Consider the following 56,472-nt stretch of genomic DNA (forward strand, 5'->3'; position numbering starts at 1 on the left):
CGGGCTGTCTGATCGTGCCGTGCAACTGGTGCAGGAGGCCTGTGCTGCAAAGCATCCGGAGAGCTTCGCCGCAGCAATGGAACTGGAACGCAGAACCAGTCTGCAGCGGCTCACCTATTTCGAGGCGGCAAGAGCGGAGGCGGCACGTTCTGCGAATGCGGCAGCAACGGCCGCACAGGAGGCTGCCGACGCGGCGGCGGCTAAAGCGAAGAATGCGCGGACAAAGTAGTTGCCTTGGACGAGCGCCACAAAAAAGGCACCGCATTGCGGTGCCTTTCTGAATGACCTGGGTCATTGGATGCAATGGTGGGCCGTGAAGGATTCGAACCTTCGACCAAAAGATTAAAAGAAGGCTGGCGCTTCCTTTGAAAACAACCGTTTGCGCCGATCTATTTTTCCGCCCATCGAGCGTGAAACCATTGCAGGTCCTAAGCTCACTCGACAATTTTTCCGGCGTCTCAAGCGATATGCACGAGATCCACGACCAAGACTCCACCGTTTGACGCCGGTTGCCGAGCCGTTGGCGAACTGGTGTACCGCGACGTACAACCATCGTGAGCGTGCGGTCGGGAACGGCAATGAGAAGGGCGCCCAGTAGGCGCCTCCTCACAACCCAGCAGCAAATCAGGAGCGCTGCACGTTGGAATCCAGCCATGCCTGCACGCCCTGCAGCTCGGCCCCGATCTTCGCATTGAAGGTTCGCTCCACATCCCACGCAACGCCCCTGCCTTGGGCAAAGGCCGCGCGATACTTCTTTATCATGTTGCCCGGGTCGTTAGCCAGTTCCTGCATGAGCTGGGGTACACCCCAGATCGTCAGCTCGAAAGGTTCGCCGAACGCCTTCTGCAGAATATCCGGAAGGTCGCCGTAGCGGATGGTGTCACCTGCCAGATACACGATCTCGTTGCGGATCGCAGGTGTGTGGAACACGATGCGCGCTGTCATTGCGCCGATATCATCCGGCGTGGTCAAGGTGACAGCGTTGCTCGCCGAACCCAGGGCGTTCACTTTATGCCCAATCAGGTCGACCACACCGAAGTCGGGCTCGAAGAGGTAGCTGGTGAACATCCCAGTGGAGATGATCACCCAATCCATCGCAGTCTGCGAACGCAGATACTCGCGCACGTCCAGCTGGGCGTCGAAAAGATCCTGAGGGCCACCGCGCCCGATGGCATCGAAATCGACACCGAACTGCCAAGGGAAGTAGCGGGGAATACCAGACTTCACCGCCGCACGCGCAACCTTCATTGGCGTATCGCGGCCTGCGGCATAGCCGGTGCACCCAATCACTGTGTCGAACTGCGCGAAGGTAGCCGCCAACGCTTCTACTGATTCAGTTACCAGATCCCCAGCAACGATATTCACCCCCAAGGCGCGGATTTCATCGACCACCTGCTGCTTCTCCGGCAGTGCTGAGTCGATCGACGTCGCCCGTAGCATCACACTGATCCGTGTGCCTGGATGACTTACGGCCAGACGTGCAAGGTTCCGGATGACAGGCATTCCAAGCTCGCCTGCGCCGAGCACCAGGATCGCCCGAGAGGGAGGAATGCTGATATGAGATGACATGGACATCGCCTTGTGTGTGTACGATGGCGGCGATTCTGCTCGCCTAATGGCCCACACGTAAGAAGGCACATCGATGATACCGACCGCACCGTTCATGAGTCCGGAAGAACTCCTAAGGCACTCTCAAGCCATATGCGACGGGATGAGCGAGGACGAAGATGGACTGCGCCGGGAGGTTCTAGCGCACGCTGGTAGCCGCTGGTCCCTGGGTATCATCCATGCGCTTGGCGTGTATGGAACGCTGCGTCATGCCGAGGTCGCGCGACGGATGAAGGGGATCACCCAGCGTATGCTTACGCGCACCCTCCGGCAATTGGAACGTGACGGGTTGATCAGCCGGCAGGATTTCCGCGAAGTACCGCCACATGTGGAGTACAGCATCACAGCGCTGGGCAAGGACCTTCTTGTACTGATGATTCCCATGTGGACATGGGTAGTGGCTCATGCGGAGGAATTCCGCCAATGTCGGCAGAATTTTGATTCTTCAGACGGGAAATGAAGATATGGGCCAGCAGCAGCGCAGGCAGGTAGCTTCACCCGCTGGGGGGATGCTCCATCGCGTCATCACCGAGGTATTCGCGTCGGGTCACATCCGACGCCAAGCGTTTGGCCTTGTGTGGGCTATAACATCGGGGCGTCACCGAAGGCACCGCAAGAACGCATGTGGTCACGTCATCGAAGAGATGCGACAGCGATACGACCACGAACCGCCGGTGGTTCAACCGCCTCATAAGCTGCACGTGCTCGAGCGTGGAACCACTTAATTTTTCCGGAAATATGAAAAAGGCGCCACAAGGGCGCCTAAGTCATTGATGCAATTGGTGGGCCGTGAAGGATTCGAACCTTCGACCAAAAGATTAAAAGTCTTCTGCTCTACCGACTGAGCTAACGGCCCATTGCACTGCCCCAGCCTTTCGGCGGGGTGGGCATTCTACCCTACTTTGCCGGGCCGGGTGAAACCCTGGTGCGTCGAGGTTGCCGGCCAGCGGCCGGCACTACCCCGATCTGGGCCGCCGGCTTAAACCTTCCGGGCCTCCGACGCATCCCAGCTGTGATTCCTGCCCGGAGCCACGGATGCGCCTGCCCTTCTGCCTCATTGCCGCGCTGATGGTGCCCTGCGCAGCACTGGCCGCCCCGCCCCAGGTCGTCACTGATGATATCGGCCGCTTCTGGGCTACCTATGACGCCGTGCGCACCGAGCCCGACGTTGAACGCCAGGTCGCACTGGTGCAGGAGCGCTACATCGATCCAGGCAGCCCCGGCCTGCATGCGCTGATGCAGGTGCGCAACTACACCGCTCGCGAATACGCCACGGCCATGCGTACGTGGCCGCGCTTCTGGACGTCGGTACGGCCATTGACCGCCAACGCGCAGCAGGCCAGCACCACCCTGGAACGGGACCTGGCTGCGTTCCGGGAGCTTTACCCCGCCCTGCGCCCCGCCAACATCACCTATGCGGTCGGTGTTCTGCGTACCGGCGGCACGACGCTGGGTGACAAGGTGCTGATCGGAGCTGAGATGGCGCTGGGCGATGAGCGCGTGGACGTGAGCGAGCTGCCGGAGCCGATGCGCAGCCGCCTGCGGATCTTCTACGACAGCCGCCCGGGGGCGAACAACGCGCAGAACAACCTGCACGAGTACGTGCATACGCAGCAGCGCGAGACCACCGGCAGCCTGGCCCAGTACGCGGTGCGCGAGGGTGTGGCCGAGTATGTGGCGGAGCGGCTGAGCGGGCGCCGGCCGGCATTATCCTTCTACGACTACGGCGCAACACACGAGGCGGAAATCCGCGCACGCTTCATTGCTGAGATGAACGGGGAAAATCTCGACAACTGGCTCTACAACAGCGCCCGCAATCCGTTCGGGGTGAGTGATGTGGGGTACTACGCCGGGTATCGCATCGCGCAGGGGTACATGCGACAACAGGCTGATGAGAAGGCGGGGATCGCGCGGATGATCGAACTGGACTATGCCGATCCGGAGGCGGTGCGGGCGTTTATTGAAGCATCTGGGTGGTTGCGGCAGCGGTAGGCCAAGGAGTGCGAACCAACGGTTCGCACCCACCGAGAGAGTGATTGCGCGGTCAGGCGTACAGCGTCGGGTCGGCGACGCCGGCTTCGGCAAAGCCCTGCGCGCGCAGGCGGCAGGCGTCGCAATGGCCGCAGGCGGCGCCGTTGGCGTCGGCGTTGTAGCAGGACACGGTCAGGCCGAAGTCCACGCCCAGGCGAACGCCTTCGCTGACGATCTGGCCCTTGCTGAGGAACTGCAGCGGTGCGTGCACCTTGATGCCCGCGCCTTCCACGCCCGACTTGGTGGCCAGGTTGGCCAGCGCCTGGAACGCGGCCACGAACTCGGGACGGCAGTCCGGGTAGCCGGAGTAGTCCACGGCGTTGACGCCGCAGAAGATGTCGTTGGCGCCGAGCACTTCGGCCCAGCCCAACGCCAGCGACAGCATGATGGTGTTGCGCGCCGGCACGTAGGTCACTGGAATGCCGGCACCGCCGGCCTCGGGCACGTCGATGTCGTCGGTCAACGCCGAGCCGCCGATGCTGCGCAGGTCCACGTCCACGGTCTTGTGCGCGATAACGCCCTGGGCCTTGGCCACGCGGGCGGCGGCATCCAGTTCGGAGGTGTGGCGCTGGCCGTAGCGCACGCTCAGGGCATGCACGGCGAAGCCCTGTTCCTGGGCCATGGCGATGACGGCGGCTGAATCCATGCCGCCGGAGAGAAGCACGACTGCCTTCTTCATGGGTAAAACATCCGGTTGGGAGGGGAAAGCCAGCACGCTGTCCCGCGCCGGAGCTACATCAGGGAACGCTGCCTGGGCTCATCGGCCCGGCTCGTCGTTCCACAGGATTTTATGCAACTGCATCTGGAAGCGCACCGGCAGCCGGTCCTCGACGATCCAGTCGGCCAGCTGGCGCGCGGTGATCTCACCCTTGCTCGGCGAGAAGAACACGGTGCAACGCTTCACCAGATCGTGCTCGGCCAGCAGGGACTTGGCCCAGTCGTAATCCTCGCGGCTGCAGATGACGAACTTGATCTGGTCGCGGGCGGTCAGCAACGGCAGGTTGTCCCAGCGGTTGCGCGCCACTTCGGCCGAACCCGGGGTCTTGATGTCGACCACGCGCGATACCCGGGGGTCCACAGCGCTGACGTCCAGCGCACCGGAGGTTTCCAGCGAGACGTCCATGCCGGCATCGCACAGCTTCTGCAGCAGCACCAGGCAGCGCTTCTGCGCCAGCGGCTCGCCACCGGTCACGCAGACGTGGCGCACGCCCTGGGCCAGCACCTCGGCCACGATGTCGTCGATGTCCCACCAGGTGCCGCCATGGAAGGCATAGGCGGTGTCGCAGTACTGGCAACGCAGCGGGCAGCCGGTCAGGCGCACGAACACGGTCGGCCAGCCGGCGGTATCGGCTTCGCCCTGCAGCGAGGTGAAGATCTCGGTGATCTTCAGGCGTGGCAGCGGCGACTGCACGATCTCACTGGGCGTGGCGGCGGCGCTGGACGAGGTAACGGCGGTCATGGCGGGGACTTCTTGGTGGGACACGTGGCGGGTGGGCTACCGTGGCCGGTAACGAAAGCAGCCGAGCGTGGCTCGGCTCTACAACAGCGGCCGGTCGGGTGTGGCCCAGCCGGTAATGCGAGCTGCCGGATCCGGGCGGGTTTGCTGAACCGGAAACGAAAGCAGCCGAGCATGGGCTCGGCTCTACAGGGCACCCATTGTACGCCCGGTCAGCGGATCAGCGGATCTGCTTGCCGAGGCGGATGGACTGCAGGCGGTCCTGCGCGGTGCGCGCGGCGTCCGAGCCAGGGTACTGCGCCACGACGGTCTCCAGCGTCTGCTGGGCCTGGTCGACCTTGCCCTCGCCATATTGCGAGAGGCCGACCTTGAGCAGGCCGCCAGCGGCCTTGTCGTGGGTCGGATAGCGCGAGAGCAGTTCACGGAACTGGGTCTCGGCCATCGGGAAATTGCGGGTGGCGTAGTAGCTCTCGCCCAGCCAGTACAGCGCGTTCGGCGCGTAGACGCCGTTCGGGTACAGCTGCAGGAAGCTCAGGAACAGCTGCGCCGAATCATCGTACTTGCCGGCCTTCAGCGAATCGAAGGCGACGTTGTAGGAGGTGCGCTCGTCGCCGGTGGCGGCAAGGCTGCCGGCATCACCATGGACGGAAGGCGGCCGCTCGGAAGTGGCCGCCGCTGCGGGTTTTGCCGGGGCCGGGGCGGCCTTCGGCGCGCTCGCCGGAACGGGCGGCAGGGCCGGGGCGGCATTGCCCCCTTCCAACCGGTTCAGGCGGCTGTCCAGATCCAGGTACTGGTCCTGGGCGGACTGCTTGAGCTGGGCGTTGTCGTGCTGCAACTGCTCGATCGAGGCCTGCAGGCTGGTGACCTGCTGCCGCAGCTGATTGATCTGGTTCAACAGGTCCTGGTTGGCACTGTTGTTGTACATCTGCTGCTCGATCGCGCCAACGCGGTCGGCCAGGCTCTGTCGCTGTGCATGCGCCGGTGCGGCAGCCACGAGGGCTGCCGCAACGACCAGCATCAGTTTGATGCCAATACGCATGGATTACTGCGCGGTGTAGACGATTTCGACGCGACGGTTCTGCGACCAGCAGGACTCGTTCGACTCGGTGCAGACCGGACGCTCTTCACCGTAGGACACGACGGTCAGCTGCGAAGCCGAGCCACCGTTGGCCTGCAGGGCCGAGTTGACGCCGTTGCCACGACGCTCGCCCAGGGCCTGGTTGTACGCGCGCGAACCGCGCTCGTCGGTGTGGCCCTGCAGGGTGATGCGCGAGGACGGACGGTCACGCAGGTACTTGGCGTGGCACGCCATGATGGCCTGGAATTCCGGCTTCACGTCTTCCTTGTCCAGGTCGAAGTAGACAACGCGCTGGCGCAGGCAAGCGTCGGTGTCCAGGTCGCCCGGGCCGTACAGGCCGGAGGTCGACGGAGCGGTCGGGGTGGTGGTCGAGGTGCCGGTGTCAACCGGGGCTGCCGGCTCTTCCTTCACCTTCTTCGAGCAACCGGCCAGGACGGCCACAGACAGCAGGGAAACAAGCAGAACGCGGGTGGACTTGTTCATGGCGATACCTTTGTGGCTCCTAGGCCGATGAGGGGTTCAAGACAGCGAAAATATTAACACTCTTTTAGCGCTGGGTACGGTATGGGGACCATGCCGGTTCGCGCACATCTCCGTCAGCCAGAACCAACCGCTGGCGCACGCGCGCATCGGCAGAAACGGCGTACAGCACACCACGGCCACCCTCGCGGGCGGCGTACAACACCATGCTTGCGTTGGGCGCAAAGCTCGGAGATTCATCCAGCGAACCCGGGGACAGCGTGCTCCAGCGGGGCGAACCCAGCGAGCTGTCCATCATCGCGATCTTGTAGCTGTTGCCCGAGCCCTGGGCGACGGCGATCTTCTTGCCATCGTAGGACACCGAGGGCTTGGCATTGTAGTTGCCCTGGAAGGTCACGCGCTCGGCGCTGCCGCCGCCCGCACCGACCTTGTAGACCTGCGGACGGCCGCCGCGGTCGGAGGTGAAGTACACCGCGCTGCCGTCCGGTGCCCAGGTCGGCTCGGTATCGATGGCGAAGTGGTTGGTCAGCTGGGTCAGCTGCTTGCTGCCCAGGTCCATCACGTAGATTTCCGGGTTACCCGAACGCGACAGGGTCAGGGCCAGTTTGCGGCCGTCCGGCGAGAACGCCGGGGCGCTGTTGATGCCGCGGAAGCTGGTGACCAGCTCACGCGCACCGGTGCCGATGTTCTGGATGTAGATGGCCGAATTGCCACGCTCGAAGCTGACGTAGGCCAGCTTGCTGCCATCCGGGCTCCACGACGGCGACAGCAGCGGCTCGGCCGAACGCACGATGGTCTGCGGGTTGTAGCCATCGGAGTCGGCCACCATCAGCGCGTAGCGCATGGCGTCGCCCTTGCCGCTGGCGGTCACGTAGGCGATGCGGGTCCAGAAGGCGCCACGGACACCGGTGATCTTCTCGTAGATGGCGTCGGCCATCTGGTGGGCGACGTCACGCATGGCGTTGCCACGGGCGGTCATCGCCAGGCCCAGCAGGCGCTCGCCCTTCGGTACGTCGAACAGTTCGTACTCGACACGGTAGGCGCCGGCACCGGCGTCGAGCACGCGGCCGACCACGATGTAGTTCTGCTTCAGCGCGCGCCAGGTGGCGAACTGGATGTCGCCGCCCCGCACGGGCTTTTCGACGATCTGTGCTTCCGGCAGCGTGCGGAACTGGCCCGAACGCTCGAGGTCGGCGCGGACCACGCCGGCGACGTCGGTCTGCGGTGCAGCCGCCGAACCCTGGTAGGGCATCGGCACGATGGTGATCGGCAGCGCGGAGGCATTGCCGCCGATGATGTCGATATCCAGCCCCTTCTGCTGCGCGACGGCAGCAAAGGGCAGCAACAGGGCCGCAAACACGGCAAGCCAGCGAGGCATCTTTTTCATGGAGCGCTCAATAGGGGGAAACCGGAACGAGGGATAACAAAGCGGGAGTGAACCGCTTCGCAATCATGAACCAAGGGTACGTGAATTCCGGGTCAGTTCCAGCCCGTCCTCTCACGCACCGTTAACGTCGTGGCCAACATCGCACCGCCTGCCCCGGCCACACCGCCCCGCAGGGTGGTATTCCACAGCAGCCCCCAGCCTGCCCGGCTGAAACCGGGCCCGCCAGAGGCAAGCGCGACATCCGTGGGCGGAGGTGACCCGAGAGCCACCTTGCCTTGCCCGCCTCAGCGATCCTGGGCAGTAAAGGTGAAGTTGAGCGTGCGTGCGAACACAGACTCGAAGCCGCGGTACGGCAGCGGCTGCGCGTTGAGCACGGCGGCCTCGATCGAACGCTTGCCGGCCTCGTCGTACGGGCAGTTCGGGCTGACCTTGGCCTGCATCACCGTGCCCCCCGGAATCTGGGTGATGGTGATCTGGCAACGCTGGCCGAGCGGCACCGTATCCGGGCGCACCCACTGCGACAGCACCTTGGCCTGGATCGCGGCCGCGTACTTGGCCGAAAGATCATCGCTGTTGCCACCGCCACCGGCGGCCGGCTGGGAGGCACCGCTGGAACCGGCAGCGGCACTGCCGGCAGCATTACGCGCGGCTGCCACCTGACGCAGCTTCTGCTCGGCCAGCTTGGCTTCCTTCTCGGCCTGCTCGCGGCGGGCACGGATCTCGGCGATCTTCTTCTGCTTCTCGGCCTCGGCCTTGTCAGCCGCCACGCGCTCCTGCTCGGCCTGCTTCTTCTTTTCGTCCGCTTCCTGCTGCTTGGCCAGGCGCAGCTTCTGCTCCGCTTCTTCCTGGCGCTTGCGTTCGGTCAGGTCGATCTGCTCCTGGCGGCGCTTGGCTTCCTGTTCCTGCTTGGCCTTCTCTTGCGAGATGGCCAGCGCGCTCACCGCTTCCTGGTCCTTGGTGTCCGGCTGCGCGACACGCTCCTGCGCCTGTTGCTGCTGCGGCGTGGGGGCGTCCTGCGGGCGCGGCTCGGGAATCGGCTGCGGCGGCGGGATGGTGTCTTCCGGCACCGGGATCGGCTCGGCCACCGGCGGCGGCAGGTCTTCCAGCTTTTCCGACTGGCGCAGGGCCTGGCGTGCAGCGGAGGCCTCGGACGCGGACAGCGCCAGGCTGGCCTCGACCGAGGGATCGCCGGCGGCGGCATCGGTGTTGCGCTCGGGCGACCAGAACCAGGCCACGATGAACACCAGCGCGACCAGCAGGTGCACCAGCAACGCCAGCGCCAGGGGCAAGCCCCAGCCGGGTTCGCGCTGATGCGGGGGTGGCAGGGCGTCAGCGTGCATCGGTGGCCAGGCCTACCTTGTCTACCTTGGCGCGCTTGATCACATCCATTGCAGCAATGACCTTTTCATAGGCCACGGCGCGGTCGGCGGCGACGATCACGCGCACGCCCTTGTCCTGGGCGGCGATGCCGGCCAGACGGCCTTCCAGTTCCTCGGCCGACACGGCGGTCGGGTCCTTGGCGTCGGGCAGCTTCAGGCTGAGCTGGCCGTCCTGGCGCACCGAGACGATCACCGGATCCTGCTTGCTCTCCAGCGCCTTGGCGTTGGACTGCGGCAGGTCGACGTCGAAGCTCAGGGTGAGCAGCGGTGCGGTGACCATGAAAATGATCAGCAGCACCAGCATGACGTCGATGTAGGGAACGACGTTGATTTCCGATTTCAGCTTGCGGCGCTTGCGGCGACCGATGGCAGCGGACATGGCTTGGACTCCCGGGTCAGGCGCTTACTCGTCGCCAGCGCTCTGGCGCTGCAGGATGGAGCTGAACTCTTCGGCGAAGGTCTCGAACCGCACCGACATGCGCTCCACGCGCGTGGTGAAGCGGTTGTAGGCCCACACCGCCGGGATCGCCACGAACAGGCCGATGGCGGTGGCGAACAGTGCCTCGGAGATGCCCGGCGCGACGGCGGCGATGCCGGCCTGCGCACCGCTGCTGATCATGTCGTGCATGGTCACCATGATGCCGAACACGGTACCGACCAGGCCCACGTAAGGCGCGGTCGAGCCGATGTTGGCCAGCAGTTCCAGGTTGCGCTCAAGCTGGTCCACTTCGCGGGTGTAGGTGGTGCGCATGGCACGCTGTGCGCCTTCCAGCTGGGCACGGCCGTCCAGGCGGCGCTTGTCGCGCAGGCGGGTGTACTCGCGGAAGCCGGCTTCGAAGATGGCTTCCAGGCCGCCGACATTGCGGCTGCGGTCGGTGGCCGAGCTGTACAGCTTGCCCAGGTCCGCACCGGACCAGAAGCGGTTCTCGAACTCGTCGGCTTCGCGGGTGGCCTGCTTGAACACGCGGGCCTTGCGGAAAATGATCACCCAGCTGACGAACGAGCCGACCAGCAGCAGCAGCACGATGATCTTCACCGGCAGGCTGGCCTTGGCCATCAGTTCGAGGTAGTTGATGCCGCCGCCAGTGGTGGCCTGGGCAAGGGTCTGTGTCGCGGCATTGCTGACGTCGGCCGGCAGTGCCTCGGTGACCGTGGCCTGCAGGGCCAGGAGCGTTGCGATCATCCGTTGTTCCTCAGTGTTCGGATTCGGGGTGGAGGTGGGGTTGCAGCACGGCAAGGACGGCCTCGTCCATGCCACGCGGGCGGAAACTGGCCGCTTCCAGTGCGGCGATGCGGACCTGCGCCGACAGCAGCAGCTCGCCGTCGCGCAGGATCTGCTGGTCGAAGACCATGCTGGCCTTCTTCAGCTGGACCAGACGGGCACTCACCTGCAGGGTGTCATCCAGCCGTGCCGGCTTGATGAAATCCATCTGCATCGAGCGCACCGCGAAGACCATCCCGTGCTCGGCGCGCATGCGCTCCTGGCCGTAGCCCAGCGCACGCATCCATTCGGTCCGGGCCCGTTCCATGAAGGCCACGTAGCGGGCGTGGTAGACCACGCCACCTGCGTCGGTATCTTCCCAGTAAATGCGTGTCGGCCAACTGAATCGGGGCTCAACCGACATCGGGAACCTCCGCGAACAGGTCCTGCGGCGGGTTCTTCGGCTTCAGGCCCATGTGCCGGTAGGCCTTGTGGGTGGCCATGCGGCCACGCGCGGTGCGCACCAGGAAGCCCTGCTGGATCAGGTACGGCTCGACCACGTCTTCCAGCGTGCCGCGCTCTTCAGACAGCGCCGCCGCCAGCGATTCGATGCCGACCGGACCGCCGTCGAAGTAGTCGACCATGGTCTTGAGCAGGCGCCGGTCAAGCTCGTCGAAGCCCTCCGGGTCGACCTTCAGCATCTTCATCGCGGCCTGGGCCACGGCCTCGTCGATGTGGCCGCCGGCCTTCACCTGCGCATAGTCGCGCACGCGGCGCAGCAGGCGGTTGGCGATACGCGGGGTGCCACGCGCGCGGCGCGCGATCTCCCCTGCCCCATCGGCCGTGCAGTCGATGGCCAGGATGGCTGCCGAGCGGCGCACGATCCGGGTCAGCTCTTCGACGCTGTAGAACTCCAGGCGCTGGACGATGCCGAAGCGGTCGCGCAACGGCGCGGTCAGAAGGCCAGCACGGGTGGTGGCACCGATCAGGGTGAACGGCGGCAGGTCGATCTTGATCGAGCGGGCGGCGGGACCCTCGCCGATCATGATGTCGATCTGGAAATCTTCCATCGCCGGGTACAGCACTTCCTCCACCACCGGCGACAGGCGATGGATCTCGTCGATGAACAGCACATCGTGCGGCTGCAGGTTGGTCAGCAGCGCGGCGAGGTCGCCGGCCTTCTCGATCACCGGGCCGGAGGTGACCCGCAGGGCCACGCCCAGTTCGTTGGCGATGACATGGCTGAGGGTGGTCTTGCCCAGGCCGGGCGGCCCGAAGATCAGCACGTGGTCGAGCGCGTCGCCGCGCCCCTTGGCCGCCTGGATGTAGATCTCCATCTGCTCGCGCACCGGCACCTGGCCGAGGTAGTCGGCAAGGCGCTTGGGGCGGATGCTGGCGTCGGCGGCGTCATCCTCGCGGGTGGCGCCGGCGCCGATGATGCGGTCGTCGGTCATGTGCTGATTATGCGGCAAAAGCGCGGGTTTCGGCCGGGCTGCGCCCGGCACCCGCAGAAGCAACTGCAACGGCAACATCCAAAGCAACAGCCGAAGCGGGCTTCCTGGGGAATGGCGGGGTGGGTCCGCTTGCGGGGGACGCTGCAAGTACGTCCATGTAAGCTCGGTCGCCGCATCCATGCGGCTCACGCCCCCGCAACCGGACCCACCCCGCCTTCGACAGTTTCCTGCGGCCTGTCGGAACGGCGTTCTGCTTTAGTGGGTGCCGACCGTTGGTCGGCACGGTAGATCCAGGCGTGGAGGAAACTGGAGAGCAGAGTGGGCCAAGCTTCAAGCGCGCGGCATCTCCGCAAGTGGAGCCCCCTTGTTGTTCAAGGGGGCGCGCCGACAGGCGCGGGGATAAGGTGGAATGCGCGCGGGACCCACGGTTTGCGCAGCAAATCGTGGGACGTAGCGCAGGTGGAGATTAAATCTCCACCTGCGCGCCCAGTTCCACCAATCTGTTGCCCGGAATCCGGAAGAACCCCGTGGCCGGAGCGGCGTTCCTGTGCATCAGGGCGAACAGCTTGTCGCGCCAGATCGGCATGCCGCGGTTGGCGGTGGCGACGATGGTTTCGCGGCTGGCGAAGAAGGTGGTGTCCATCGGGTCGAAGTAGATGCCGCCGTGGTCGCACGAGCGCATCAGCGCCAGCGGCACGTCCGGGGTCTCCATGAAGCCGAAGCGCACGTAGACGCGGTAGAACTCGTCGCCCACCGATTCGATCTTCAGCCGCTGCCCTTCCATCGCATAGGGAATGGGCAGGGTTTCCACGTGCAGGAACACGTTGCGCTCGTGCAGCACCTTGTTGTGCTTGAGGTTGTGCATCAGCGCATGCGGAGCCACGGTCGGGTCGGCGGTGAGGAATACCGCGGTGCCCGGCACGCGTACCGGCGGCGCCAGCATCAGGCCTGGCAGGAAGGTGTCCAGGCGAATGCCGTCCTTGCGGATCTCATCGCGCAGCAGCTCGCGGCCACGGCGCCAGGTGCGCATCATGGTGAACAGGAAGATGCCCAGCACCACCGGGAACCAGGCGCCCTGCAGCAGCTTGGCGCCGTTGGCGATGACGAAGCCGAGGTCGATGACGAAGAACACCACGCACAGCGGCAGGATCCACTTGCGCGCCTTCGGCCACAGCGAGCGCGCCACCAGGGCCAGCAGCAGGGTGTCGATCAGCATGGTGGCCGACACCGAGATGCCGTAGGCCACCGCCAGGTTGGAGGAGCTGCGGAACGCCAGCACCAGGCCGATCACCATCACCGCGATGCCCCAGTTGATGCCCGGGATGTAGATCTGGCCGATGGTGTCGTGCGAGGTGTGCTTGATCCGCATGCGCGGGATGTAGCCCAGCTGCATGGCCTGGCGCGATACCGAGAACGCGCCGGTGATGACCGACTGCGAGGCGATCACCGCCGCCATCGTGGCCAGGATGATCATCGGGTACAGCGCCCACGACGGCACGGCCTCGAAGAACGGGTTCTTCAGCGCCTCGGGGTGGTTGAGCACCAGTGCGCCCTGCCCCAGATAGTTCAGCACCAGGCACGGCAGCACGAAGAAGTACCAGGCGTGGCGGATCGGCTTGGCACCGAAGTGGCCCATGTCGGCGTACAGCGCCTCACCGCCGGTCACTGCCAGCACCACCGCACCGAGGATGAAGATGCTGTGCCAGCCATGCTCCATGAAGAAGCGGATTGCCCACCACGGGTTGAACGCCTTCAGCACTTCCGGTGCATCGACGATGTTGTAGATGCCGATCGCCGCCAGCGAAATGAACCAGATCGAGGTGATCGGCCCGAACAGCTTGCCGATCTTCGCGGTGCCGAAGCGCTGTACCGCGAACACGGCCAGCAGTACCACCACGGTGATCGGCACGATGAAGGCGTGCAGTCCTGGCGCGGCAACTTCCAGGCCTTCCACCGCACCCAGCACCGATATCGCGGGGGTGATCACGCCATCGCCGAAGAACAGCGAGGCACCGAAGATGCCGAGGATGCCGACCACATAGGCCGAGCGCGACCCGTTGCGCAGCGTGCGCTGGGTCAGCGCCATCAGCGCCATGATGCCGCCCTCGCCGTCGTTGTCGGCGCGCATGATGATGGTCACGTACTTCAGCGTGACCACGATGTTCAACGCCCAGAACGCCAGCGACAGCACGCCCAGCACGGTGTCGTGGTCACTGTTGAGCCCGTAGTGCGGCGAGAACGCCTCCTTCAGGGTGTACAGCGGGCTGGTACCGATATCGCCGAAGACCACGCCGATCGCACCGATGATCAGCGCCAAGCCTCCGGCTGGAGGGGCGTGACCGTGGCCGCCGGGGGCAGCTGCGTGCGGGGTTTGACTGCTGGACATGGGACTCCTGGCGGGGCTCAGGCGGTTCGTTGGAGGAAAGGAAAGCGGGTCAGCGCAGCGCCGACTGCAGCGCCTTGCGGATCACGGTGGCCACTTCGTCACCTTCGTTGAAGGCATCGCGGGCCATGCGCGCCGCTTCGGCCGGCTTGTAGCCCAGCTGCTGCAGGGCCACGGTGGCATCGGACAGCGGGTCGGCCGGGGCCGGGCCACTGCCGGTCGGCAGCGCGCCGCCGGCACCGAACTGCGCCGCGCGGTCACGCAGCTCCAGCACCATGCGCTCGGCGGTCTTCTTGCCGATGCCCGGAATGCGGGTCAGCGCGGTGATGTCACCGGCCTGGACCATGCGCGCGAATTCCTCGACGGTGACGCCGGACAGCACGGCCAGCGCGATCTTCGCGCCGATGCCACTGACCTTCTGCACGTCGCGGAACAGGCGCCGCTCACCTTCGCGCAGGAAGCCGTACAGCGAGACGCTGTCTTCCTTCTGCGAGTAATGGGTGTACAGGGTGACCTCGCGGCCGAGCTCGGGCAGGTCGTAGAAGGTGCTCATCGGCGCCTCCAGTTCGTAGCCCACTCCGTTCACGTCCACCACCAGCCACGGCGGCGCCTTGTAGGCGACGATGCCGCGCAGTCGACCGATCATTGCGTGCAGCTCCTCATTTGCGGCCCCACGCCTGGCGGGCACTGAGCCCCAGGCGGTTGGCCGTTGCCCTTACGTGGGCATGGGTGATCGCCACTGCCAACGCGTCGGCCGCGTCGGCCTGCAGCTTGGTTTTCAGGTTGAGCATGAGCCCGACCATGTGTTGAACCTGTTGCTTTTCGGCGCCACCGCGCCCGACCACCGCCAGCTTGATCTCGCTGGCGGCGTATTCGTGCACCGGCAGGTCACGCAGCACCACGGCGGAAATCGCCGCGCCACGGGCCTGGCCCAGCTTCAGCGCCGAATCGGGGTTGCGGGCCATGAACACGCGTTCGATGGCCACTTCCTGCGGCTGGTACTCGCGGCACAGGTCAGCCAGGCCCAGCACCAGCAGCTTCATGCGCTGCGGGAAATCGTCGGCGCCGAGCAGCACCAGCGGCTGGTGGTGCACGTGGCTGACGCGGCCGGTGGCGTCGACATCGATGATGCCGACCCCGGTCCGCTGCGAACCGGGGTCGATGCCGAGGATGCGGGTCATGCTGCACTCCTGGCGGGGCGGAACGGGAGGCGCTGGCGGGCGTATGGGCTCATGACTGTCCGCGGTGACCGTTCAACGGCCCGCGCCCAGGCCGTCGAAGACGGCTCAGGCGTAGGCGTCGGCGCCGAGTTCGGCGTTGGAGTACACGTCCTGCACGTCGTCCAGGTCTTCAAGCATGTCCAGCAGCTTCTTGACCTGCAGGGCAACCTCGCCCTCGACCTTGATGTCGTTGTCCGCGCGGAAGGTGATTTCGGCGTGGTCGGCGACATGGCCAGCGGCGGCCATCGCATCCTTGACCGCGTTGAACGCGTCAGGGCTGGTGACCACGTCGATCGAGCCGTCGTCCGGGTAGACCACGATGTCATCGGCGCCGGCCTCGATGGCCGCTTCGGTGATGGCTTCCTCGTCGGCACCCGGGGCGAAGCTGAGCACGCCCAGGCGCTTGAACATGAAGGCGACCGAGCCTTCGGTGCCCATGTTGCCGCCGCACTTGCTGAACGCATGGCGGACATCGGCCACCGTGCGCACGCGGTTGTCGGTCAGGCAGTCGACGATCACGGCCACGCCACCCGGGGCGTAGCCCTCGTAGCGGATTTCCTCATAATCGACGCCTTCCAGTTCGCCGGTAGCCTTCTTGATGGCGCGCTCGATCACGTCCTTGGACATGTTCACGGCCAGGCCCTTGTCCACGGCCACACGCAGGCGCGGATTGTTGTTGGGGTCGCCTCCACCGCCGCGCGCGGCAACGCCGATCTCGCGGATGATCTTGGTGAAAATCTTGCCGCGCTTCGCGTCGGACGCGTTCTTGCGGGCTTCGATGGAGGGGCCTCTACCCATGGGTGCTACCGTCTGGCTGCTTCAGGATCAAGGCGCGGATTCTACCTGATCGGGGGCGGCAACCGTGTCTAGGGCCGAAGGGATATCGGGAAGGCGCCATCCACGCATGGCGTGGATCTACTGCCGCCGGGCATGGCCCGGCGCTACCGAGAGTGCACCGCCCTGCCCGGCGAACCGCCTTACGCAGCGGCGGCGTCGCGGCTGTGATCGAACTGGCCGTGGCGCAGGAAATGCGCGGTCTGCCGCGCGGCATCGGGCGATACCACCAAGCCACTGTGGCTGGTACGTACCACGCAATGGTCGGCCAGGCCCGGCAGGCGTGTCTCGGCCAGGGCCACGGTACCGTCGGAGGCGTCGTCGATGGCGCCCAGCAGGCTGCCCAGGCCGTGCGGCACCGAACCGGCGATCAGGCCAACCTCGGCCCTGCCCTGCCAGTCCGGCAGGCCATCGAGCAGCAGATCGCTGCTGCGCCCCAACGCCAGGCCCCAGCCGTGCTCGGACAGCGAACGCGCAGTGCCACTGCCGCGCAGCGGCGAGCCCAGGCAGACCACGCGCTGCACGTCAAGCTGCGGCTGGCGGCGCAAGGCCTCCAGCGCCAGCAATCCCCCCAGGCTGTGGCCGACCAGCGACAACGGGCCGGCATCGGCCAGCCGCTCCAGCAGCTGCGGCACGGCCACGTCGGGGCCACCGAACACCGAGGAGTAACCGAACGCGTGCACCTGGAAACCACGCGCGCGCAGGCGCCAGGCCAGCGGCCCGACCCAGGCACGGGCATTCCAGATGCCATGCAGCAGCAATACGGGGGGAGTCATGCAAACAGCCTGGCGGTCAGCGGGGCGGAAACGTACGGTGATTGAACACGCGCGCGCAGCAAGCGGCGGTGAACGTCAGGTCGCGCGCGGTGCGCGGCGCAGGATGAACTCGAGGTCCTGGGTATCACCGACCGGGAACAGGTACTCGCCGGCCTTCTCGAATCCATAGCGGGCGTAGAAACGCTGTGCGCCGAAGTTCTCCGACCACACGCCCAGCCACAGCGTGCGCGGGCCTTCGTGTTCCAGCCAGGCCAGCGCGGTTTCCAGCAGGCGGCTGCCCCAGCCGCAGCTCTGCTGCGTCTTGATCAGGTACAGGCGCTTGAGTTCGCCGTCACCGGGCTTCACGTCCGGGTGCGGCAAGCCACAGGGGCCGGCGGCGGCATGGCCGACCGCCTCTCCGTCCAGCTCCAGCAGCCACACCGCGTAATCGGGGTGGGCCAGGATCACGCGCTGGCGCTCGACCGTGTAGGCCTCCTCGAGGAAGGCCTGCAGGTCCTGCGGCGGATACAGATGGCCGAAGGTTTCGGTGAACGTGCGGGCAGCCAGCGCCGACAGGGTCGGCGCGTCGTCCACGGTGGCGCGGCGGATCGAATACATGCAGGAAGTTGACGTCAGGGCGAAGCGCGGGTCAAGCCTTTTCAGGCGATTCCGCTTCTTCTTCCTCGTCCTCTTCCTCGTACTCCTCTTCGTCCTCGTCCTCTTCTTCGCCTTCCTCGTCCTCGTCGTACTCTTCCTCTTCGTCGTCCTCGTAATCCTCGACGCCGAAGTCTTCACCGTCCCAACGGCCTTCGCCGTCGGCGACGAAGGTCAGGGCCATCGCCGCCGGGTTGGTTCCGACGCGAACCAGCCAACCACCGAACACGCGCGCACGCTCGGTGACCAGGGTGGCCTCGGAGCCTTCATTGCCCAGCTTTTCCCACTCCAGCGAAAACGCAAACTCGGTCATTGCCTGGATCTCCTGATCAGTTGGTCTTGGGGCGAACCTGGATGTGCACTTCGGCCAGCTGCGCGTCGACGATCGGCGACGGCGCGTCGGTCATCAGATCCTGTGCACCGGTGGTCTTCGGGAAGGGGATGACGTCGCGGATCGACTCGGTGCCGGCCATCAGCGCGGCGATGCGGTCGATGCCGAAGGCGATGCCACCGTGCGGCGGCGCGCCGTAGTTCAGCGCGTCGAGCAGGAAGCCGAACTTGGCGCGGGCCTCTTCGGCACCGATGCCGAGCAGTTCGAACACCGCGCTCTGCATGTCCGGACGATGGATACGGATCGAACCACCGCCGATTTCATTGCCATTGAGCACCATGTCGTAGCCGCGCGAAACGGCGGTACGGGCATTGGCACGCAGGTCGGCGATGTCGTCCACGGCCGGTGCGGTGAAGGGGTGATGCAGGGCGACGTAGCGCTGTTCTTCCTCGTCCCACTCGAACATCGGGAAGTCGGTGACCCACAGCGGTGCCCAGCCGTCGGCGACCAGGCCGAAGTCCTTGCCGGCCTTCAGGCGCAGCGCGCCCATGAAGTCGGAGACCTTGTTGTAGCCACCGGCGCCGAAGAACACGATGTCACCGTTACCGGCGCCGACATGGGCGACCAGCGCGGCGAAGGATTCCTCGCTGAAGAACTTCTGGATCGGCGAGCTGACTTCGCCGTTGTCGGCGATCTTGATGTAGGCCAGGCCCTTGGCGCCGTACTTGGCGGCATGCGCTGCGTATTCGTCGATCTGCTTGCGGCTGAGCGCTGCACCGCCCGGGATGCGCAGCGCGGCGACGCGGCCTTCGGCGTCATTGGCCGGGCCGGTGAACACGGCGAACTCGCTGTCCTTGACCAGCTCGGCCACGTCGACCAGCTCCAGCGCGATGCGCAGGTCCGGCTTGTCCGAGCCGTAACGACGCATTGCCTCGGCCCAGGTCATGCGCGGGAAGCTGGCATCCAGCTGGACGTCGACCACTTCCTTGAAGATGGCGCGGATCATGTCCTCGACGAAATCCTGCACGTCGCGCTCGCGGACGAAGGCGAATTCCATGTCCAGCTGGGTGAATTCCAGCTGGCGGTCGGCACGCAGGGCCTCGTCGCGGAAGCAGCGCGCGATCTGGTAGTAGCGGTCGAAGCCGGCCACCATCAGGATCTGCTTGAACAGCTGCGGGCTCTGCGGCAGGGCGTAGAACTCGCCCGGATGCATGCGCGCCGGCACCAGGAAGTCGCGCGCGCCTTCCGGGGTGGCCTTGGTCAGGATCGGGGTCTCGATGTCCTGGAAGCCCTTTTCGTCCAGATGGCGGCGCAGGGCCTGCACCAGCTTGATGCGGGTGCGCTGCATGCGCTGCATTTCCGGGCGGCGCAGATCCAGGTAGCGGTACTTCAGGCGGGTTTCCTCGCCCGGATTCTCGTGGGCGTGGAACGGCAGCGGCGCGGCCTTGTTCAGCACGGTGATGGCGGTGGCGATCACTTCCACCTTGCCGGTGTGCATCTTGTCGTTCACCGCGTGGCGGGCACGCACCACGCCTTCCACCTGCAGCACATCCTCGTAGCCCAGCGACGCGGCCACGGCGAACACGTCGGCGTTGTCGACTTCCACGGTCACCTGCACGATGCCTTCATGATCTCGAAGATCGATGAAGCAGACGCCGCCCTGGTTACGGGCCACGTCGGTCCAGCCGGCGAGGGTGACAGTCTGGCCAATCAGGGTCTCATCGACCAGGCCGCAGAAGTGGGTACGCATGGGGGAAGCTCCGCTGGAGAACGCCGGCACCGGATGGGGGCCGGAAAGCCTCGTATTCTGCGGCCGAGGCCCCGGCCGGGGCAAATCCGGCCAGTCACACCGGCTTGATCGCCCCCCTCCCTATAGTCGGGCACCTGCCACCGTATGGGATGCCGCCATGAAACCGCTGTCCCTGGCCAGCCTGGCCGTAACCCTCAGCCTGGGTGCCGCGGGCACCCTTGCCCTGCCCGCCCCTTCCGCGCATGCGCAGAGCGGCGTGGTCCGCTGCGAAAGCCAGAACAACCGCGAACGGGTCTGCAACACCGGCTGGCGCAATGCGCAGCTGGTGCGCCAGCTGTCCGGCTCGGACTGCGATGAAGGACGCACCTGGGGCAGCCGTAACGGCAGCATCTGGGTCACCAACGGTTGCCGCGCCGAATTCGTCGAGGCCCGCGGTGGCTGGGGCGGCGGCAATGGCGGTGGCTGGGGCGGCAACAACGGCCGGCCCGGCGAGACCATCCGCTGCGAGAGCCAGAACAACCGTGAGCGCAGCTGCCCGGTCGGTTGGCGCAATGCCCGCCTGGTCCGCCAGCTGTCCGGCAGCCCCTGCAACGAAGGGCGTACCTGGGGCGTGCGCAACGGCGCGGTCTGGGTCAGTGGCGGCTGCCGTGCCGAATTCGCCGAAGCCCGCGGCTGGGGCGGTGGTGGCGGTGGCTGGGGCGGCGGCAACAGCAATTACTCAGTTACCTGCAGCAGCAACAACAATCGCTCGCAGACCTGCGACTGGGATGAGCGTCAGGGCCGCCCGGTGCTGCAGCAGCAGCTGTCCGGCAGTGCCTGCCAGGAAGGCCGCAGCTGGGGCTACTCACGTGGCCAGGTGTGGGTGAGCAATGGCTGCCGCGCGCGTTTCGGTACGCGGTAAGTACACGGTCGGATCCCTGGCCGACGGCCAGGGCTCTGGCCCCGGTCCGGTATCCCGCATCCACACATGGCGTGGATCTACTGAGGGTCCTTCTGGGGTCGGGGCCCTCCGCATGAGGGATCCGACCCTGGGATCACGGGGCGGACGCTTTGTCGTCGCCCCACGGTGCAGGCGGCAGGGCAACCGGCTTGCTCAGGTCGAACTGCACGCGGAAGCGGCGGCCCTCCGGGCGGGTCAGCTCGTAGACAAAGGTCTGGTCGGGATCAATCTCCATCGCCCAGGTGTTGTGCGTGGAGGCCAGCATGTCGGCGCGGCGGAACATCGCCACCGAATCGGCGTCGGCGGGGAACTGCTGGCGCTCGGCGGTGCCCGGCGGCGTGCTGTCGCCACCGTAGAGGGTGATCGCGTCGGGGCTGCCGTCCTCGTGGCGATGGTCGTGCTTCAGGCGCAGGCCGGTTTCCGTACGGGTCAGCACCCAGGTCCGCGAGTGGTCATCGCCGACATGGAACGGGATGCGCAGCTCGTGTGCCGGATCGGCACAGCCGCGCACATGCATGACCAGGCGCTGCCCGGCGAACGGATCCTTGCCGGTCGGTGCCGGCGTGTCCTCCACCACCTTGCCGGCGTAAGCCTGGCCGCAATGCGCGGCGATGGCGGCCATGAAGGCATCGGCCGGTGCGGTCGCCAGATCATGGGCGACCGTATCGGAGCGCTGCGAACACGCAGCAAGGCTGAGCAGGAGGGCGGAAGCGGTGACAACGGCAGGCAGTTTCATGCCCCAACCCTAACGGCCATGGCCGAAGTGCGCAAACCGCACGCGCAGCATCTGCTCAGCGATCGACTGCAGATGCCGCTGGCAGGGTTTCGGTGGCCGCCACCGGCGCGGCTTCGCCTTCACCCGCAGGTTCCTGTTCAACCGGATCGACATCGAACGGCGTGCGGAACACCAGCGACGGCAACAGCGTGGTCAGTGCGGCATACAGCAGCAGCGCGCCGAACAGCACCGCCGGAATCTGGAAACGCTCGCGCATGATCGCCGCCAGCACCAGGGTGAAAATCAGCGTCGGGGCCAACGCCAGCGAGACCCGCAGGCTGCTGCGGAAGCTCTCGCCGAACATCACCCGACGCTGCAGCCAGACCACGCCGATGCGCAGCGGCAGCACCACCAGGGTGATCACGATGCCCAGCCCCAGCGCCTCAAAGCTCAGTGCTTCGCTGGGCACCTTGGTGCCGGCGTTGAAGAAGTAGAACGGCACGAAGAACGAGGCGAACAGGCGCAGCGCATGCAGGTTCTCGTGCGAGGCCAGCAGCGGCATGCGCTGGTGCAGCAGGCGCGCGACCAGGCCGGCGATGAAGGCACCGACCAGGTAATACACACCCAGCAGATAGGTGATGTACGCCGCGACCATGCCGACCATGACCAGCAGCGAGAACTCCGAACCCGGCGCGTGCGGCGCCACCCAGCGGCCCAGCGCGATGAACAGCAGCGGCAGGCCGACCATCATCGCCAGCAGGGCCAGGCTGGACAGCGCCATGTGCCCCGGATCACCGGCCTGCAGCACGATGAACAACGCCGCCAGCGCCAGCAGTTCACCGGCAATGGCCTTGCTGGTCACCCAGAACCGCTCGTCCTCGCTCAGGCCCAGCCGCGACAGCGAATCCATGATGAAGCCGGTGGACGGCGTCAGCAGCGCCAGCGCCAGCAGGCCGGCGGCCTGCCACGGCAGCCCCGCGTAACGCCAGGCCAGCCAGCCCACACCGAACAGCGTGCCGGTACGGATCACCAGATGCGCCAGCAGCGGCCACATGCCACGGCGCAGCGCCTGCAGATCCACTTCCAGGCCGGCGAACAGGAACAGCGAGGAAATGCCCAGCGTGGCCAACAGACCGATCACCGCGTCGTGCGCCTGGTCGCCCAGCCAGAGCATGCCGATGATGCCGAACAGCAGGCAGGTCAGCGGCGCGGGCAGGCTGAAACGCTGCAGCGCGCGCGGGATCACCAGCAGCGCAAAGATCAGCAGCAGGTAGATCAGTTCATGGCTCATGGGGGACTTCCGTGTGATTCGAACGCGCGCAGGATGCGCGCGCCGAACCGATCCGGCAAGCCACTTCTGAATGACCCCGGTTACCTCAACCGATCAGGCGATCGGCGATGCGGCCAACCTGCGCCAGCACCGTGGCACGCTGTTCGTTGCTGATCGCACCCGCCTGCAGGTAGGCGGTCAGCACCCAGGGCGTGCCGCCGGCCAGCGGCCACAACACGGCGATGTCGTTGCGCGCGTCCTCGCCGTTGCTGCCGGTCTTGTCACCGACGCGCCAGCGCTTGCCCAGGCCCGCGCGCAGGCAGGCGTCGCCGGTTTCGTTGTCGATCAGCCAATCGGCCAGCTGCTGCCGCGACGCCGGCTGCAGCACCTCGCCCAGCACCACGCGCTGCAGGGTCGCAGCCATCGCCGCCGGCGTGGTGGTGTCGCGCGGATCGCCCTTGGCAAAGCTGTTCAGCTCCGGCTCCAAGCGATCACTGCGGCTCACCGCATCACCGCTCGCGCGCAGGAACGCAGTCACCGCGGGCGGGCCACCGACCACGCCGAACAGCAGGTTGGCTGCAGTGTTGTCGCTGGTGATGATCGTGGCACGGCACAGGTCACGCACGGTCATGTCCTTGCCGGCGTGGCGACGGGTGACCGGCGCGTGCGAGAGAAGATCGGCATCGCGCACCGGCACGCGCGTGTCCAGCAGCCCAGGGGTGCGCTCAGCCTGGCTGAGTACGGTGGCGGCCAGCACGCTCTTGAACGTGCTGCACATCGGGAAACGCTCGTCCTGGCGATGACCGATGCGGCGGCCGCTGGCGGTATCAAGCAGGGTCACGCCGAGGCGGCCGGCACAGGCCTTTTCCAGTGCGGCGAAGTCGGTGGCGGCGGTGAGGGCGGCATCGGTCGGTGCACTGGCGGCGGTCTTGCCCGCCGCACGGGCCAGCAACGGCAGGGCAAGCGAGGAAGCCACGGCGGCACCACTGAACTGCAGGAATCGGCGACGGGCGAGCATGCGGGGTTCTCCTGGGGGACCGTTCGATTATTGAAGCCTCGCACGCAGGCGACCAGCGCGAAAAATCAGCGGGAGGCATTAGCTGGATTAATGGCTGTCGCAATCAACCCCTTAATTCTCCTGAACTGGGCGCGAGGCAGGTAGGATCAGCCATCATCCTGGCTCACGACTACTCCGATGCTGCACCCTACCCTGCCGCTGAACGCCCTGCGTGCCTTCGAGGCGGCCGCACGCCACCAGAACTTCACCCGTGCCGCGCTGGAGCTGTGCGTCAGCCAGGCCGCGCTGAGCCACCAGATCCGCGGGCTGGAGGACCGGCTCGGCATCCGTCTGTTCCATCGCCTGCCGCGCGGCGTGGCGCTCACCGAGGAGGGCGCGGCGCTGTATCCGGTGCTCAACGAATCGTTCGAGCGCATCTCGGCCAGCATCGCGCGCTACACCGGTGGCCCGGCCCGTGAAGTACTGACGCTGGGCGTGGTCGGCACCTTCGCCACCGGTTGGCTGCTGCCACGGCTGGCTGCGTTCGAGGCCGCGCACCCGGACATCGAGCTGCGACTGCAGACCCACAACAACCGCATCGATCTGGCCGGCGAGGGCCTGGACCTGGCGATCCGCTTCGGTGATGGCGACTGGCAGGGCCAGGCCTGCACAGCGATCCTCGACGCGCCGTTTGCACCGCTGTGCGCACCAGCATTGGCGCGGCGGCTCAAACAGCCACGCGACCTGGGCACCCTGCCCCTGCTGCGCTCCTACCGCAGCGACGAATGGCCGCGCTGGCTGCAGGCGGCAGGAGTGAGTGGCGTGGAAGCCCGCGGGCCGGTGTTTGATTCGTCGTTGACGGTGGCGATGGCCGCGGTGGGTGGTGCCGGCGTGGCGCTGCTGCCGCTGCGCATGTTCGAGCAGGAACTGGCCGAGGGTCGCCTGCTGCAGCCATTCAGCACCACGCTGGAGCTGGGGCGCTACTGGCTCACGCGACTGCGCTCGCGTGCCGAGCGTGAGCCGGCGAAGCGGTTCCGCGAATGGCTGCAGGCACAGAGATGAAAAAGGGGACGGAGGGGATTAAGTCGTTTGTGCCACAAACGACTTAATCCCCTCCGTCCCCTTTTTTGCGTGATCAGGACTCCAGCAGCTCCATCCACGTCGCTTCGGCTTTTTCCAGCTGCGCGGCGGCGGTTTCGCGATCGCGGCCAAGCACGGCCATGCGGGTGGCATCGGCGTAGTTGGCCGGGTCGGCCAGCTGGCGGTCGAGCTCGGCCAGAGCGCTTTCCAGTTCGGCCACCTTGGCTTCGGCGGCGGCCAGCTTGTGCGGGTTCACCGGCTTCTTCTGCACCACCTGAGCCACCGGCGCGGTCTTGACCACCACCGGCTCTTCCACCTGTTCCATGCGCGCCTTGGTGCCCTGCGCCTGCGGGCGGGTGCGCAGCCAGGCCGCGTAGGCGTCGAGGTCGCCGTCGAACGGCTCGACCACGCCATCGGCCACGCGCCAGTAGGTATCGCAGACCAGGCCGATCAGATGGCGGTCATGCGAGACCATCACGATCGCGCCTTCGAAGGTGGCCAGTGCTTCGGCCAGCGCTTCGCGCATTTCCAGGTCAAGGTGGTTGGTCGGTTCGTCCAGCAGCAGCACATTCGGCTGCTGCCAGGCGATCAGCGCCAGCGCCAGGCGCGCGCGCTCGCCGCCGGAGAAACCATCGACCGGCTCGAACGCGCGGTCGCCCGGGAAGTTCCACTTGCCAAGGAAATCGCGGAACGACTGGTTCGGTGCGTCCGGCGCGATCTCGCGGAAATGCTCCATCGGCGACTGGCCTTCGTGCAGCGACTCCACCGTGTGCTGGGCGAAGTAGCCGATCTTCAGGTCCGGGTGCGCCATGCGCTCGCCGACGATCGGCGCCAGCTCGCCCACCAGGGTCTTCACCAGGGTGGTCTTACCGGCACCGTTGGGGCCGAGCAGGCCGATGCGCTGGCCCGCTTCCAGGCCGAAGCCGACGTTGTGCAGGATCACCGCGTCGTTGCCATAGCCAGCCTCGACGTGGTTCAGGCGGATCAGCGAGAACGGCAGCTTGGCTGGCGGCGCGAACTCGATGCGGAACTCGCGCTCGGCACGCACCGCTTCGGTGCCGGCCAGCTTGGCCAGGCGCTTCATGCGGCTCTGCGCCTGCGCGGCCTTGCTGGCCTGCGCCTTGAAGCGGTCGATGAAGCTCTGCAGGTGGGCACGCTCGGCCTGTTCCTTCTCGTGCGCGATCTGCTGCTGGCGCAGCTGTTCGGCGCGCTGGCGCTCGAAGTCGGTGTAGCCGCCCGGGTACAGCTTGGCGCCGCCACCGTGCAGGTGCAGGGTGTGGGTGGCCACGTTGTCGAGGAACTCGCGGTCATGCGAGATCAGCAGCAGGGTGCCGGGATACTTCAGCAGCCACTGCTCCAGCCAGTACACCGCGTCCAGATCCAGGTGGTTGGTCGGTTCGTCCAGCAGCAGCAGGTCGCTGGGCATCATCAGCGCGCGGGCCAGGTTCAGGCGCACGCGCCAGCCGCCGGAGAACGAGGACACCGCGCGGTGGTGGGTCTCTGCCGGGAAACCGAGGCCGTGCAGCAGCTTGCCGGCGCGCGCTTCGGCGTCGTAGGCATTGAGCTCGGCCATCTTCGTGTGCGCCTCGGCCACCGCTTCCCAGTCTTCACGGGCGGTCGCCTCGGCCTCGGCGGCCAGCACTGCGGCCACCTCGACGTCACCGCCCAGCACGAAGCTCAGCGCCGGGTCGGGCAGCGACGGGGTTTCCTGGGCGACGCTGGCGATGCGCACCTTGCCGGGCAGGTCCACATCGCCCTTGTCGGCCTCCAGCTCACCCTTCACTGCCGCGAACAGGCTGGACTTGCCAGCACCGTTGCGGCCGACCACACCCACCCGGTAACCGGCGTGCAGGGTCAGGTCGACATTGGACAACAGCAGCCGCTCGCCGCGGCGCAAGGCGAAATTACGAAGGGAGATCATCGGGGGAGGCGTCCATATAACCGAATGGAATGTGCTGGTGAGCACTGTTCCTGCGACGCAATTCTAGCGTTAACGAATACTTGACGCGTCCCGGGATGCGCGGCGGCCGGCGTTCCTCTCTCCCACGTCCTCGCCGCGCGCGTCCCGGGCTCCCTCCCCCGCCAGTGCCGATCCGGGCTAAATGGTTGCTGCTGCAACGTTTTTTCCGATGACTGGCATTTGACACGCACTGAATATCCCGTTAATTCCTGCTTTGCGCACCGCAACAACCGCCGTCCGCCTCACCCCCGTGATGTCGATTCCGGTGCCGCCCCCGCCAACCGGAGCTCCGTCCCGATGACCCGCAAGACCAGCCTGATCGCCGCCGCCGTCGCTGTCGCACTCGGTGGCTCTCCGTTCGTTGCCGCTGCCCAGCAGGCCGGCACCGCCGCCAACACCCTGGACACGGTGATCGTCACCGGCACCCGCGTGGCCGACCGCACGGTGGCCGAATCGCAGTCGCCGATCGACATCATCACCCCCGAAGCCCTGCAGTCCACCGGCACCAGCGAGCTGGCCACCGCGCTGTCGCGCGCCCTGCCCTCGCTGAACTTCCCGCGCCCTGCCCTGACCGATGGCACCAGCGGCGTGCGCCCGGCGCAGCTGCGCGGCCTGTCGCCGGACCAGGTGCTGGTGCTGGTCGACGGCAAGCGCCGCCACACCTCGGCGATGATCAACGTCAACGGCAGCATCGGCCGTGGTTCGTCGGCAGTGGACATCAATGCGATCCCGATCGCCGCCATCGAACGCGTGGAAGTGCTGCGCGACGGTGCGTCGGCACAGTACGGCTCGGACGCCATCGCCGGCGTCATCAACATCGTGCTCAAGGGCAGCGGCAGTGGCGGCAGCCTGGCGGTGGACTACGGCCAGTACTCGGCCGGTGACGGCAACAAGTACCAGCTCTCCGGCGATACCGGCGTCGAGTTCGGCAACGGCCGTGGCCGCGTGCACGTGGCCGGCCAGATCAGCCAGCAGGACGAAAGCAACCGCGCCGGCCCGTACCGCGGCACCACCCCGAACACCGGCAACTTCCCGAGCATCGGCCAGAAGACCTTCATCGTCGGCGACCCGCGCGTGGATGCGACTGCGGCTTCGGTCAACGCCAGTTTCGATTTCAGCGACCGCGTGACCGGCTACGCCAGCGCGCTGCTCAGCAACCGCGACATCACCTCGTTCGCGTTCTACCGCTCGCGCAACCACAGTGGGCAGAGCGCGCTGCTGGCGCAGACCTACCCGGACGGCTTCGTGCCGGAGATCAACCAGTACTCCAAGGACCGCTCGCTGGTGGCCGGGGTCAAGGGCAACACCGACAACGGCTGGACCTGGGACCTGAGCCTGAACCACGGCGAGAACACCCTCGACTTCCACACCCGCAACAGCATCAACTACAGTCTCGGCGCAACCAGCCCGCGCTCGTTCTACGACGGCACGCTGAAGTACCAGCAGGACATCTTCAACGCCGACCTGACCAAGTCGCTGGACTGGGGCCTGGCCTACCCGGTCACACTGTCCTTCGGCGGTGAGTACCGCAAGGAAAAGTGGGACCAGAAGCCGGGCGAGCTGAACTCGTACACCGGCAGTGGCGCGCAGGGCTTCGGTGGCTTCACCCCCACCAATGAAGTGCATGCCGACCGCCACAACTACGCGGTCTATGCCGGCCTGGAAGCGGACCTGACCGAGAAGTTCTCGGCCGGCATCACCGGCCGCTACGAGGATTACTCGGACTTCGGCGACCGCTTCTCCGGCAAGCTGTCGGCGCGCTACGCGTTCACCGACAAGGTTGCGCTGCGGGCCACCGCGTCCAGCGGATTCCGTGCACCTTCGCTGGCGCAGCAGGGCTACCAGGCGGTCACCAGCCAGTTCCTCAACGGCGTGTTCGTCGAGCGCGGCACCTTCCCCACCACCAGCCCGGCTGCGCAGGCGCTGGGCGCCTCGCCGCTGAAGGCCGAGACCTCCACCTCCTACAGCCTGGGCCTGGTGCTGCAGCCGGTCGACCGCCTGTACATCACCGTCGACGCCTACCAGATCGACATCGATGACCGCATCGCATTGTCGTCCAGCATCACCACCAACACCGCCACCAGCGCGCTGCTGGGCACGCTGGGCCTGCCGCAGGTGACCGCGTTCTCGTACTTCACCAACGGCCTGGATACGCGCACCCGCGGTGTCGATTTCGTGTCCAGCTACACGGTGCCCTTCAGCGCCAGCAGCCTGGAACTGACCGCCGCGTACAGCTACAACGACACCGAAGTGCGCCGCGTCGGCGGCACCCCGGCGGTGTTCGGCACGCTGGGCCTGACCCAGTCGCTGATCGGCCGCGATGAGATCGGCCGCATCGAGGACAGCTATCCGCGCGACAAGGCGATCCTGAGCGGCACCTGGCGTTCGGACCACTGGGAACTGGGCCTGGCCGCGACCCGCTACGGCAAATTCACCGTGCGCAACTCGGCCACCGCACTGCGCGACCAGACCTACGGCGACGCCTGGGTGGTGGATGCCTCGGCCAGCTACAAGCCGAGCAGCAACTGGACCCTGACCGTGGGCGCCGACAACCTGCTGGACAAGTACCCGGACCGCACCGAAGACCTGCAGAACTCCACCTTCGGCATGCTGCCGTACAGCAACTACTCGCCGTTCGGCTTCAACGGCGCCTACGTGTACGGCCGGGTCAAGTACACCTGGTAAGCGGTATTGGTAGCGCCGGGCCATACCCAGCGCCGCTCTGGTAGTGCCGGCCGCTGGCCGGCATCCCCTCGCCGCATCTGGAGGAGAGCCCCTTCTTGTTGAAGGGGCGCGCCGAAGGCGGAGGTAGAGGAGAAATGCGCGGGCAAACCCAGGGGGCAGGTGCCTTCCATGCGGGAAGGGATTTGCCCCTGGGTTTGCCGCATTTGGCGCATTAGGTGAAAATCGGGACATCCCCCCGCTTTCCTGCGAGTGCCGATGCACCATGACACCGACCTGATCAACATCGTTGCCGTTGGCCTCGGGCTCGCCTTCATCTTCGGCGCGCTGGCCAACAAGCTCCGCTTGTCTCCCTTGGTCGGTTACCTGGTTGCTGGCATCTGCGTAGGCCCGTTCACCCCCGGCTTCGTCGCCGACCAGGCGCTGGCCAACCAGCTGGCCGAGCTGGGCGTGATGCTGCTGATGTTCGGCGTCGGCCTGCACTTCTCGCTGAAGGACCTGATGGCGGTCAAGGCCATCGCCATCCCCGGTGCCATCGGCCAGATCGCGGTCGCTACCCTGCTCGGCTGGGGCGTGGCCTCGCTGATGGGCTGGCCAGCCCTGCATGGCGTCATCTTCGGTTTCTCGCTGGCCACCGCCAGTACCGTGGTACTGCTGCGGGCGATGGAGGAACGCCGCCTGCTGGAAACCATGCGCGGCAAGATCGCGGTCGGCTGGCTGATCGTGGAAGACCTGGCCTGTGTGCTGGCGCTGGTGATGATGCCGGTGATGGCCGGTGTGTTCGGCCCCGACGCGGCCAAGGAATCGCACTCGCTGGGCAGCGTGCTGGCCGACATCGGCTGGACCTTCGTGCAGCTGGGCCTGTTCGTGGCGGTGATGCTGGTGGTCGGGCGCCGGGTCATCCCGTGGATCCTGGAACGCATCGCCGGTACCGGTTCGCGTGAGCTGTTCACCCTGTCCGTGCTGGCGATCGCGCTGGGCGTGGCGTTCGGCTCGGCGATGCTGTTCGGCGTCTCGTTCGCGCTGGGCGCGTTCTTCGCCGGCATGCTGCTCAACGAATCAGAACTGAGCCACAAGGCCGCGCATGATTCGCTGCCGCTGCGCGATGCGTTCGCGGTGCTGTTCTTCGTCTCGGTCGGCATGCTGTTCGACCCCAACATCATCGTGCAGCACCCGTGGCAGGTGCTGGCCACGGTGCTGATCATCATGTTCGGCAAGTCGGCCGCCGCGTTCTTCATCGTGCGTGCGTTCGGCCACCCGACCAGCACCGCGCTGACCATCTCGGCCAGCCTGGCGCAGATCGGCGAGTTCGCCTTCATCATCGCCGGCCTCGGCGTCGCGCTGCAGATACTGCCGAAGGAAGGCCAGTCGCTGGTGCTGGCCGGGGCACTGGTGTCGATCATGCTCAACCCGCTGGTGTTCGGCCTGCTCGACCGTTGGCAGGCCAAGCAGGAGCAGTCTCCGCAGGTACCCGAGCCGCCCGAAGCGATCGGCCCGTCGCGCGATCTGCATGACCACGCCATCGTGATCGGCTATGGCCGGGTGGGCAGCGAACTGGCGCAGGTGCTGCGCGACCGTGGCGTGCCGGTGCTGGTGATCGATGACAACAAGGAGCACGTCGAACAGGCGCACGCGAAGGGCCTGGCGGCGATCCGTGGTAGTGCTGCTGCCGACCGCGTGCTGGCCGAAGCGCATCCGGAACGCGCGAAGATTGCGGTGCTGGCGATTCCTCAGCCGCTGGAAGCCGGTGAGGCGCTGGCCAAGCTGCGTGCGATCAATCCGGATCTGACCCTGCTGGCGCGTGCGCACAGCGACGCCGAGGTGAAGCATCTGCTGGAACACGGTGCGGATGGCACGGTGATGGCCGAGCGTGAGCTGGCGTACTCGCTGGCCGAGATGGTGATGGCCACGCCGCCGTATCGCGGGCTGGGACAGCACAGTATTCCGGTGGTGTGAGGAGTGTGGGTGCGGCAGGGCTTGCAGCCCTGCACCTGCTGAAGCAACGGCAACGACAAAAGCAAAAGCTGGCATTCCGTGGGATGGCAGGGTGGGTCCGGTTGCAGGGGACGCCGTGAATCCGTCCATGGAGGCTCGGTCGCGCCATCCATGGCGCTCACGCCCCTGCAACCGGGCCCACCCTGCCTTCGACAATTTCCTGCGGCTGTTGGTAGGTGTCGACCTTGGTCGACACGGCGGTGCATCTGACCTCGGAAACAAAAAAATCCCCGGTCGACCCGCATCGACCGGGGATCTGGATCGCCACGTTGCCATGCCTTGGAGAGGCAGTTCCACCGTAGCGCATCGCGGTGCCGGTGGTGATCGCCTGTGGCGATGACGACCAAGCGTGCGGCTATCAGGCGCCAGCCAGGGCCTGCTCCAGGTCGGCACGCAGGTCGCCGATATGCTCGATGCCGATCGACAGCCGCACGGTGTCTTCGCTGACACCGGCCTTGGCCAGTTCGGCGGCGTCCAGCTGGCGATGGGTAGTCGAGGCGGGATGGGTGGCCAGCGATTTTGCATCGCCCAGGTTGACCAGGCGGGTGAACAGCTTCAGCGCATCGAGGAAACGTGCGCCGGCTTCACGGCCGCCCGGCAGGCCGAAGGTCAGTACGCCCGAGCCGTGCCCGCCCAGGTAGCGCTGCGCGGCGGCGTGCTCGGGGTCGTCGGCCAGCCCGGCGTAGCGCACCCAGGCCACCTTTGCGTGTGACTTCAGGAACTGCGCGACAGCCAGCGCGTTGGCGTTGATGCGCTCCATGCGCAGCGCCAGGGTTTCGATGCCCTGCAGGATCAGGAACGCGTTGAACGGTGACAGCGCCGCGCCGGTATTGCGCAGCGGCACCACCCGCGCGCGGCCGATGTAGGCCGCTGGCCCGAGCGCTTCGGTATAGACCACGCCGTGGTAGCTGGGGTCGGGCTGGTTGAGCCGCGCGAAGCGCTGGGGCTGTGCAGCCCAGTCGAAGCGGCCGGAATCGACGATCGCGCCGCCCAGGCTGTTGCCGTGGCCGCCGAGGTACTTGGTCAGCGAATGCACCACGATGTCGGCGCCGTGCTCGAACGGGCGCAACAGGAACGGGGTGGCCACGGTGTTGTCGACGATCAGCGGCACGCCGGCGGCATGCGCGACCTCGGCAATCGCCGCGATGTCGGTGACGTTGCCACGCGGGTTGCCGATCGATTCGACGAACACCGCCTTGGTGCGTTCGTCGATCAGCGCGGCGAAGGCGGACGGATCGGCCGGGTCGGCGAAGCGCGCCTGGATGCCGTACTGCGGCAGCGTGTGCGCCAGCAGGTTGAGGCTGCCGCCATACAGCGCACTGGAGGCAACGATGTTGTCACCGGCCTCGGCAATGGTCTGGATGGCATAGGTGATCGCCGCCTGCCCCGAGGCCAGTGCCAGCGCGCCGATGCCACCCTCCAGTGCGGCCAGGCGCTGTTCCAGCACGTCGGTGGTGGGGTTCATGATGCGGGTGTAGATGTTGCCGGGCACCTTCAGGTCGAACAGATCGGCGCCGTGCTGGGTGTCATCGAAGGCATACGCCACCGTCTGGTAGATCGGCACCGCCACCGCGCGGGTGGTCGGGTCGGGACGGTAGCCGCCATGCACGGCCAGGGTTTCCAGTTGCCACTGCGGGTCGCTCATTGCACCAGGCTCCATCCGGGGAAACCGCCACCATAGGCCAGCCGTCGCCCGCCGCTGAAAGCTGCTGGCGATGACGTCCATACCGGGGGTTATCAGGTTGGCCGCGATTCAGGCAGCGGTCACGGGGCGTTGCTAGGCTTCGCCGCCGGGCGCTCCTGCCCGGGCACGGAGGCCCAAGCGCATGCAGTCATCCCCCTGGACACCCGCCGCCAGCGGCTCGCCGACCCCGGTGCTGCTGGTGGAGGACGACCGCCGCCTGGCCGAACTGGTCAGCGACTACCTGCACGAACATGGCTTCGCCGTGCAGCATGTGGCCCGTGGCGACCTCGCCGGTGCGGCCTGCCGCCAGCACGCGCCGGAACTGGTGGTGCTGGACCTGATGCTGCCCGGCCTTGGCGGCATCGATGTGTGCCGGCAGATCCGCAGCTTCTCCGATGTGCCGATCCTGATGCTGACCGCCTGCGAGGACGACATCGAACAGGTGCTCGGCCTGGAATCGGGCGCCGACGACTATGTGCACAAGCCGATCGAGCCGCGCCTGCTGCTGGCCCGCCTGCGCGCCCTGCTGCGCCGCCGCCATGGCAGCAGCAACACCGGCAGCCCCTGCCGCCTCATGCACGGCGAGCTGCTGATCGACCGCATGCAGCGCGAGGTGCATCTGCACGGCCAGCCGGTGGACATGGGCACCACCGAATTCGAGATCCTGTGGCTGCTGGCCAGCCAGCCGGGGCAGATTCTCTCGCGTGACCAGATCCTGCAGGCGGTGCGCGGCATCGGCTTCGACGGGCTGGACCGCAGTGTCGATGTCAGCATCGGCAAGCTTCGCCGCAAGCTGGGCGACGATGCGCGCGAACCCCGGCGGATCAAGACCGTGTGGGGGCGCGGCTACCAGTTCAATCCTGCGGCCTGGTCGGAATGAAGCGGCTGTTCCTGTGGCTGTGGTTCGTCACCGGCGCCTGCTTCCTGGCCTCGGTGTTCTTCCTCAACCACATCCTGGACGGCATCTACACGCCCGTGCAGGATCGCGTCTTCGTCCAGCAGGTGCGTGGTCAGGTGTACGCCCTGCGCAGTGGCCTGGCCGGCCTGGATGCCGACCAGCAGCGTGAGCGCCTGCAGCAGTGGCAGCCACACTACGGCATCGCCCTGACCCTGCTCGACAAACCTCCCGCACTCGACGCGCAGGAACAGGTGGCCGTGAAGGCCGATGGTTTCATCGTGCGCGATCAATACCAGCAGGTCCTGCTGCCCATCGAGGGCAGCGATGGCCGCTGGCTGCACCTGCGCCTGCCTGGCGCGGTGCAGATGACGACGTACATGACCATCGCCGCCTACCTCAGCATCCTGCTGCTGGTGGGCGCCAGCCTGTACGCCTGGGTGCGCCTGCTCTGGCGCGACCTGGACGCGCTGCGCGTGCATGCAGACCGCATCGGCGCCGGCGATCTGCAGGCGCGCGCGCAGGTTTCGCCACGCTCGCAGATCCGCGTCATCGTCGACCATTCCAACCGCATGGCCGCGCGCGTGGCCGAGCTGGTGCAGCGCCAGCGCGACCTCACCCATGCCATATCGCACGAACTGCGCACGCCCATCGCGCGCGTGGCCTTCGGCCTGGACCTGATGCAGGACAGCGACGATCACGAACGCCGTACACGGCTGGCACAGGGGCTGCACGGCGACCTGGCCGAACTCAACCGGCTGGTCAGCGAACTGCTGGCCTATGAGCGTCTGGAGCATCCCGGCGAAGGCGAGCCGATGCAGCGCATTGAAGCCAACGACTGGCTGCAGGCCTGCCTGGCCGATGCACGCCGTGATGCCGAACGAGCCGGCGTGGTCCTGCGCGTGCAGCCCAGTGCGTTGCCGCGGGTGGATGCCGAACCGCGGCTGCTGCAGCTGGCGCTGAGCAATCTGGTGGGCAATGCGCTGCGCCACGCGCGTTCGCAGGTGGAAGTGTCGCTGGTCAGTTTCGGCGGCCGCGCGTGCCTGCGCGTGGATGACGACGGCCCGGGCATCGCCGAGGCCGACCACGAAAAAGTAATGCGCCCGTTCACCCGCCTGGATGACAGCCGCAGCCGCGATACCGGCGGCTTCGGGCTGGGCCTGGCCATCGTCAACCGCATTGCAGCCCGCCACGGTGGCGAGCTGCGCATCAGCCGCGCCACGCTGGGTGGCGCGCGTCTGGAAATGCACTGGCCGCTGGCTGCCAGCTGAACGCCCACGGGCGCCATTACAGTTGATTACAACTCCCGCACAACTGCGGAGGGATCGGTCGCCGGCATATCGCCACGCTGGCGACCCTGCAGCACTCGCCGGATGCGCGCGCTGCTTTCCTCCCATTGTCGAGAGATTCCATGTCCCAGCTTCGCCGTTCCCCCACCCTGCTCTGCCTGGCCCTGCTGCCGCTGTTCGCCGCGCCGATCGCCCACGCCAAGGATGACCACTGGACCTTCGAGCTCGCCGCTGGTGGTGGCGTGACGCCGCGCTACAGCGGCAGCGAGGAATACCGCGCGACGCCGTCGCTGTCGTTCGATGTCACCTCGCCGGGGGGCTGGTTTCTGGGCACCAGTGGCATCGGTTGGGGCACGTCCATTGGCGAGCACACCCGTATGCGTGCCTACGTCGGCGCCAGCGGCATCCGCCGCGACAAGGACTCCCTGCTCGGCGGTTCGGACTTCCTGCGCGGCATGGGTGATATCGATACCCGTCCCCTGGTCGGTGTCTCGGCTGGTTATACGCTGGGCGAAGCCGTGCTGAGCGGCTCCTGGCAGTTCACCCGCAAGGACGAGGACAAGGCCGAGAACGGCCTGGCTACCCAGCAGATCCATCTGAATCTGAGCATGCCGCTGTTCGACCTGGCCGGTGGCGTGGTCAGCGGCAGTGTTTCCACCGACTACGGCAATCGCGGTTACATGCAGACCTGGTACGGCGTCAGCCCGGAACAGGCGGCGCGCACCGGCTTTGCCCAGCACACGCCGAAGGCTGGGCTGGTCAGCGCCGGTCTTGGCCTGAAATGGAGCCACCGCGTGGGCCGCAATGGCAACTGGTACATCTCGGCCGAAGGCACGCGCCTGCTCGGCGATGCGGCCGACAGCCCGATCGTGCAGAAGGCGAACCAGTTCGGCTTGATGAGCGGCTATACGCACCGCTTCTGAGTGAGCGCCGGGCATGGCCCGGCGTACTCCGCAGGAAACGGGGCGCTGCGGTCAGGCAGCGCCCCGATGGACTCACGCCTTGGCGAACACCAGGTGGCCGCCGTCGTTGCCGACTTCGATGGTGTCGCCGTTGACGAAGGCGCCGGACAGGATCTTCTGCGCCAGCGGGTTCTCCAGCTGCGCCTGGATCGCACGCTTCAACGGACGTGCGCCGTACACCGGATCGAAACCAACGTTGCCAAGCAGGTCGAACGCTGCATCGGACACCAGCAGCTTCAAACCACGTTCGGCCAGGCGCTTTTCCAGCCCACGCATCTGGATGCGCGCGATCTGCTTGATCTGCTGCTTGTCCAGCGGGTGGAACACCACGATGTCGTCCAGGCGGTTGATGAACTCCGGGCGGAAGTGCGCCTGCACCACGCCCATTACCGCCGCCTTCATCTGCGTATAGGCCTCCGGGCTGTCATCGCTGCTCATGTCCTGGATCTGGTGCGAACCCAGGTTCGAGGTCATCACGATGACGGTGTTGCGGAAGTCCACGGTGCGGCCCTGGCCATCGGTCAGGCGGCCATCGTCCAGCACCTGCAGCAGGATGTTGAACACATCCGGATGCGCCTTCTCCACTTCGTCCAGCAGGATCAGCGAGTACGGACGGCGACGCACGGCCTCGGTCAGGTAGCCACCCTCCTCGTAACCAACGTAGCCCGGGGGCGCACCGATCAGGCGGGCGACGCTGTGCTTCTCCATGAACTCGCTCATGTCGATGCGGATCATCGCGTCGGCACTGTCGAACAGGAACTCGGCCAGCGACTTGCACAGCTCGGTCTTGCCGACGCCGGTCGGGCCGAGGAACAGGAACGAACCGGCCGGGCGATTCGGATCGGACAGGCCCGCACGCGAACGGCGCACGGCATCGGAGACGACCTTGATCGCTTCCTCCTGGCCGACCACGCGGTTGTGCAGCACCTCTTCCATCCGCAGCAGCTTGTCGCGCTCACCTTCGAGCATCTTGTTGACCGGAATGCCGGTCCAGCGCGACACGACCTCGGCGATCTCCTCGTCGGTGACCCGGTCCTGCACCAGCTTGAAGTCCCTGTGTTCGGCTTCCTGCGCAGCGGCCAGCTGCTTTTCCAGCTGCGGCAGCAGGCCGTACTGGATCTCGCTCATCTTGGCGAAATCCTGGCGGCGCTGCGCGGCTTCCAGCTCCAGCTTGGCCTGTTCGACCTGCTCCTTGATCTTGGTCGCACCCTGCAGCGCTGCCTTCTCCGACTTCCAGATTTCATTGAGGTCGGAGAACTCACGCTCCAGCGCATCGATGTCGTTCTCCAGATCGGCCAGGCGCTGCCGCGAGGCTTCGTCCTTTTCCTTCTTCAGCATCTCGCGCTGGATCTTCAGCTGGATCACCCGGCGTTCTAGGCGGTCCAGCTCCTCCGGCTTGGAGTCGATTTCCATGCGCAGGCGCGAGGCCGCCTCGTCCATCAGATCGATGGCCTTGTCCGGCAGCTGGCGGTCGGTGATGTATCGGTTGGACAGCGTCGCAGCGGCGACGATGGCCGGGTCGGTGATTTCCACACCGTGGTGCACCGCGTACTTTTCCTTCAGCCCGCGCAGGATCGCGATGGTGTCTTCCACCGACGGTTCGCCCACGAAGACCTTCTGGAAGCGGCGCTCCAGCGCGGCGTCCTTTTCGATGTACTTGCGGTACTCATCCAGCGTGGTGGCGCCCACGCAGTGCAGCTCGCCGCGTGCCAACGCCGGCTTCAGCATGTTGCCGGCATCCATCGCGCCGTCGGCCTTGCCGGCGCCGACCATGGTGTGCAGCTCATCGATGAACAGGATGATCTGCCCTTCGCTCTTGGCCAGGTCGTTGAGCACGCCCTTCAACCGCTCTTCGAACTCACCGCGGAACTTGGCACCGGCAATCAGCGCGCCCATGTCCAGCGACAGCACACGCTTGCCGCGCAGGCCCTCGGGCACTTCGTCGTTGATGATGCGCTGGGCCAGGCCTTCGACGATCGCGGTCTTGCCAACGCCAGGTTCGCCGATCAGCACCGGGTTGTTCTTGGTCCGGCGCTGCAGCACCTGGATCGTGCGGCGGATTTCCTCGTCACGGCCGATCACCGGATCGAGCTTGCCGCTCTCGGCGCGCGCGGTCAGGTCGATGGTGTACTTCTCCAGCGCCTGCCGCTGTTCCTCGGCGTTCTCCGACTGCACGTTCTCGCCGCCACGCAGCTTGTCGATCGCAGCCTGCAGGCGGGTCTTGTCGGCACCGGCGGCGCGCAGCGCCATGCCCAGCGTGCCGCCGTCGTCCAGCGCCGCCAGCACGAACCACTCGCTGGCAATGAAGGCATCGCCGTTCTGCTGGGCCAGCTTGTCGGTCTGGTTCAGCAGGCGCCCCAGGTCATTGCCCATCGAGACGTTGCCGGCCTGGCCGGACACCTTCGGCAGTGCATCCAGCGCCTCGGTCAGGCGCTCGCGCAGCACCGGCACGTTCACCCCGGCCTGGGCCAGCAGCGGGCGCGTGCTGCCGCCCTGCTGGTCCAGCAGCGCGCTGAACAGGTGAACCGGTTCGATGATGCTGTTGTCGCGGCCCACGGCCAGCGACTGTGCGTCTGCCAGCGCCTGCTGGAAACGCGAGGTGAGCTTGTCCATCCGCATTGCGAATCCTCATCGGTCATCAGGGCCGGCCCGCGCCGGCGATGCTGGAAAGATGCGGTTGCCCCACCCCGTTTCAAGGGTGACTGCGACTGCACCCCGAGGCCAGTCAGCCTGCGGCCAGCATGCCGGAACGGGTGTGGTCGGCGCGTTGATCCCGATCAGTTCCGCGCGGTGGAAGGGTTCAACGGGTGATCGCGCTGCGGATCGCCCGCAGCTGCTGCTTGACCGCCCGCGCCTGCGCCGGATCTATACGCAGCAGGGCCTTCTGCCCGATCGAGCGTGACTGCAGGGTGGGATCGACGAAGCGATAGCGGCCCCGTTCGTCGCGCTGCACCAGCGGCGGCTGGGCCAGTTCCGGGGTCTCCAGCAGGTGGTCGATCACCGTGACCAGACGGTCGTTGAAATAGCCCTCGGGCCGGCCAAGGTCCACGTAAGCCTGCTGGATCAGCGGATAGAAGCGCTTGTAGGCGGTAGCCGTTGCCGCCGGGTCGAGCGCGGCAAATGCCTGCACGTAGGGCGCATAGCGCGCCGCATTGCTGGCGGCGATGCGTTCACCGCCTTCGCCCGCCTCGACCTGCAGGTTGCCCGGCAGCGGCCGCGCGGCCAGCGCGGTGGGTGGCACGCTGGGTTTGTCCAGGTTATCGACCTGGGTGACCAGGCGCTGGATCAGATGATCGCGCAGCAGCAGGGTCAGCGGACCCTCGCCCTGGAACAGCTGGCTCAGCGCGCCCCAGGCAGCGGCATCGCTTTCAGCCAGCTTCGGCAGCGCCGGATCCGCCGCGGCCTCGGTATCCAGCGGATGCTTGATCGGGGGTGGTGTTGGGGCGGGTTCCGCAGCCGCATTCGGTTGTGGCGGTGTGCCGGTACTGGCGGGGGGCGATTGCACCGGCACCGAAACACCGTCTGCCAGGCTCTTCAGCTGATCGCGGAACAACCACCCGCCCGCACCGCCGATCACCACCACGCCCAGCACCCAGGGCCATACCGCCTTTCCACTCTGCATGATGCAGCACCTCGTTTTCACACGCATGGAGAAGGTGTGACCCCCCGTGTCGGCGAGGGTTCCCCCTTCGTTCGGCTGCGGTTTGGGTTGGGCAGGACCTGCAGCCATGCTCACGCCTGCTTTGCACGACGCGCGCGAGGCTGTTGCTCTTGTCGTGTGGAGACACTGCCATGCAATACGCGCTGTACTACTGGACCGGCATCCAGGGCCGTGGCGAGTTCGTGCGCCTGGCGCTGGAGGATGCCGGTGCCGACTACATCGACATGGCGCGGGTGCACGGCGATGCAGTGATGCAGCCGTTTCTCGATGGCAGCAGTGAAGGTGCGCAGCCCTTCGCGCCGCCGTTCCTGAAGGCCGGTCGCCAGGTCATCGCGCAGGTCGCGGCAATCCTGGATTTCCTGGGCCCGACGCTGGACCTGGTGCCACAGGCAGCCTCGCGGCGGATGCAGGCGCTGCAGTTGCAGCTGACCATCGCCGACCTGGTGGCCGAGGTGCATGACACCCACCATCCGATCGCTGCATCGAAGTACTACGAAGAGCAGAAGACCGAGGCCAAGGCACGTGCCGCGTCGCTGCGCAGCGAACGGCTACCGAAGTTCCTCAGCTACTTCGAGCAGGTGCTGGCGGCCAACGGTGGCCGCCATGCACTGCGCGAGCACTCGTATGTGGATCTGTCGCTGTTCCAGCTGCTGAGCGGGCTGAACTACATGTTCCCACGCCGCATGCAGGCACTGGAACCGACCCTGCCCCTGCTGCGCGCGCTGCAGGAGCGGGTGGCGAAACGACCCAACATTGCCTCCTATCTGGACTCGGAACGGCGGTTGCCGTTCAACACCAACGGCATCTTCCGCCACTACCCGGAACTGGATGGAGAGCGGTAGTGCCGGCCGCTGGCCGGCAGCTGCACACTACGTCCGAGGTCCATGAGGATGCCGGCCAGCGGCCGGCACTACTCTGGGGTCAGCTGTTCTCACCCAGCGGCTTCACCGCCTGCTTCTGCAGTGACAGCAGGCCCAGCAGCAGCGCCAATGCCACATAGGCGCCGGCGAACTGCCAGCTGATGATGCGCGCCAGGCCGTCCAGATCCCACGGCAGGTAGATGCCACCGCGCGGGTCCACCGAGTGGATCAGGCCGAACAGGGTCAGCACCGCCGCCACCAGCAGGAAGCCGCAGGCGCGGCGCAGGCGGCCATCAACCATGGCCGCCACCGCAGAGATCCACAGCATCGAGGTGATGATGAAGCCATTGCCGAGGGTGAAGATCACCGCCAGCTCAGGCAATCCGTGGCCATCGAGCTTGGTCAGCAGCTGCGGCAGCTGGTCCGGTGCGATCCAGCCTGGCGCCTTGATCGCCAGCAGGTACGCTACCGACGGCAGGAAACCGAACACCATCGCGCCGGTATGGTGGCGCGGCGTGGCCTGGAAGGCCTGGGTGGTGATGTCGATGGCCACGTACACGATGATCGGTGCCAGCACCGCCAGCGGCAGCCACTGCACCAGCCCGGAGATGATGCCGAGCATGCCGCCGATGCCGACGAACAGGCCGGTCAGAAGCGTGTAGCCGCTGCGCGCGCCCATGTGCTTGTAGGCCGGCTGGCCGATGTACGGTGTGGTCTGCGCCACGCCGCCGCAGACACCGGCCACCAGCGTAGCCACCGCTTCCACCAGCAGGATGTCGCGGGTGCGGTAGTCATCACCAGCGGCGCGTGCGCTTTCGGACACGTTGATGCCACCGACCACCATCAGCAGGCCGAACGGCAGCAGCAGCGGCAGGTAGGTCATCGCGGTGGGCAGGCCGTCGAGGAAGCCCAGCGTCGGCAGCGGCAGCACCACCTGCGGCGGCACCCACGCCGGCACGTGGAAGCCCGGCGCGCCCAGACCGGCCAGGCCCAGCCCGTAATACAGCACGGTGCCGAACACGAAGGCCAGCAGCACGCCCGGGCCACGCACCGGCAGCTTGCCCTTGGCGATCAGCACATACAGCAGCAGGCCCAGGGTGGTGAAGCCGACCAGCGGCGAGCGCAGCGTTTCCAGCAGCGGCAGCAGGCCCATCAGCACCAGCGCGATGCCGGCGATGGAACCCAGCAGCGCGGCCCGCGGCAGCGCGCGGGTGACCGCTTCGCCGAAGAACGACAGCACGAACTTGAGCACGCCCATGATGACCAGCGCGGCCATGCCCAGCTGCCAGGTCGCGATACCCGCGGCATGCGGGTCCATGCCCTGCTGCTTGAAGGCGATGAAGGCTGGGCCGAGCACCAGCAACGCCATGCCGATGCTGGTCGGTGCATCCAGGCCCAGCGGCATGGCGGTGACATCATCGCGGCCGGTACGCGCGGCCAGCCGGCGGGCCATCAGGGTGTACAGCAGGTTGCCGACCAGCACGCCGAAGGCGGTGCCGGGGAACATGCGGCCGAACACCACGTCGGCGGGGAACTGGAAGATCCCGACCAGGGCCATGGCGATGAAGCCGAGGATGGAGAGGTTGTCGACGACCAGGCCGAAGAAGCCGTTGAAGTCGCCGGCGACGAACCAGCGACGCGGTGCGGCGGAAGCGGGAGCGGACATGGAAGGGGCGGTGGGGGTGGGGACCGCCGATGGTAGGCCCAGCGGGGCCGGCGCGCCAATTCCGTGGTGGAATGATGGGTTCCAGCCAACGGCGGGGCCCCTCGTGGCTGGGGGTTGGTCTCGGACAGCGGACCTCAGGGGGTGGGCCGGGCGGGTAGGCTGCGCAGGGGTCGCTGCAAGTACATCCATGTAAGCTCGGTCGCCGCTTGCTCGTGTGCGCAGTCCTGCGCACACGGCAAGACCGGGGTTGGGCGTCCTGCCCAACCCGCCCGTGGCATGCCTCGGGCCCATGCGGCTCACGACCCTGCGCAGCCTAGCCGCCCGGCCCCTGACAGTTTCCTGCGGGTGAGAATCAAAAGATCAAAAGCAAAAGCGGGTCGCTTCGCGCTGAGCCGAGCATGGCTCGGCTCTGCACGCACAATGCGATCATTTCTACGTTATCCACGCATGGCGTGGATCTACCGTGTCGACCAAGGTCGACACCTACCCACGGATAGCCGCCTTTGCTTTTGAAGTTGCCGGCCAGCGGCCGGCACTACCGCGGGTGCAGGGCGCAGCCCTGCATCGACCAACCCCCTACTTCTTCAGGAAATTGTCCACCAGCAGATGCTTCACGTCGTCGAAGCGGCCGTTCAACACCGCCTTGGCCGCATACAGCGCGGTACCGGCCACCTGCTTGGCCTCGATCTGCGGCGGCATCACCAGCTCGGCGCGGCTGGTATGCACGTCCAGCAGCGCCGGGCCGCGCTGCGCCAGGAAGTCCTGCACCGCCTCCTCCAGATCCTCGCTGCGGGTCACGGTGCGGCCGTGGAAGCCGATCACCTCGGCCAGGCGGCCGAAGTCCGGGTTCTTCAGGTCGGTGTAGTTGTCCAGCAGCCCCTCCACCTTCTGCTCCAGCTCGACGAAGTTCAGCGAGCCGTTGTTGAACACCACCACCTTGATCGGCAGGTTTTCCTGCACGGCCGTCAACAGATCGCCCAACAGCATCGCCAGGCCACCATCGCCGGACAGCGAGATCACCTGCCGACCCGGGAACGCCTTCTGCAGGCCCAGTGCCTGTGGCATCGCGTTGGCCATCGTGCCGTGCAGCAAGCTGGTCAGCGTGCGGCGGCGGCCGTTGACACGGATGTGGCGCAACACCCACACCATCGGCGAGCCTCCGTCGGCGGTGAACAGTGCATCATCGGTGGCGTACTTCGACAGCAGCGCGGTCAGGTGCTGCGGATGGATCAGCTCGCCCTCACCGGGCTGCTCTTCTTTCTCGCGCTTCTTCAGTGCCTTGTCACGGCGCTCGATGCACTCGTCCAGGAAACTGCTGTCCTCGCGCGGCGGCAGCATCGGCAGCAAGGCGTCCAGCGTCGGCGCGATATCACCGACCACGCCAAGGTTCACCGGATGGCGGCGGCCGAGGTGGCTGCCATCGCGGTCGACCTGGATGATGGTGGCCTTGTCCGGGTAGAACTGGCCCCAGGCGAAGTCGGCGCCGAGCAGCAGCAGCGTGTCGCATTCCATCAGCGTGTGGAAGCCGGATTCGATGCCGAAGATGCCGGTCATGCCCATGTTGTACGGGTTGTCCGGCTCGACGAAATCCTTGGCGCGCGAGGTATGCGCGACCGGCGCCTGCAGGCGTCGTGCCAGTTCCAGCAGCTGCGGGTGTGCGCCCTGGCAGCCGGCGCCGGCATAGATGCCGATGCGCTTGCCCTGCCCCAGCAGCTCGGCGATGCGCTGCAGTTCGGCGTCGGACGGGCGCAGCACCGGCTGGGTGTAGTGCACCGAGAACGGCACATCGTGCTTCACCTCGGCCTCGCTGATGTCAGCCGGCAGGATCACTACGGCGACGCCGCGACGGCTGATCGCGGCCTGGCAGGCCAGCGCCACCACGCGTCGCGCCTGCTCGGCACTGTGCACCTGCTCGCAGAACACCGTGCAGCTGCCATACACCGCCTTGAAGTCCACTTCCTGCGGGAACTCCATGCCCAGTTCGCTGGTGACGATCTGGCTGGCGATCAGCACCATCGGCGCCCGGTTGCGATTGCTCTCGAAGATGCCATTGATGAAATGCAGGCCACCGGGCCCGCAGGAGCCAGCACACGCCGTCAACTGGCCGCTCACCAACGAATCGGCGCCTGCGGCGAACGCTGCCACTTCTTCATGGCGTACGTGCACCCAGGCGATCTCGCTGCCATGCATCGCATCGGTCACATGGTTGAGCGTATCGCCCACGATGCCGTAGCAACGGCGGACACCAGCCTGCTGCAGGGCGTCCACCACGATTTCGGCCACGCGCTTGCTCATCGGATACATCCTCGAACGGGGGAACGTCCGAGGCTAGACCTGATGAAGTGATGCTTCCGCAAAAAAAGGGGACGGAGGGAATTAAGTCGTTAACGGCACAAACGACTTAATTCCCTCCGTCCCCTTTTTTCTTCAATCGTTGACGTTGATCCAACCTTCCACCGCGCCCAGCTTCGGATTGCGGTAGCGCAGCTTCATCCAGCCATCCTGTTCATCCAGCATTTCCACACGGTCGCCCTGTACCAGGTAACGCTTGGTGCTGGATGCGCCGGGTCGGTCGAACAGGAACAGGCGCGCTGGCACCACGGTGGCCTGCAGGCCACGCAGCGGACCGTCGGGCGGTGCGCCCAGGCCATCGGCGATGGCGGTCTCCAGCACACGACCGGCGGGATCATAGGTGCGCCAGACCGCCAGCGGACCCTGCTCGTCGGTCTGTTCCCATTGCAACGCGGCGTTCACCGTGTCGCCCAGCATCAGCACACTCTCGCTGCGGTAGAGGTAGAGCGTCGCGCCCGAGAACCGGTACTGGTCGGCGTACCACATCGGGCCACTGCGGCAGCTGCTGGTCAGGGTTCGAGTGGCAGCATCCACGCTCAACCCCATCAGGTCACCGCAACTGTCCTTGCCGTGGGTGTCGGCCTGCAGCGCGCGGAACCCGGCACTGGCCGGGTCGAAGCGGTACACCGCCACCGCCTCGTTGACCATGCCCACCGATGCACGCGCGACCAGTTCCGGGTATCCATCGAAATCGACGTCTTCCAGCGACCAGCGCGAATTGCCATCGGCATCCGCCGCACCCGCCAGCGTCTGGCGCTTGCCTGACGGTGACAGATGCACTGCGATGCTGCCGTCCTGCTGGGGATCGGCATGCGCCTGCACATGCGCGGCCACCTGGAAGCGTAGCGTTTCGCTATCGTCCCCACGCGCCTGCGCCGTCGGTGCCAGCACACCTGCCAATACCAGGCCCAGCAGGCATTCCCTGTAGTTCATCATCGCTCCCTGCGGCACCGCGGCGGCACCTTCAACTCAGAACGATACCTCGACCGCCTGCCGCGACCACAGCACCGATTGATGCTTGGTCTGCTGCTTCCACGCCAGGCGGATGGCTTCGATATCGGCACGACGCTGCGGGGTGTCCTCATGCAGCACGACCAGCACCTTGGTGCGCAGGCGGTTGGGCGAGGCATCGCCGCGGAACAGCCACTGGCCATAGGCATCGAACACGGTCAGGCCATCCGGGAAGCGCGGGGTCACTTCCTTGTCCAGGAAAGTGCGCCACTGCGCATCGCTGATGGTGTCGGCCTGCGGGCGATTGCCAGCGCCCTGCTCTTCACCCACGCCGAAGTACAGCTCACTGCGCACCCAGCCGTGGCCGGCGGACGGGCGTGCGGCATCACCCTTCAGTTCGGCGGTGGTGGCCGTGGCATAGGCGCTGGGCGCCTGAGAGGACAGGCTGGCGCAGCCACTGGTGGCCAGCAGCACGGCGAAGACGAGGCCAAGGTGTTTCATCGGTACAGCTCCGGGGAAGGGGGGCAAGGCGAGCCGGCAGCGTACAGCGCCACTGGCCCGGCGTGCTGATGCCAGCAGGGCATCAGCTCATGCCGGGACGGCAGGGACTTGCATCGGCACCGGCCATCACGCGAAGATAATATATCGCTTCATCCGGATGGATGTAAGTGAAACCATCTCGCCCTTCCCCGTCGTCGTTGTTGCTGGAGCCCCCATGTCCATCCGCCTGCCCGCGTCGCCGCTCGGCCTCGCCATCGCCCTCGCGCTTTCCTCCACCGCCGTCCCGGCCCTGGCCCAGGACGCTACCAACCTCGACACCGTGATCGTCACCGGCACCCGTGCCGCCGACCGCACCGTGCTCGAATCCACCTCGCCGGTGGATGTGCTCACCGCCGAGGACATCCGCAAGGCGGGCGTGGTCAACGGTGAGCTGGGCAGTGCGCTGCAGGCCCTGCTGCCGTCGTTCAACTTCCCGCGCCAGTCCAACTCCGGCGGCGCCGACCACGTGCGCGCCGCACAGCTGCGTGGCCTGTCGCCGGACCAGGTGCTGGTGCTGGTCAATGGCAAGCGCCGCCACCACACCGCGCTGGTGAACACCGACAGCAAGATCGGCAAGGGCACCACGCCGGTCGACTTCAATTCGATCCCGGTCAGCGCGATCAAGCGCATCGAAGTGCTGCGCGACGGCGCCGGTGCGCTGTACGGTTCGGACGCCGTGGCCGGCGTGATCAACGTGATCCTCGACAACGGCGGCGACGGTGGCGAGATCGAGGCCAGCTACGGTGCCAACCACACCGACCTCAAGCCGATCGGCCGCACCCTCACCGACGGCCAGACCGGCAACATCAGCGCCAAGGTCGGCACCTCGCTGGGTGAGGACGGCGGCTTCCTGCGTGTCGGCCTGGAGTACAAGCACCGCAACGGCACCAACCGCGCCGGCTTCGACCAGATTCCGCCGTGGGACCAGACGCCGGACAACCTGGCGCTGCAGGGCAAGCGCAACTACGTGCTGGGCGATGGCAAGAGCAAGGACATCAACCTGTGGCTGAACACTGAGATCCCGGTGGGCCAGACGTCGACGTTCTACGCGTTCGGCACCTTCAACCAGCGTGATACCGAAGGCGCGAACTACTTCCGCTACCCCGATGGCGATGCCAACTGGAAGCAGGTCTATCCGAACGGTTACCGGCCGATCTCCGAAGGCGAGAACCGCGACGTGCAGGCCGTGGCCGGCGTGCGCGGCCAGTGGGGTGAATGGAGCTACGACGGCAGCCTGGATTACGGCCAGAACGACTTCACCTACCGCCTGCGTGATTCGCTCAACGCGTCGCTGGGCCCGACCAGCCCGACCCGCTTCAAGACCGCCGACTACGAATACGCACAGACCGTGGGCAACCTCGACCTGAGTCGTGTGTTCACCCAGAGCGACAGCATCAGCCACACCCTGGGCCTGGGCGTGGAAGCACGACACGAGCGCTACCAGACCCGTCCCGGCGACCCGGCCAGCTACGCCGCCGGCCCTTACACCGATCGCCCGACCGGCTCGCAGGCCGGTGGCGGCCTGACCCCGCAGGATGCGGCGCGCCTGTCGCGCGACGTGGCCAGCGCCTACGCCAGCCTGTCCAGCCAGTTCGGCGAGAAGTTCTCCACCGATCTGGCCGCACGCTACGAGCACAACGACGATTTCGGCGGTGAACTGACCGGCAAGCTCGGCCTGCGCTATGAATTCACCCCGGCGTTCGCGCTGCGCGGCGCGATCTCCAACAACTTCCGCGCGCCGTCGCTGGCGCAGATCGGCTACGAATCCACCTCCACCGGCTACAACGCTGGCGGCCAGCTGGTGCAGGGCCGCCTGTTGTCGGTCAACAATCCGATCGCCCGTGGCCTGGGTGCGCAGAACCTGAAGCCGGAAAAGTCGATCAATACCTCGCTGGGCTTCACCAGCCGCATCGGCGAGCACTTCGACCTGTCGCTGGACTTCTTCCAGATCGACATCGACGACCGCATCGCGCTGTCGGAGAGCATCACCGGCGATGCATTGACCGACTACGTGGCGGCCAACTACGGCGTCAGCGGCCTGCAGAGCGCCAGTTTCTTCGTCAACGCCGCCGACACCCGCACCCGCGGCGCCGAACTGGTGAGCAACTGGCGCCAGTCGCTGGGCGATGGCCAGCTGCTGTTGACCGGCACCTATGCGTACACCAAGACCACGCTGAAGAACGTGCTGGCCACGCCGGCGCAGCTGCGTGCACTGAATCCGGACTACGTGCTGTTCGGAATCGAAGAGACCAACACCCTCACCGATGCCACACCGCGCACCCGTGGCAGCTTCTCGGCAGCCTGGAGCAACGACCACTGGTCGCTGAGCACCCGCGTGAACCGCTACGGCAGCGCCACACGCGTGTTCAACTTCGGTGATGGCTACATCCCGCGCCAGACCTACCAGGCCGAATGGCAGCTGGATGCGGAAGTGGAGTACCGCATCACCCCGCAATGGAGCGTGGCCATCGGCGGCCAGAACCTGACCGACAACTACCCGGATCGATCCAACAGCGATATCCACTACTTCGGCAACCTGCCGTACGACGTGCTGTCGCCAATCGGCAGCAATGGCGCGTACTACTACGGCCGCGTCCGCTATACGTTCTGATTCATCAGTCCGGTAGTGCCGGCCGCTGGCCGGCAACCTCAGGGTGCATCCAGGGACCATGACGGTGCCGGCCAGCGGCCGGCACTACCCACTCCGTAGCCTGCCCTCGACCCCACGTACACGCCCACGCTGGCAAGCTGGGCGTCATGGCTGAACCGCTCCCCCTGCGTCCGCCACCGCCATTGCTGGACGACGCCTGTGCGTTGTTCCTCGATGTCGATGGCACCCTGATCGAATTCGCTGCACGCCCGGATGCCGTGCAGCTTCTGCCGGATGTGCGTGAAGCCATCGGCCGCATCAGCGACCGCCTGGAAGGTGCCGTGGCACTGGTCAGTGGTCGCCCGCTTGAACAGCTGGATCAACTGTTCGCTCCCCTGCAATTGCCTGCCGCCGGCCTGCATGGCCACGAACTGCGTGGCCAGGATGGTCGTGTCCTGCGCGACGAACACGACGACGACACCGCCGAGTGGCTGCACGCGCTGCACCAGCAGGCGATGCGCTTCGCCCACGGCCATCCCGGCGTGCTGGTGGAAGACAAGGGCGTCGGCCTGGCCCTGCATTGGCGAGGCGCGCCGCACGCAGCAAGTGATGTCCGCGCCTTTGCCGACCGCCACGTGCGCGGCCGTGCCAGCTATCGCCTGCAGCCCGGCGACCATGTGGTCGAATTCGTTCCCGTCGGAACCGACAAGGGCCGCGCCGTGCGGCGGATGATGCAGTACCTGCCGTTCCGCGGCCGCCTGCCGGTGTTCCTCGGCGACGACCTCACCGATGAGTTCGGCTTCGACGCCGCCAACAGCCAGCATGGCTGGAGCGTGCTGGTGGGCGAACGGGAACCCAGCAAAGCCGTGTTCGCGCTGCCCGACATACGCAGCGTGCACGCCTGGCTGCGTGAGAATGCCTATTGACCCGGCCACCCCACGGCCGCAACCGAGATGTACCGCGTGATGACCCAACCCGATCTTGATCTGGGCGTGGTCGGCAACGGCAGCTTCGGCGCCCTGGTCGACAAACGTGCCCGCGTTGTCTGGAGCTGCCTGCCTACCTTCGACGGCGACCCCACCTTCTGTGCCCTGCTCGGCCCCAACCAGCAGACCGGTGGCGACTTCGCCATCGAGCTGGAGGACTTCGCCAGCAGCGAGCAGGAATACCTGACCAACACCGCGATCCTGCGCACCGTGCTGCGCGACGCGCACGGTGGCGAGCTGGAAATCCTCGATTTCGCCCCCCGCTGGCGCCAGAACGATCGCTTCTACCGCCCGGTCAGCCTGATCCGCCAGGTACGACCACTGGCCGGCAGCCCACGCATCACCGTGCACGCACGGCCACTGGCCGACTGGGGCGCACGCGTGCCCGAGTCCACCTGGGGCAGCAACCACGTGCGCTGGATCCTGCCCGAACACGTGCTGCGGCTGACCACCGACGTGCCGGTGCGCTTCATCCGCGATGGCCTGCCGTTCGTGCTCAACCATCCCATCCACCTGATCCTGGGCGTGGATGAATCGCTCAACCGCTCGATCAGTGGCTATGTGCAGGAAGCCTTCCAGCGCACCCGCGACTACTGGCGCGAATGGGTGCGCTACCTGTCCATTCCACTGGAATGGCAGGACGCGGTGATCCGCAGTGCGATCACCCTGAAGCTGTGCCAGTACGAGGACAGCGGCGCGATCATCGCGGCGATGACCACCTCCATTCCGGAAGCGCCCGGCAGCGTGCGCAACTGGGACTACCGTTACTGCTGGCTGCGTGATGCCGCGTTCGTGGTGCGCGCACTGAACCGCCTCGGCGCAACGCGCACGATGGAACAGTTCCTCGGCTATATCTTCAACCTGGCCACCACCGACGGCACGTTGCAGCCGCTGTATGGCATCGGTTTCGAGGCCAAGCTGGACGAGGACGAAGTACCCAGCCTGTCCGGCTACCGTGGCATGGGCCCGGTGCGGCGCGGCAACCTGGCCTGGGTGCAGCGCCAGCACGATGTCTACGGCAGCGTGGTGCTGGCGTCCACGCAGTTGTTCTTCGACCGGCGCCTGCAGGACCCGGGCGATGCGCACACCTTCGCCCGCCTGGAACCCTTGGGTGAACAGGCGTTCGCCCTGCACGACGTGCCTGATGCCGGCCTGTGGGAGTTCCGCGGCCGCACCGAAGTGCACACCTACACCAGCGCGATGTGCTGGGCCGCCTGCGACCGCCTGTGCAAGATCGCCGTACGCCTGAAGCGCGATGATCGTGCCCATTACTGGCGCGAACGCGCCGACACCATCCATGCGCGCATCATGGCCGAGTCCTGGAGCGAAGAGCTGGGCCACTTCACCGACACCTTTGGTGGCCATCGGCTGGATGCCTCGTTGCTGCTGCTGGCCGACATCGGCTTCATCGACGCGATGGATACGCGCTTCATCGCCACCGTCGACGCCATCGGCCGCGACCTCAAGCATGGCAACTCGCTGTACCGCTATGTCGCGCCGGATGACTTCGGCGAACCGGAAACCAGCTTCACCATCTGCACCTTCTGGTACATCGATGCGCTGGCGGCAATCGGGCGCATGGACGAAGCGCGCGGGATGTTCGAGCTGCTGCTGAAACAGCGCAACCACCTGGGCCTGCTGTCGGAGGATCTGGCCTTCGACAGCGGCGAGGCCTGGGGCAATTTCCCGCAGACCTATTCGCACGTCGGCCTGATCACCGCCGCGATGCGCCTGTCGCGGTCCTGGCAGGAGGCATCGTGAGTCGTCTGGTGGTGGTTTCAAACCGCGTGGCCGTACCGGGCGAGAACCGCGCCGGCGGCCTGGCGGTGGGCCTGCTGGCCGCGCTGAAGGAACGAGGCGGCATGTGGTTCGGCTGGAGCGGCAAGAGCGTACGCGACGGCAGCGGCACGCTGCACACGCAGAAGGATGGCGATATCGAATTCGTCACCCTCGACCTGAGCAAGCGCGAGGTCGATGGCTACTACAACGGTTTCGCCAATCGCACCCTCTGGCCGTTGCTGCACTTCCGCCTGGATCTGGTCGACTACGACCGGGGCACCCGCGAGACCTACCATAAGGTCAACGCGCTGTTCGCCGACAAGCTCGCGCCGCTGCTGCGCGAGGACGACATCGTCTGGATCCACGACTACCACCTGATCCCGCTTGGTGCGCTGCTGCGCGAGCGTGGCATCGGCTGCCGCATCGGCTTCTTCCTGCACATCCCGATGCCGTCGGCCGACCTGCTGCAGGCCATGCCCGACCACCTTCGGTTGTTCTCCGCGCTGTACGCCTACGATCTGGTCGGCTTCCAGACCCAGCGCGACGCCGATCGCTTCCAGACCTACCTGCGCCTGTTCGGCGGCGGCCGCGTGCTCGAAAACGGCGAGCTGGAAGCACCGGGCGGGCGCCGCTTCCGTGCGGCGGCGTTCCCGATCGGTATCGACACCGAGCTGATCGCGCGACAGGCCGGCACCGCCGCCACCAAGGCCGCTGTGAAGAACCTGCGCAACAGCCTGCGTGATCGCCAGCTGGCGATCGGCGTGGATCGCCTGGACTATTCCAAGGGCCTGCCCGAACGCTTCCTCGGCTTCGAGCGCTACCTGGAGCGCCATCCGGATCAGCGCGGCTCGCTGACCTACCTGCAGATCGCCCCGGTCTCGCGCGGCGATGTCACCGAGTACCGGCAGCTGCGCAGCCAGCTGGAACAGATCGCCGGCCACATCAACGGTGGCCACGCCGAACCGGACTGGACGCCGCTGCGCTACGTCAACCAGAACTTCACCCACGCCACCCTCACCGGCTTCTACCGGGCGGCGGCAGTGGGCCTGGTCACGCCGCTGCGCGATGGCATGAACCTGGTAGCCAAGGAGTACGTGGCGTCGCAGGACCCGGAAGACCCCGGCGTGCTGGTGCTGTCGCTGCTGGCCGGCGCCGCCGACGAACTCAAGCAGGCGCTGCTGGTGAACCCGCATGATCTGGACGGCGTGGCCGACGCCATCGCCACCGCGGCAACGATGTCGCTGCGCAGGCGCAAGGAACGCTGGCACGCGATGATGGAGCACCTGCGCACCTACGACATCAACCACTGGCGCCGCAGCTACCTGGACGCGCTGGAAGGCTGAGGGAAAAAAGGGGACGGAGGGGATTAAGTCGTTTGTGCACAAACGACTTAATCCCCTCCGTCCCCTTTTTTCTTCAATCCAGGAACCGCGCGGCCTGCTCCGGTGCGGGCAGGTAACAGGCATCATGCCGCCCGAACCAGCGGTAGCGGTTGCGGGCCAGCGCGCGGTACGCGGCATCACGCCAGCTGCGCGGCAGCACGCGCAATGCACCGGTCAGGCGCCAGGCGCCGCCCAGCCCCGCCAGCACGCGCAGGATCGCATCGGTATCGGTCCAGGCGCCCTGTTCGTCCAGCAGCAGGAACGACATCGGGTCCTGCGGGTCCAGCCCATGCGCGCGCAACATCGCACTGCCCTGCGCGCCCTGCATCGCCGCAAAGCGGTAGCGGCCCTTGCGGTCGAAACGCAGCAGGAAGCGCACCCAGCGGTTGCACAGCGCGCACACGCCATCGAACACGATCACCGCGCTGCCGGCCTCGGCGGCGGAATCACTGCGGTTCGAGCCAGCCTTCATAGCGGATCAGGGCTCCGGCCCAGGGCAAGGTCACATCGACCAAGAAAGTGTAACGCTCGGCCTGCCAGGCTTCGCGGCAACGTACGCCACCAAACCAGCGCCTCGGCAGCGGCAGCAACCCGAACGCCCAGACCCGGCGCACCGACCAGTCGATGCCACCCTCGCGGGCCTGCAGATCAAACTCGAAGCGCACCGCGCCCAACTGCTCGCGCAGGCAGCCCTCGTGCGCCCACAGCCGCGACACCATCGGCCAGCGGCCAAAACGCCGCGCCCACTGCTCGCCCTGCCCGTGTGCACTGAACGCCACTTCGGTCGGCAACGCTCCACCGTCCTTCGGCAGCCGCGCCAACGCGGCCAACAGCGGCACCAGCCAGTGCCGCCCCCTCACGATGCGCGCCCGCCCCACGTAGCGGCAGGGCAACGGCGCGGCATGCAGCGCTTGCACCGGCGCGGCCAGGGTGGCGAAGGCCGGCCCCAGCACGCGCGCGAACAGCGGCGGGGTCAGGGCGCGATCCAGGCCAGGGTCGCCATGCGCCCGGTGCGACGGTCGCGCCGGTGCGAATACAGGTCCGGATCGGCCATCGTCGACACCGTGCCGCCATAGACCTGCGCCGGATCCATCCCCGCCGCCTGCAACCGCTGCCGTGCCAGCGCGAACAGATCCACCTTCCAGTGCCCCTGGCGTGTCGCCACAAACGCCGCCTCGGCCGCCGGATCATGGCCGACGAAGGCGTGGAAGACCTCTTCGCCGATCTCGTAATCGGCCGGTCCGGCCGCCGGGCCCAGCCAGGCGCGCAGCTGCGCCGGCGGGGTGTGCATGGCGGCCACGGTGGCCTCCAGCATGCCGTCGGCCAACCCACGCCAGCCGGCGTGCGCAGCGCCCACCTCGCTGCCATCGACGGCGGCGAACACCACCGGCAGGCAGTCAGCGGTCAGGATCGCCAGCACCACGCCCGGCACCGAGGTCACCGCGGCGTCGGCTACCGGTTCGCTGGCACCGGCCACTGGCGGCGCGTTGAAGCGCAGCACGGTACTGCTGTGCACCTGGCGCAGCCAGTGCGGTGCCGACGGCAGCGCCAGCCCCTGCTGCAGCAGCTGCCGGTTGTGCTCCACGTTGGCCGGGGTATCACCATCGGCCGCGTGCCGGTTGCCCAGGTTGAACTGCGCGAACGGCGCCGGCGAAATGCCCGCACCGTGCCGACGCGTGGTCAGCGCATGGACGCCCGGAGGCGCCGGCCAGTCCGCCTGCAGCAAAGGCAACGCGGCGGCCATCACCAGCGGTCCCGCTCGCGTGCGGCGAAAGCTTCGCTGTCTTCGCGCAGCACCTTCATCAGGTGCAGCATGTCGTCCGGCACCGGCGCGGTGTTGCGCACCGGCTCACCGGTGATCGGGTGCGTGAACTCCAGGGTCTCGGCGTGCAGGGCCTGGCGCTTGAAGCCGCGCAGCGCGGCTACCAGCTCATCGCTGGCGCCCTTGGGCAGCTTCAGCGCACCGCCGTACAGCGGGTCACCGATGATCGGATGGCGCACATGCGCCATGTGCACGCGGATCTGATGGGTACGGCCGGTTTCCAGGCGGCACTCCAGCGCGGTGTGCGCACGGAAGCGCTCGCGCAGTCGGTAATGGGTGATCGCTTCCTTGCCATCCTCGCGCACGGCCATCTTCAGGCGGTCGCGTGGGTGGCGGTCGATCGGGGCATCGGCGGTACCGCCGGCCACCAGCGCACCCATCACGATGGCCAGGTACTGGCGGTGCACGTCGCGCGCGGCCAGCTGCTCGACCAGTGCGGTCTGCGCTTCCAGGGTCTTGGCCACCACCATCACGCCGCTGGTGTCCTTGTCCAGGCGGTGCACGATGCCGGCGCGCGGCAGCACCGCCACCGACGGGTCGCGGAACAGCAAGGCGTTGACCAGGGTGCCGCTGTGGTTGCCCGCACCCGGGTGCACCACCAGGCCGACCGGCTTGTTGATCACCAGCAGGTGCTCGTCCTCGAACAGCACGTCCAGCGGGATGTCCTCCGGCTGGGCGTCGGTCTGGGTCTCGAGCACCACATTGAGGGTCACGAGCTCGCCGCCGCGCAGCGGATCGCGCGGGCGCACCTGGGCGCCGTCCAGCAGCACCTCACCGGCCTTGATCCACTCGGTCAGGCGCGAACGCGAGTATTCGGGGAACAGTTCGGCCACCACGGCGTCGAAACGACGGCCGGCAGCGGTGTCGGGGACGATGGCCTGGCGGGCCGATTCAGAGGGTTGTTCAGACATGGCAGGGGGCATTCTTTGAAATTTTGGGGTCCCGGCGGCCGGTTTCAGTCGCTGGACAGGACACTAGGCTATCATCGACCCTTCGTATTCCAGCCGCGTCCCGCCTCGACCCCATGATCCGACGCTCCGCCATGCTCTCCGCGCCCGTCCGCCTCACCGCCCTGCTGCTGGTGCTGGTCATCGCCGCCACCGGCTGCCACCGTGGTGCCAAGAAGGGCGATCGCCCCGATGAAGGGACGCCGGTCGAACAGTTGTACGAGAAGAGCCACAAGCTGATGCAGGGTGGCAACTGGAGCGGCGCCGAAGCCAGCTTCCGCCGCCTGGTGGCCCAGTATCCGTACGGTCCGTACACCGAGCAGGCGATGATCGAGACCGCCTACGCCCAGTACAAGGCCGGCAAGCACGATGACGCGGTGTCCAGCATCGACCGCTTCATCCGTACCTACCCGACCCATCGCAACATCGCGTACCTGTACTACCTGCGCGGCCTGGCCAACTCCAA

Annotated in this window: 50 protein-coding genes and 1 tRNA gene (2 of these 51 running past the window's edge); 16 read left to right on the forward strand and 35 right to left on the reverse strand. The window is 66.7% G+C overall.

All coding sequences use genetic code 11. From position 1 onward, the window contains the following. On the forward strand, positions 1 to 229 hold the 3' portion of the coding sequence (locus ACZK13_RS16275) for a hypothetical protein (RefSeq protein WP_049463266.1). It extends 89 nt beyond the left edge of the window; the window shows 229 of its 318 coding nt (coding positions 90-318); its start codon lies off the left edge, out of view; its stop codon occupies positions 227 to 229. A 395-nt stretch (positions 230 to 624) separates the two neighbouring features. On the opposite strand, the gene ACZK13_RS16280 is transcribed toward ACZK13_RS16275, so the two are convergent. Further along, entirely contained in the window at positions 625 to 1,569 is a 945-nt protein-coding gene (locus ACZK13_RS16280; protein WP_478481933.1) for an aromatic alcohol reductase, read from the reverse strand. Positions 1,570 to 1,711: 142 nt separating this feature from the next. Here ACZK13_RS16280 and ACZK13_RS16285 point away from each other — a divergent pair, with 142 nt between their 5' ends. Continuing rightward, positions 1,712 to 2,068, forward strand: a complete 357-nt coding sequence (locus tag ACZK13_RS16285; RefSeq protein ID WP_233614865.1) for a winged helix-turn-helix transcriptional regulator — start codon at positions 1,712 to 1,714, stop codon at positions 2,066 to 2,068. Between the two features lie 320 nt (positions 2,069 to 2,388). Here ACZK13_RS16285 and ACZK13_RS16290 read toward each other — a convergent pair. After that, positions 2,389 to 2,464 (reverse strand) — tRNA-Lys (locus tag ACZK13_RS16290). A 179-nt stretch (positions 2,465 to 2,643) separates the two neighbouring features. On the opposite strand from ACZK13_RS16290, the gene ACZK13_RS16295 reads away from it, so the two are divergent. Continuing rightward, positions 2,644 to 3,600 (forward strand): DUF2268 domain-containing putative Zn-dependent protease, encoded by a 957-nt coding sequence (locus ACZK13_RS16295; protein WP_478481935.1) that lies wholly within the window; start codon positions 2,644 to 2,646, stop codon positions 3,598 to 3,600. Between the two features lie 52 nt (positions 3,601 to 3,652). Here the strand turns inward: ACZK13_RS16295 and queC are convergent, their stop codons facing one another. The 18 genes from queC to aspS form a co-directional block, all read right to left on the reverse strand. Next, complete coding sequence (gene queC, locus ACZK13_RS16300) at positions 3,653 to 4,318, reverse strand: 7-cyano-7-deazaguanine synthase QueC (RefSeq protein ID WP_032128525.1); 666 nt, start codon at positions 4,316 to 4,318, stop codon at positions 3,653 to 3,655. Positions 4,319 to 4,396: 78 nt separating this feature from the next. Then, complete coding sequence (queE, locus tag ACZK13_RS16305; protein ID WP_049463254.1) at positions 4,397 to 5,098, reverse strand: 7-carboxy-7-deazaguanine synthase QueE; 702 nt, start codon at positions 5,096 to 5,098, stop codon at positions 4,397 to 4,399. A gap of 217 nt (positions 5,099 to 5,315) precedes the next feature. Continuing rightward, a complete protein-coding gene (ybgF, locus tag ACZK13_RS16310; protein WP_010481611.1) occupies positions 5,316 to 6,134 on the reverse strand; it encodes a tol-pal system protein YbgF in 819 nt (272 codons plus the stop codon). A gap of 3 nt (positions 6,135 to 6,137) precedes the next feature. Next, positions 6,138 to 6,656 (reverse strand): peptidoglycan-associated lipoprotein Pal, encoded by a 519-nt coding sequence (gene pal, locus ACZK13_RS16315; RefSeq protein WP_032128527.1) that lies wholly within the window; start codon positions 6,654 to 6,656, stop codon positions 6,138 to 6,140. A gap of 64 nt (positions 6,657 to 6,720) precedes the next feature. Beyond that, positions 6,721 to 8,040, reverse strand: coding sequence for a Tol-Pal system beta propeller repeat protein TolB (gene tolB / locus ACZK13_RS16320; protein WP_032128528.1), 1,320 nt, complete (start codon positions 8,038 to 8,040; stop codon positions 6,721 to 6,723). A gap of 284 nt (positions 8,041 to 8,324) precedes the next feature. Continuing rightward, positions 8,325 to 9,380, reverse strand: coding sequence for a cell envelope integrity protein TolA (tolA, locus tag ACZK13_RS16325; protein WP_005410750.1), 1,056 nt, complete (start codon positions 9,378 to 9,380; stop codon positions 8,325 to 8,327). Then, entirely contained in the window at positions 9,370 to 9,798 is a 429-nt protein-coding gene (tolR, locus tag ACZK13_RS16330; RefSeq protein ID WP_049400778.1) for a protein TolR, read from the reverse strand. Before tolR ends, tolA begins: the two co-directional genes overlap by 11 nt. A gap of 24 nt (positions 9,799 to 9,822) precedes the next feature. Beyond that, complete coding sequence (gene tolQ, locus ACZK13_RS16335) at positions 9,823 to 10,602, reverse strand: protein TolQ (protein WP_006438802.1); 780 nt, start codon at positions 10,600 to 10,602, stop codon at positions 9,823 to 9,825. A 10-nt stretch (positions 10,603 to 10,612) separates the two neighbouring features. Continuing rightward, positions 10,613 to 11,044 (reverse strand): tol-pal system-associated acyl-CoA thioesterase, encoded by a 432-nt coding sequence (gene ybgC / locus ACZK13_RS16340; RefSeq protein ID WP_071229045.1) that lies wholly within the window; start codon positions 11,042 to 11,044, stop codon positions 10,613 to 10,615. Then, on the reverse strand, positions 11,034 to 12,074 hold the full coding sequence (ruvB, locus tag ACZK13_RS16345; protein WP_010481595.1) for a Holliday junction branch migration DNA helicase RuvB: 1,041 nt from the start codon (positions 12,072 to 12,074) through the stop codon (positions 11,034 to 11,036). Before ruvB ends, ybgC begins: the two co-directional genes overlap by 11 nt. Positions 12,075 to 12,540: 466 nt before the next feature. Beyond that, complete coding sequence (locus ACZK13_RS16350; RefSeq protein ID WP_253145644.1) at positions 12,541 to 14,460, reverse strand: potassium transporter Kup; 1,920 nt, start codon at positions 14,458 to 14,460, stop codon at positions 12,541 to 12,543. Between the two features lie 49 nt (positions 14,461 to 14,509). Beyond that, on the reverse strand, positions 14,510 to 15,103 hold the full coding sequence (ruvA, locus tag ACZK13_RS16355; RefSeq protein WP_005410756.1) for a Holliday junction branch migration protein RuvA: 594 nt from the start codon (positions 15,101 to 15,103) through the stop codon (positions 14,510 to 14,512). Positions 15,104 to 15,116: 13 nt separating this feature from the next. After that, the gene (gene ruvC / locus ACZK13_RS16360; protein ID WP_032128530.1) at positions 15,117 to 15,638 is read right to left on the reverse strand and encodes a crossover junction endodeoxyribonuclease RuvC; all 522 of its coding nucleotides are present in this window, start codon (positions 15,636 to 15,638) and stop codon (positions 15,117 to 15,119) included. Positions 15,639 to 15,743: 105 nt separating this feature from the next. Next, a complete protein-coding gene (locus ACZK13_RS16365; protein ID WP_032128531.1) occupies positions 15,744 to 16,475 on the reverse strand; it encodes a YebC/PmpR family DNA-binding transcriptional regulator in 732 nt (243 codons plus the stop codon). A 179-nt stretch (positions 16,476 to 16,654) separates the two neighbouring features. Next, positions 16,655 to 17,287, reverse strand: a complete 633-nt coding sequence (locus ACZK13_RS16370) for an esterase/lipase family protein (RefSeq protein ID WP_032128532.1) — start codon at positions 17,285 to 17,287, stop codon at positions 16,655 to 16,657. A 75-nt stretch (positions 17,288 to 17,362) separates the two neighbouring features. Then, positions 17,363 to 17,884: a GNAT family N-acetyltransferase gene (locus ACZK13_RS16375; protein ID WP_032128533.1), complete on the reverse strand. Its 522-nt coding sequence runs from the start codon at positions 17,882 to 17,884 to the stop codon at positions 17,363 to 17,365. Between the two features lie 31 nt (positions 17,885 to 17,915). Further along, positions 17,916 to 18,233, reverse strand: coding sequence for a hypothetical protein (locus ACZK13_RS16380; protein ID WP_032128534.1), 318 nt, complete (start codon positions 18,231 to 18,233; stop codon positions 17,916 to 17,918). A gap of 16 nt (positions 18,234 to 18,249) precedes the next feature. Further along, the gene (aspS, locus tag ACZK13_RS16385; RefSeq protein ID WP_253145646.1) at positions 18,250 to 20,001 is read right to left on the reverse strand and encodes an aspartate--tRNA ligase; all 1,752 of its coding nucleotides are present in this window, start codon (positions 19,999 to 20,001) and stop codon (positions 18,250 to 18,252) included. A gap of 157 nt (positions 20,002 to 20,158) precedes the next feature. Here aspS and ACZK13_RS16390 point away from each other — a divergent pair, with 157 nt between their 5' ends. After that, positions 20,159 to 20,902 carry a DUF3011 domain-containing protein gene (locus ACZK13_RS16390; RefSeq protein ID WP_032128536.1) on the forward strand — a complete coding sequence of 248 codons (744 nt, stop codon included), beginning with the start codon at positions 20,159 to 20,161 and terminating at the stop codon, positions 20,900 to 20,902. A 133-nt stretch (positions 20,903 to 21,035) separates the two neighbouring features. Here ACZK13_RS16390 and ACZK13_RS16395 read toward each other — a convergent pair whose 3' ends face one another. From ACZK13_RS16395 to blaL2, 3 genes are all read right to left on the reverse strand, one after another. Beyond that, complete coding sequence (locus ACZK13_RS16395) at positions 21,036 to 21,677, reverse strand: hypothetical protein (protein WP_049422905.1); 642 nt, start codon at positions 21,675 to 21,677, stop codon at positions 21,036 to 21,038. Between the two features lie 55 nt (positions 21,678 to 21,732). Beyond that, entirely contained in the window at positions 21,733 to 22,947 is a 1,215-nt protein-coding gene (locus ACZK13_RS16400; protein WP_032128538.1) for a cation:proton antiporter, read from the reverse strand. Between the two features lie 85 nt (positions 22,948 to 23,032). Continuing rightward, positions 23,033 to 23,944, reverse strand: a complete 912-nt coding sequence (gene blaL2, locus ACZK13_RS16405) for a L2 family extended-spectrum class A beta-lactamase (RefSeq protein ID WP_180837832.1) — start codon at positions 23,942 to 23,944, stop codon at positions 23,033 to 23,035. A 177-nt stretch (positions 23,945 to 24,121) separates the two neighbouring features. On the opposite strand from blaL2, the gene ampR reads away from it, so the two are divergent. After that, complete coding sequence (gene ampR, locus ACZK13_RS16410) at positions 24,122 to 24,985, forward strand: LysR family transcriptional regulator AmpR (RefSeq protein ID WP_180837831.1); 864 nt, start codon at positions 24,122 to 24,124, stop codon at positions 24,983 to 24,985. A gap of 73 nt (positions 24,986 to 25,058) precedes the next feature. On the opposite strand, the gene ACZK13_RS16415 is transcribed toward ampR, so the two are convergent. Then, positions 25,059 to 26,924, reverse strand: a complete 1,866-nt coding sequence (locus ACZK13_RS16415; RefSeq protein ID WP_180837830.1) for an ABC-F family ATP-binding cassette domain-containing protein — start codon at positions 26,922 to 26,924, stop codon at positions 25,059 to 25,061. A 336-nt stretch (positions 26,925 to 27,260) separates the two neighbouring features. On the opposite strand from ACZK13_RS16415, the gene ACZK13_RS16420 reads away from it, so the two are divergent. Together ACZK13_RS16420 and ybaL are read left to right on the forward strand one after the other, a co-directional pair. Then, positions 27,261 to 29,648, forward strand: a complete 2,388-nt coding sequence (locus tag ACZK13_RS16420; protein ID WP_032128541.1) for a TonB-dependent receptor plug domain-containing protein — start codon at positions 27,261 to 27,263, stop codon at positions 29,646 to 29,648. A 255-nt stretch (positions 29,649 to 29,903) separates the two neighbouring features. Continuing rightward, the gene (gene ybaL / locus ACZK13_RS16425; RefSeq protein ID WP_253145648.1) at positions 29,904 to 31,601 is read left to right on the forward strand and encodes a YbaL family putative K(+) efflux transporter; all 1,698 of its coding nucleotides are present in this window, start codon (positions 29,904 to 29,906) and stop codon (positions 31,599 to 31,601) included. Positions 31,602 to 31,998: 397 nt separating this feature from the next. Here ybaL and ACZK13_RS16430 read toward each other — a convergent pair whose 3' ends face one another. Continuing rightward, complete coding sequence (locus tag ACZK13_RS16430) at positions 31,999 to 33,285, reverse strand: O-acetylhomoserine aminocarboxypropyltransferase/cysteine synthase family protein (RefSeq protein ID WP_032128543.1); 1,287 nt, start codon at positions 33,283 to 33,285, stop codon at positions 31,999 to 32,001. A 181-nt stretch (positions 33,286 to 33,466) separates the two neighbouring features. On the opposite strand from ACZK13_RS16430, the gene ACZK13_RS16435 reads away from it, so the two are divergent. The 3 genes from ACZK13_RS16435 to ACZK13_RS16445 all read left to right on the forward strand — a co-directional run bounded on the left by ACZK13_RS16435 (position 33,467) and on the right by ACZK13_RS16445 (position 36,431). After that, on the forward strand, positions 33,467 to 34,204 hold the full coding sequence (locus tag ACZK13_RS16435) for a winged helix-turn-helix domain-containing protein (protein ID WP_253145650.1): 738 nt from the start codon (positions 33,467 to 33,469) through the stop codon (positions 34,202 to 34,204). Next, positions 34,201 to 35,490: an ATP-binding protein gene (locus ACZK13_RS16440; RefSeq protein ID WP_253145660.1), complete on the forward strand. Its 1,290-nt coding sequence runs from the start codon at positions 34,201 to 34,203 to the stop codon at positions 35,488 to 35,490. The genes ACZK13_RS16435 and ACZK13_RS16440 overlap by 4 nt, the downstream gene beginning before the upstream one ends. Before the next feature lie 140 nt (positions 35,491 to 35,630). Beyond that, positions 35,631 to 36,431, forward strand: a complete 801-nt coding sequence (locus ACZK13_RS16445; protein ID WP_253145662.1) for a MipA/OmpV family protein — start codon at positions 35,631 to 35,633, stop codon at positions 36,429 to 36,431. A gap of 72 nt (positions 36,432 to 36,503) precedes the next feature. Here the strand turns inward: ACZK13_RS16445 and clpB are convergent, their stop codons facing one another. Continuing rightward, positions 36,504 to 39,089 (reverse strand): ATP-dependent chaperone ClpB, encoded by a 2,586-nt coding sequence (gene clpB, locus ACZK13_RS16450; RefSeq protein ID WP_253145664.1) that lies wholly within the window; start codon positions 39,087 to 39,089, stop codon positions 36,504 to 36,506. Between the two features lie 181 nt (positions 39,090 to 39,270). After that, complete coding sequence (locus ACZK13_RS16455) at positions 39,271 to 40,092, reverse strand: DUF3014 domain-containing protein (RefSeq protein WP_253145666.1); 822 nt, start codon at positions 40,090 to 40,092, stop codon at positions 39,271 to 39,273. A 170-nt stretch (positions 40,093 to 40,262) separates the two neighbouring features. On the opposite strand from ACZK13_RS16455, the gene ACZK13_RS16460 reads away from it, so the two are divergent. After that, positions 40,263 to 40,973, forward strand: coding sequence for a glutathione S-transferase (locus ACZK13_RS16460; RefSeq protein ID WP_032128550.1), 711 nt, complete (start codon positions 40,263 to 40,265; stop codon positions 40,971 to 40,973). 79 nt (positions 40,974 to 41,052) lie between these two features. Here ACZK13_RS16460 and ACZK13_RS16465 read toward each other — a convergent pair whose 3' ends face one another. The 4 genes from ACZK13_RS16465 to ACZK13_RS16480 all read right to left on the reverse strand — a co-directional run bounded on the left by ACZK13_RS16465 (position 41,053) and on the right by ACZK13_RS16480 (position 46,461). Next, positions 41,053 to 42,657 (reverse strand): SulP family inorganic anion transporter, encoded by a 1,605-nt coding sequence (locus ACZK13_RS16465; RefSeq protein ID WP_032128551.1) that lies wholly within the window; start codon positions 42,655 to 42,657, stop codon positions 41,053 to 41,055. Between the two features lie 576 nt (positions 42,658 to 43,233). After that, complete coding sequence (locus tag ACZK13_RS16470) at positions 43,234 to 44,952, reverse strand: thiamine pyrophosphate-dependent enzyme (RefSeq protein WP_478481939.1); 1,719 nt, start codon at positions 44,950 to 44,952, stop codon at positions 43,234 to 43,236. A gap of 132 nt (positions 44,953 to 45,084) precedes the next feature. After that, positions 45,085 to 45,942, reverse strand: coding sequence for an SH3 domain-containing protein (locus ACZK13_RS16475; protein WP_478481941.1), 858 nt, complete (start codon positions 45,940 to 45,942; stop codon positions 45,085 to 45,087). Between the two features lie 36 nt (positions 45,943 to 45,978). Then, the gene (locus ACZK13_RS16480) at positions 45,979 to 46,461 is read right to left on the reverse strand and encodes a DUF3574 domain-containing protein (protein WP_049398197.1); all 483 of its coding nucleotides are present in this window, start codon (positions 46,459 to 46,461) and stop codon (positions 45,979 to 45,981) included. 214 nt (positions 46,462 to 46,675) lie between these two features. On the opposite strand from ACZK13_RS16480, the gene ACZK13_RS16485 reads away from it, so the two are divergent. The 4 genes from ACZK13_RS16485 (at position 46,676) to otsA (ending at position 53,198) form a co-directional block, all read left to right on the forward strand. Beyond that, the gene (locus ACZK13_RS16485; protein WP_478481943.1) at positions 46,676 to 49,111 is read left to right on the forward strand and encodes a TonB-dependent receptor plug domain-containing protein; all 2,436 of its coding nucleotides are present in this window, start codon (positions 46,676 to 46,678) and stop codon (positions 49,109 to 49,111) included. Between the two features lie 146 nt (positions 49,112 to 49,257). Next, complete coding sequence (gene otsB / locus ACZK13_RS16490) at positions 49,258 to 50,016, forward strand: trehalose-phosphatase (RefSeq protein ID WP_110713331.1); 759 nt, start codon at positions 49,258 to 49,260, stop codon at positions 50,014 to 50,016. A gap of 39 nt (positions 50,017 to 50,055) precedes the next feature. Next, positions 50,056 to 51,837, forward strand: a complete 1,782-nt coding sequence (locus ACZK13_RS16495) for a glycoside hydrolase family 15 protein (protein WP_478481945.1) — start codon at positions 50,056 to 50,058, stop codon at positions 51,835 to 51,837. Continuing rightward, positions 51,834 to 53,198 carry an alpha,alpha-trehalose-phosphate synthase (UDP-forming) gene (otsA, locus tag ACZK13_RS16500; RefSeq protein ID WP_121504692.1) on the forward strand — a complete coding sequence of 455 codons (1,365 nt, stop codon included), beginning with the start codon at positions 51,834 to 51,836 and terminating at the stop codon, positions 53,196 to 53,198. Before ACZK13_RS16495 ends, otsA begins: the two co-directional genes overlap by 4 nt. 73 nt (positions 53,199 to 53,271) lie before the next feature. Here otsA and ACZK13_RS16505 read toward each other — a convergent pair whose 3' ends face one another. Genes ACZK13_RS16505 through rluD form a run of 4 tightly spaced genes read right to left on the reverse strand, consistent with a single transcriptional unit; the run spans position 53,272 to position 55,970 of the window. After that, on the reverse strand, positions 53,272 to 53,709 hold the full coding sequence (locus tag ACZK13_RS16505; protein WP_032128816.1) for a thiol-disulfide oxidoreductase DCC family protein: 438 nt from the start codon (positions 53,707 to 53,709) through the stop codon (positions 53,272 to 53,274). Continuing rightward, a complete protein-coding gene (locus ACZK13_RS16510) occupies positions 53,684 to 54,190 on the reverse strand; it encodes a DUF4166 domain-containing protein (protein WP_478481947.1) in 507 nt (168 codons plus the stop codon). Before ACZK13_RS16510 ends, ACZK13_RS16505 begins: the two co-directional genes overlap by 26 nt. Before the next feature lie 20 nt (positions 54,191 to 54,210). Next, entirely contained in the window at positions 54,211 to 54,981 is a 771-nt protein-coding gene (gene pgeF / locus ACZK13_RS16515; protein WP_346484947.1) for a peptidoglycan editing factor PgeF, read from the reverse strand. Continuing rightward, positions 54,981 to 55,970 carry a 23S rRNA pseudouridine(1911/1915/1917) synthase RluD gene (gene rluD, locus ACZK13_RS16520; RefSeq protein WP_080291790.1) on the reverse strand — a complete coding sequence of 330 codons (990 nt, stop codon included), beginning with the start codon at positions 55,968 to 55,970 and terminating at the stop codon, positions 54,981 to 54,983. Before rluD ends, pgeF begins: the two co-directional genes overlap by 1 nt. A gap of 113 nt (positions 55,971 to 56,083) precedes the next feature. Between rluD and ACZK13_RS16525 the strand changes: the two genes are divergently transcribed. Continuing rightward, on the forward strand, positions 56,084 to 56,472 hold the 5' portion of the coding sequence (locus ACZK13_RS16525; protein ID WP_029379759.1) for an outer membrane protein assembly factor BamD. 499 nt of this gene lie beyond the right edge of the window; 389 of the gene's 888 nt are visible here — the first part of the coding sequence; its start codon is at positions 56,084 to 56,086; the stop codon falls past the right edge of the window.

Source organism: Stenotrophomonas sp. 99219_Sma (genome assembly GCF_056480785.1).

Excerpts from the sequence above, each read along its gene's own strand:
- blaL2 (WP_180837832.1), bottom strand. The coding sequence starts at position 23,944 with ATGCTCGCCCGTCGCCGATTCCTGCAGTTCAGTGGTGCCGCCGTGGCT.
- ACZK13_RS16485 (WP_478481943.1), top strand. The coding sequence starts at position 46,676 with ATGTCCATCCGCCTGCCCGCGTCGCCGCTCGGCCTCGCCATCGCCCTC.
- ampR (WP_180837831.1), top strand. The coding sequence starts at position 24,122 with ATGCTGCACCCTACCCTGCCGCTGAACGCCCTGCGTGCCTTCGAGGCG.
- ACZK13_RS16395 (WP_049422905.1), bottom strand. The coding sequence starts at position 21,677 with ATGAAACTGCCTGCCGTTGTCACCGCTTCCGCCCTCCTGCTCAGCCTT.
- ACZK13_RS16375 (WP_032128533.1), bottom strand. The coding sequence starts at position 17,884 with ATGTATTCGATCCGCCGCGCCACCGTGGACGACGCGCCGACCCTGTCG.
- clpB (WP_253145664.1), bottom strand. The coding sequence starts at position 39,089 with ATGCGGATGGACAAGCTCACCTCGCGTTTCCAGCAGGCGCTGGCAGAC.
- ACZK13_RS16495 (WP_478481945.1), top strand. The coding sequence starts at position 50,056 with ATGACCCAACCCGATCTTGATCTGGGCGTGGTCGGCAACGGCAGCTTC.
- tolB (WP_032128528.1), bottom strand. The coding sequence starts at position 8,040 with ATGAAAAAGATGCCTCGCTGGCTTGCCGTGTTTGCGGCCCTGTTGCTG.
- ACZK13_RS16470 (WP_478481939.1), bottom strand. The coding sequence starts at position 44,952 with ATGAGCAAGCGCGTGGCCGAAATCGTGGTGGACGCCCTGCAGCAGGCT.
- ybgF (WP_010481611.1), bottom strand. The coding sequence starts at position 6,134 with ATGCGTATTGGCATCAAACTGATGCTGGTCGTTGCGGCAGCCCTCGTG.
- ACZK13_RS16280 (WP_478481933.1), bottom strand. The coding sequence starts at position 1,569 with ATGTCATCTCATATCAGCATTCCTCCCTCTCGGGCGATCCTGGTGCTC.
- ACZK13_RS16455 (WP_253145666.1), bottom strand. The coding sequence starts at position 40,092 with ATGCAGAGTGGAAAGGCGGTATGGCCCTGGGTGCTGGGCGTGGTGGTG.
- pal (WP_032128527.1), bottom strand. The coding sequence starts at position 6,656 with ATGAACAAGTCCACCCGCGTTCTGCTTGTTTCCCTGCTGTCTGTGGCC.
- ruvA (WP_005410756.1), bottom strand. The coding sequence starts at position 15,103 with ATGATCGGTCGACTGCGCGGCATCGTCGCCTACAAGGCGCCGCCGTGG.
- tolR (WP_049400778.1), bottom strand. The coding sequence starts at position 9,798 with ATGTCCGCTGCCATCGGTCGCCGCAAGCGCCGCAAGCTGAAATCGGAA.
- pgeF (WP_346484947.1), bottom strand. The coding sequence starts at position 54,981 with ATGGCCGCCGCGTTGCCTTTGCTGCAGGCGGACTGGCCGGCGCCTCCG.
- ACZK13_RS16295 (WP_478481935.1), top strand. The coding sequence starts at position 2,644 with ATGCGCCTGCCCTTCTGCCTCATTGCCGCGCTGATGGTGCCCTGCGCA.
- ACZK13_RS16505 (WP_032128816.1), bottom strand. The coding sequence starts at position 53,709 with ATGAAGGCTGGCTCGAACCGCAGTGATTCCGCCGCCGAGGCCGGCAGC.
- ACZK13_RS16390 (WP_032128536.1), top strand. The coding sequence starts at position 20,159 with ATGAAACCGCTGTCCCTGGCCAGCCTGGCCGTAACCCTCAGCCTGGGT.
- ACZK13_RS16365 (WP_032128531.1), bottom strand. The coding sequence starts at position 16,475 with ATGGGTAGAGGCCCCTCCATCGAAGCCCGCAAGAACGCGTCCGACGCG.
- ybaL (WP_253145648.1), top strand. The coding sequence starts at position 29,904 with ATGCACCATGACACCGACCTGATCAACATCGTTGCCGTTGGCCTCGGG.
- ACZK13_RS16285 (WP_233614865.1), top strand. The coding sequence starts at position 1,712 with ATGAGCGAGGACGAAGATGGACTGCGCCGGGAGGTTCTAGCGCACGCT.
- ACZK13_RS16415 (WP_180837830.1), bottom strand. The coding sequence starts at position 26,924 with ATGATCTCCCTTCGTAATTTCGCCTTGCGCCGCGGCGAGCGGCTGCTG.
- ACZK13_RS16440 (WP_253145660.1), top strand. The coding sequence starts at position 34,201 with ATGAAGCGGCTGTTCCTGTGGCTGTGGTTCGTCACCGGCGCCTGCTTC.
- ACZK13_RS16480 (WP_049398197.1), bottom strand. The coding sequence starts at position 46,461 with ATGAAACACCTTGGCCTCGTCTTCGCCGTGCTGCTGGCCACCAGTGGC.
- ACZK13_RS16420 (WP_032128541.1), top strand. The coding sequence starts at position 27,261 with ATGACCCGCAAGACCAGCCTGATCGCCGCCGCCGTCGCTGTCGCACTC.
- ACZK13_RS16380 (WP_032128534.1), bottom strand. The coding sequence starts at position 18,233 with ATGACCGAGTTTGCGTTTTCGCTGGAGTGGGAAAAGCTGGGCAATGAA.
- otsB (WP_110713331.1), top strand. The coding sequence starts at position 49,258 with ATGGCTGAACCGCTCCCCCTGCGTCCGCCACCGCCATTGCTGGACGAC.
- queE (WP_049463254.1), bottom strand. The coding sequence starts at position 5,098 with ATGACCGCCGTTACCTCGTCCAGCGCCGCCGCCACGCCCAGTGAGATC.
- tolA (WP_005410750.1), bottom strand. The coding sequence starts at position 9,380 with ATGCACGCTGACGCCCTGCCACCCCCGCATCAGCGCGAACCCGGCTGG.
- ruvC (WP_032128530.1), bottom strand. The coding sequence starts at position 15,638 with ATGACCCGCATCCTCGGCATCGACCCCGGTTCGCAGCGGACCGGGGTC.
- ACZK13_RS16430 (WP_032128543.1), bottom strand. The coding sequence starts at position 33,285 with ATGAGCGACCCGCAGTGGCAACTGGAAACCCTGGCCGTGCATGGCGGC.
- ACZK13_RS16370 (WP_032128532.1), bottom strand. The coding sequence starts at position 17,287 with ATGACTCCCCCCGTATTGCTGCTGCATGGCATCTGGAATGCCCGTGCC.
- ybgC (WP_071229045.1), bottom strand. The coding sequence starts at position 11,044 with ATGTCGGTTGAGCCCCGATTCAGTTGGCCGACACGCATTTACTGGGAA.
- ruvB (WP_010481595.1), bottom strand. The coding sequence starts at position 12,074 with ATGACCGACGACCGCATCATCGGCGCCGGCGCCACCCGCGAGGATGAC.
- queC (WP_032128525.1), bottom strand. The coding sequence starts at position 4,318 with ATGAAGAAGGCAGTCGTGCTTCTCTCCGGCGGCATGGATTCAGCCGCC.
- ACZK13_RS16400 (WP_032128538.1), bottom strand. The coding sequence starts at position 22,947 with ATGAGCCATGAACTGATCTACCTGCTGCTGATCTTTGCGCTGCTGGTG.
- ACZK13_RS16435 (WP_253145650.1), top strand. The coding sequence starts at position 33,467 with ATGCAGTCATCCCCCTGGACACCCGCCGCCAGCGGCTCGCCGACCCCG.
- ACZK13_RS16475 (WP_478481941.1), bottom strand. The coding sequence starts at position 45,942 with ATGAACTACAGGGAATGCCTGCTGGGCCTGGTATTGGCAGGTGTGCTG.
- rluD (WP_080291790.1), bottom strand. The coding sequence starts at position 55,970 with ATGTCTGAACAACCCTCTGAATCGGCCCGCCAGGCCATCGTCCCCGAC.
- aspS (WP_253145646.1), bottom strand. The coding sequence starts at position 20,001 with ATGCGTACCCACTTCTGCGGCCTGGTCGATGAGACCCTGATTGGCCAG.
- ACZK13_RS16460 (WP_032128550.1), top strand. The coding sequence starts at position 40,263 with ATGCAATACGCGCTGTACTACTGGACCGGCATCCAGGGCCGTGGCGAG.
- ACZK13_RS16350 (WP_253145644.1), bottom strand. The coding sequence starts at position 14,460 with ATGTCCAGCAGTCAAACCCCGCACGCAGCTGCCCCCGGCGGCCACGGT.
- ACZK13_RS16465 (WP_032128551.1), bottom strand. The coding sequence starts at position 42,657 with ATGTCCGCTCCCGCTTCCGCCGCACCGCGTCGCTGGTTCGTCGCCGGC.
- tolQ (WP_006438802.1), bottom strand. The coding sequence starts at position 10,602 with ATGATCGCAACGCTCCTGGCCCTGCAGGCCACGGTCACCGAGGCACTG.
- ACZK13_RS16445 (WP_253145662.1), top strand. The coding sequence starts at position 35,631 with ATGTCCCAGCTTCGCCGTTCCCCCACCCTGCTCTGCCTGGCCCTGCTG.